Annotated in this window: 27 protein-coding genes; 9 read left to right on the top strand and 18 right to left on the bottom strand. The window is 64.0% G+C overall.

Annotated features, from left to right (window positions below; translation table 11 throughout):
* Window positions 1-154 precede the first annotated feature (154 nt).
* Window positions 155-670, top strand: coding sequence for a hypothetical protein (locus tag F2P44_RS29605; RefSeq protein ID WP_167092848.1), 516 nt, complete (start codon window positions 155-157; stop codon window positions 668-670).
* Window positions 671-719: 49 nt separating this feature from the next.
* Complete coding sequence (locus F2P44_RS29600) at window positions 720-881, top strand: hypothetical protein (RefSeq protein ID WP_167092846.1); 162 nt, start codon at window positions 720-722, stop codon at window positions 879-881.
* Between the two features lie 84 nt (window positions 882-965).
* On the opposite strand, the gene F2P44_RS29595 is transcribed toward F2P44_RS29600, so the two are convergent.
* The 10 genes from F2P44_RS29595 to F2P44_RS29550 all read right to left on the bottom strand — a co-directional run bounded on the left by F2P44_RS29595 (window position 966) and on the right by F2P44_RS29550 (window position 31,386).
* Window positions 966-1,478, bottom strand: coding sequence for a hypothetical protein (locus F2P44_RS29595; RefSeq protein WP_167092845.1), 513 nt, complete (start codon window positions 1,476-1,478; stop codon window positions 966-968).
* Window positions 1,475-19,429, bottom strand: a complete 17,955-nt coding sequence (locus F2P44_RS29590) for a hemagglutinin repeat-containing protein (RefSeq protein ID WP_167092843.1) — start codon at window positions 19,427-19,429, stop codon at window positions 1,475-1,477. Before F2P44_RS29590 ends, F2P44_RS29595 begins: the two co-directional genes overlap by 4 nt.
* A gap of 73 nt (window positions 19,430-19,502) precedes the next feature.
* Window positions 19,503-21,224 (bottom strand): ShlB/FhaC/HecB family hemolysin secretion/activation protein, encoded by a 1,722-nt coding sequence (locus tag F2P44_RS29585; RefSeq protein ID WP_370662758.1) that lies wholly within the window; start codon window positions 21,222-21,224, stop codon window positions 19,503-19,505.
* A 377-nt stretch (window positions 21,225-21,601) separates the two neighbouring features.
* Window positions 21,602-23,002 carry a GH1 family beta-glucosidase gene (locus F2P44_RS29580; RefSeq protein ID WP_167092841.1) on the bottom strand — a complete coding sequence of 467 codons (1,401 nt, stop codon included), beginning with the start codon at window positions 23,000-23,002 and terminating at the stop codon, window positions 21,602-21,604.
* A 47-nt stretch (window positions 23,003-23,049) separates the two neighbouring features.
* On the bottom strand, window positions 23,050-23,883 hold the full coding sequence (locus tag F2P44_RS29575) for a carbohydrate ABC transporter permease (protein WP_167092839.1): 834 nt from the start codon (window positions 23,881-23,883) through the stop codon (window positions 23,050-23,052).
* A complete protein-coding gene (locus tag F2P44_RS29570; RefSeq protein WP_167092837.1) occupies window positions 23,880-24,758 on the bottom strand; it encodes a carbohydrate ABC transporter permease in 879 nt (292 codons plus the stop codon). Before F2P44_RS29570 ends, F2P44_RS29575 begins: the two co-directional genes overlap by 4 nt.
* Window positions 24,755-26,029: a sugar ABC transporter substrate-binding protein gene (locus tag F2P44_RS29565; RefSeq protein WP_167092835.1), complete on the bottom strand. Its 1,275-nt coding sequence runs from the start codon at window positions 26,027-26,029 to the stop codon at window positions 24,755-24,757. The genes F2P44_RS29570 and F2P44_RS29565 overlap by 4 nt, the downstream gene beginning before the upstream one ends.
* Window positions 26,026-27,447: a glucoamylase family protein gene (locus tag F2P44_RS29560; RefSeq protein WP_167092833.1), complete on the bottom strand. Its 1,422-nt coding sequence runs from the start codon at window positions 27,445-27,447 to the stop codon at window positions 26,026-26,028. Before F2P44_RS29560 ends, F2P44_RS29565 begins: the two co-directional genes overlap by 4 nt.
* A gap of 12 nt (window positions 27,448-27,459) precedes the next feature.
* Window positions 27,460-30,327, bottom strand: coding sequence for a TonB-dependent receptor (locus tag F2P44_RS29555; RefSeq protein ID WP_167092831.1), 2,868 nt, complete (start codon window positions 30,325-30,327; stop codon window positions 27,460-27,462).
* Window positions 30,328-30,345: 18 nt separating this feature from the next.
* Entirely contained in the window at window positions 30,346-31,386 is a 1,041-nt protein-coding gene (locus tag F2P44_RS29550; RefSeq protein ID WP_167092829.1) for a LacI family DNA-binding transcriptional regulator, read from the bottom strand.
* A 232-nt stretch (window positions 31,387-31,618) separates the two neighbouring features.
* Between F2P44_RS29550 and F2P44_RS29545 the strand changes: the two genes are divergently transcribed.
* The gene (locus F2P44_RS29545; RefSeq protein WP_167092826.1) at window positions 31,619-35,398 is read left to right on the top strand and encodes a GH36-type glycosyl hydrolase domain-containing protein; all 3,780 of its coding nucleotides are present in this window, start codon (window positions 31,619-31,621) and stop codon (window positions 35,396-35,398) included.
* Window position 35,399: 1 nt separating this feature from the next.
* A complete protein-coding gene (locus tag F2P44_RS29540; protein WP_167092823.1) occupies window positions 35,400-36,479 on the top strand; it encodes an ABC transporter ATP-binding protein in 1,080 nt (359 codons plus the stop codon).
* A 41-nt stretch (window positions 36,480-36,520) separates the two neighbouring features.
* On the opposite strand, the gene F2P44_RS29535 is transcribed toward F2P44_RS29540, so the two are convergent.
* Window positions 36,521-36,799 (bottom strand): hypothetical protein, encoded by a 279-nt coding sequence (locus tag F2P44_RS29535; RefSeq protein ID WP_167092820.1) that lies wholly within the window; start codon window positions 36,797-36,799, stop codon window positions 36,521-36,523.
* 219 nt (window positions 36,800-37,018) lie between these two features.
* Between F2P44_RS29535 and F2P44_RS29530 the strand changes: the two genes are divergently transcribed.
* Window positions 37,019-37,879, top strand: coding sequence for a DMT family transporter (locus tag F2P44_RS29530; protein ID WP_167092817.1), 861 nt, complete (start codon window positions 37,019-37,021; stop codon window positions 37,877-37,879).
* A gap of 14 nt (window positions 37,880-37,893) precedes the next feature.
* Here F2P44_RS29530 and F2P44_RS29525 read toward each other — a convergent pair whose 3' ends face one another.
* From F2P44_RS29525 to F2P44_RS29505, 5 genes are all read right to left on the bottom strand, one after another.
* Window positions 37,894-38,631 carry an AIM24 family protein gene (locus F2P44_RS29525; protein ID WP_167092814.1) on the bottom strand — a complete coding sequence of 246 codons (738 nt, stop codon included), beginning with the start codon at window positions 38,629-38,631 and terminating at the stop codon, window positions 37,894-37,896.
* 3 nt (window positions 38,632-38,634) lie between these two features.
* On the bottom strand, window positions 38,635-39,276 hold the full coding sequence (locus tag F2P44_RS29520) for an AIM24 family protein (protein ID WP_167092811.1): 642 nt from the start codon (window positions 39,274-39,276) through the stop codon (window positions 38,635-38,637).
* Window positions 39,277-39,326: 50 nt separating this feature from the next.
* Window positions 39,327-39,944 (bottom strand): AIM24 family protein, encoded by a 618-nt coding sequence (locus F2P44_RS29515; protein WP_289312934.1) that lies wholly within the window; start codon window positions 39,942-39,944, stop codon window positions 39,327-39,329.
* 135 nt (window positions 39,945-40,079) lie between these two features.
* Window positions 40,080-40,271, bottom strand: coding sequence for a hypothetical protein (locus F2P44_RS29510; RefSeq protein WP_167092805.1), 192 nt, complete (start codon window positions 40,269-40,271; stop codon window positions 40,080-40,082).
* A gap of 190 nt (window positions 40,272-40,461) precedes the next feature.
* The gene (locus F2P44_RS29505) at window positions 40,462-41,439 is read right to left on the bottom strand and encodes an SMP-30/gluconolactonase/LRE family protein (RefSeq protein ID WP_167092802.1); all 978 of its coding nucleotides are present in this window, start codon (window positions 41,437-41,439) and stop codon (window positions 40,462-40,464) included.
* 156 nt (window positions 41,440-41,595) lie between these two features.
* On the opposite strand from F2P44_RS29505, the gene F2P44_RS29500 reads away from it, so the two are divergent.
* The 3 genes from F2P44_RS29500 to F2P44_RS29490 all read left to right on the top strand — a co-directional run bounded on the left by F2P44_RS29500 (window position 41,596) and on the right by F2P44_RS29490 (window position 43,814).
* Entirely contained in the window at window positions 41,596-42,408 is an 813-nt protein-coding gene (locus F2P44_RS29500) for an EcsC family protein (RefSeq protein ID WP_167092798.1), read from the top strand.
* A gap of 117 nt (window positions 42,409-42,525) precedes the next feature.
* Window positions 42,526-43,581 carry an alpha/beta fold hydrolase gene (locus F2P44_RS29495; RefSeq protein ID WP_229423827.1) on the top strand — a complete coding sequence of 352 codons (1,056 nt, stop codon included), beginning with the start codon at window positions 42,526-42,528 and terminating at the stop codon, window positions 43,579-43,581.
* A gap of 50 nt (window positions 43,582-43,631) precedes the next feature.
* Window positions 43,632-43,814 (top strand): hypothetical protein, encoded by a 183-nt coding sequence (locus F2P44_RS29490; protein ID WP_167092795.1) that lies wholly within the window; start codon window positions 43,632-43,634, stop codon window positions 43,812-43,814.
* 57 nt (window positions 43,815-43,871) lie between these two features.
* On the opposite strand, the gene F2P44_RS29485 is transcribed toward F2P44_RS29490, so the two are convergent.
* Window positions 43,872-44,849: a chemotaxis protein gene (locus tag F2P44_RS29485; RefSeq protein ID WP_167092792.1), complete on the bottom strand. Its 978-nt coding sequence runs from the start codon at window positions 44,847-44,849 to the stop codon at window positions 43,872-43,874.
* A 508-nt stretch (window positions 44,850-45,357) separates the two neighbouring features.
* Here F2P44_RS29485 and F2P44_RS29480 point away from each other — a divergent pair.
* The gene (locus F2P44_RS29480) at window positions 45,358-47,187 is read left to right on the top strand and encodes a putative bifunctional diguanylate cyclase/phosphodiesterase (RefSeq protein ID WP_167092789.1); all 1,830 of its coding nucleotides are present in this window, start codon (window positions 45,358-45,360) and stop codon (window positions 47,185-47,187) included.
* Here the strand turns inward: F2P44_RS29480 and F2P44_RS29475 are convergent.
* Complete coding sequence (locus tag F2P44_RS29475) at window positions 47,141-48,394, bottom strand: PQQ-dependent sugar dehydrogenase (RefSeq protein ID WP_229423826.1); 1,254 nt, start codon at window positions 48,392-48,394, stop codon at window positions 47,141-47,143. The two genes, F2P44_RS29480 and F2P44_RS29475, sit on opposite strands and share 47 nt — an antisense overlap.
* Window positions 48,395-48,561 lie beyond the last annotated feature (167 nt).

Genomic DNA, 48,561 nt, shown 5'->3' with positions numbered 1-48,561 from the left:
ACCTACGAGATTGACCATGATTCCGCCACCTTAAACCAGCAGAGTCCGTCTAACTTCGAAAAACGTGATCAAAAATCACGATTTCCTCATGCCGACCGGTTCAGGAAAATAGTTTTGCAACTGGCTCAATGGACTCAAGAAATGCGTCGGCGTCATGAGCTCCAGAAACGGTTCCGTTTTTACCATTTCTTATCCCGATCTGCGTGTTGTGTTCAAGGTGGGCGATGGCGTTGCTGCCTTGCCGGAGTCGGCATCAAGCGACACGGATGGCGCCGCGCCGCCGACGGGAAGTGAGGCCGAAGGCACGGCCCATGACGGCAAAGCCGCGCCGGTCACCAACCATGGCAAGTCCCGCTCGCCGAGCAGGAAATCGCACACTAGGAAGGCTGGCAAGCAACCGGGTGCGCAAGGCTTCGGCCGCACCCAGCAACTCGCCATCGACGCGACGGTTCCCCATTTCGCCGACCAATGCGCAGTGTGCGGCCATGCCCTGCTACACGAAGGAGCCCAAGCCTATACCGGCTGGGACGAAATCGATATCGCCACCAAGATCGACGGCGTTGCCGGGCTGCGGTTGCGGGTGAGCCGCCATTTGCTTCACGCAAGCACCTGCGACTGCGGACATGTGACACACGCGCCGCACCACGCGGCCCCGGACGATCCGTTCTAGGCCGCAGTCGCGCTGGGGCAATGGCGCCTGATCGGCCCGCATCTGGCCGGTGCCATTCTTTCTGGCGCTGCGCATGCGCCTGTCGCGTGCGCGCATCCGGGAATTCTTCACCGAACTGTTCGACCTGCGGCTGAGTACCAGCGTCATCGACGAAACCATCCGCGAGGCCGGCCGCGCCGTCGCGCCGCTGGAGGATGAAATGATCCGTTAAAACTGGTTTTTCAAAAATGCCGCGCTTGGAGCGGACATTGCAGTGCGCACCATTGCAGTTTTTGAGTTTTGCAAGATGCCCAATCTATATGAGTTTTTCTTTAATCAAATCAACCGTTTTAGCAAATACATAGTGCCCGCCGTCCAATTTCGCTCCATCAGTGTATTTTGCAATGCCACATTGCTTGCATTCATATACCAGCTTGGCATTTTCCTCGTTTAAATACACACCCAATCCGTCGCGACCACAATTAGCGCACTTTTCATCCATCTCAAGTACGAGCAACATCTCAAAAGTATCTCGTAAAATCCGCGCAATGCTTTCCTTATCTTTTCCTTGTTGATTAAAGACTAGTTTTTTAAAAAAAAGTAATTCTTCGCCACGCATTAATGATATTTCAACGGGATAATCTGGCGCATCCAAAGTTATAAATCGATTAAATCCATAATCACTGAATGGCGGTCGCAAAAAATATTCTTTATACTTCCGGAGCCAATCCAGAATTACGTCTAGAATTTCGCGCGGACTCGCACCCTCATCCAAATTTCGAATATTCTCTTGAAATTCCGACCATATTCCTTTAAAACGATCACTCATTTCTTTACTCCCCTTACCGGATAAGCAGTAATTAAATTACCTCCACGATCTGTGAATACGGTAATAACCGAGGTAGGCGCACCACCTTCTTTTTTAGTTGTTAAACCAATCTCACGTCCAACATCGACAGTCCGCACGAATTGCCCCCCGTCTATTCCAGTAACTGGCGACTTAACGACGGTCGAACTTTGCAAAAGCTCTTTTAACTCATCAGGCGCAATTGTAAATATAGATCGGTTATTAGAAATTTCTCGGTTGAAATGCCCCTCTAAAACGTGCTTAAACCCTGCAGATACCGGTTCTTTTGAGTTTCCCCTTAATGGCGTGGTGGCAGCTCGGAGAAATGGAATATTTATCCTAGATTGAACACGTCCAGGAACCTCGAAGACGTGTACCGTACAGGTGCCATTCGCGCAGCCAGAGACGCACGGTCCGACATTGTGTACCCACGTTTCAAAAGCTCCAACAAAAAAAGTATGACCTATGTCAACGGTGAGGTTATGCGTACGCCCCTGTCGCTCGATCAATTCAAGTGACACAACCGTCACCGCATGGTCCGATAGATCACGCACGGTGAGCTTTTCGCCTGCCCTTAGGTCAATGGCCGAGACAAATCCCTTACCGACAATGTAGAACGGGTGCCCCGGAGTGACCAGCAATATTTCTTCCTGGCTTTGGCCTTCGCTCCTCTGCTTATTCAAGACAAGCCGATAAATTGGCTGATCGTCCCGAATATGCGTTGCCGTCACGGTTGCCGCAAACACATCGCCAGTGTTATTTTCACGCCTAGTCCATACCAGATCGCCCTGTTTCAGTGCTTCAATGGCAACGTATCCGTTTGGAGTTGCCACCTGCGTACCTGGCGCAAAACAACACGGCGCTATGTTTTGCCGGAGCACTTCAGTCTGGCTCATGACAGCGGAGCTGCCTTCACCTCCCACCGTTGTAGCGTTGCTAATCGAGTTCTTCGTATCGGACGGCAGTCCCGCTATGAAATCGTCGACGGCGTCACGCCCAATTGCGGGCGGCACTGGAGGAGTAGCAGTCTTAGCTTTAACTGCAGTATCCAACGCCGCGTCAATTTCAGCCGTAGTTGCGCCTCGCATACCATTAGCCAAGCCAGGGACAATCGCAACCTCTTCCGCTCCGCGCAAGGCTGAGCCGAATGCGGCTGCGCCCGGACCGGCCTCGGCCGCAACTCCAAGTCGGCCCGTCGCTCTCACCGCATTGCCAGGAACTAGCCCCATACCGCGCGTGAATGGATTCAACAAGCTCAATCCGTTCAATACCGCATCGCGCTTTGCTTTTTCATCCAAGGCGCGCAGATATTCTGCGGTACCTGGATCCTTGATGGCACGCGCGACCCGGTCCATACAGCCGAGCGGGCAATCTCCGAGCAATGGGAAATACAAATTTCCGTCGACCATCACGGTCCCGCGCGTCAACTTATCAGGAGGCGGCGGTAGACGTGGGCCACTTGACACTGCCGGTTTCGAGGGCGCAGCAAAAACATACGGGCTAGCCCCGTCGGTGTTGGCCTTTATAAATTTCAAGATGTCGTTTGTTGGTGCGGGCGGCAACTTTTCCCTCAACAACAGCTGGTCGCCGGGGATGGCAGTAAACGACATGCCCGGCGCAGCTTCGTGAAGCGGTTTCCATCCTTCGGTGGCATCACCGGGAATGGCGACAACCAGGCCACTTGTCGGGTGAACCGCATAAGACTCAAGGTGCTCGGGCTCGACCAATAACTGACGCCCGTCGGATACACCAGACCAACGTAGTGCATCCAGCAATTCTTTTTCCGAATACTTGCCTTTGCTTAGTTTTGCAAGTCGCGCCGCCGCTTCATAGTCTGCTGTGTGTAATTGGCGATTATTTAACTCTGCGGATAACGTCAAGTCTGCCATCTGCGCGTTACCGATTGCGGCCCCGACCACCACGCTGCTCAGATCCGCTACAAATTTCTTCTCGGTCGGCCCAAGCCCCTTCGTCAATTCATCGATCAACGGACTCTTCAATTCATTCAAGCTGCCCGCCACGAAACCTTTCAGCGCATCGCCACCGCCCACCTGGCTCAGGATCGAGGTTGCGGCCGCGTGCAGGCCAGCCTTGTAAAGGCTGCCATCTTTCCAATCGTCATATTGCCCCTGGAACTGGAGCATGGTGGCGCCGGCCTGCGCCAAGGTCTGCTCCAGCGTTGCACGCTTTGCCGGATCCGTCTCGGCGGCAAGTCGTCCTTCGGTCGCCGTCTTCAGCAACTGGGCATCGGTATACGGCTTGGTCATCGTCTGTGCAAGGTCACCAATCGCCTTGTACACATACGGCGCGCTGGCGCCGGCGGCGAGCTGCCCGGTGCCTTGTCCCGACAAGCCGCCAACCAGCAAGCCCGTCGCAACGGTCAGTGCGCGCGAATAGTCACCCTTCGGTCCCCAGTTCTTCACGTCGGTGTTGGCGACGTCTTGCGCAGTCGTTGCCGCAGTCAGGTTCCGGGTCGCCGCAGCAATATCCGACGTTGCAAGCGCACGCTGTTCCGGCGTACTGGCTGGATCACTCAATACCGCCCGAGCGCGCTCGATTTCCGTTTGGGAAGATTTGACGCCCGCTTCCGCCAGACTCAGTCGATTCGCCGCTCCGCGTGCGATATCGCCGTTGATCTGCTGGCCGGTCGCAATCAAGGTGCCTGCCGCCGCGCCCATCGCTTTCTGATCGGCCATCACGGCCTTCATGTCTTTCAACGGGTCGACTGCTTTATTCGCGGTTGCCAGATCGGTATGCGCGCCGAGTTCTGCCGCACTGCTCATGTCCTTGCCGCCGATGTTGATCTTGCCATCCGTCAGCGTTGCATAGGTCGTCGAACTGTCTTTGCCCTTGTCCAGCATCGGCAGGCCGGGCGTGGCATTCGGGTTGCGTGCGCCGGTGCTGGTTTGCGTCCCCGGCGCGGCTCCCTTGACCGCACCAGCCGTAAATCCGCCCGATGCGCTGAGCGACATGGCCTTGTAGTCCATCTCGTTGTCCAGGTTCTGGAACGTGATAGCCTTGGTGGTCAATGCCGAATTGGCCGCGTTGGTGCTACCGATTGCGCCACCCTTCAGGGCAATCGTGTCGGCCTTGACGTGATAGCCACCGTCGCCCGCAAACAGGCCCGACTGCTCCAGCACGACCTTGCTGCTGCCATCCGCCGACGTATGGCCGATATTGCCCGACGCTTCCCACGCGCTGCCGAACGACAACTGCACCCGCGCACCGACGTTGGTTTGCTCGTTGTGCTGCTTGTTGGTGTCCTGCAAGGACTCGATCGCCAGCTTGCCGCCGACATTGGCGGTGATGCTGTCGCCCTTGACGACTGCGCCCTTGAGCGTGGTGTCGTCTTTGGAGGCAATATTGACCGTAGCGCCAGTCAGCCTGGTATTGGTATGAACGGTGGCATTGTTATCGTATTCGCCCTTGCCCACGTTGGCGGTGGCGTACACATAGGTACCGGTCTGCGCACCGACCTGGACCCCGACACCCACCTCGACGCCGGCGTTATTGTTGCTCCCTTCGCTGCTCATCTGGCTGGTGGCCGATTGCAGGACGATGTCGCGCGCGGAGTCGAGTTTCAGTTCCTTGCCGGCGGTTATGCCAGCGCCGGTGGCCTTGATATCGCCTTCGGTCGTGGTCAGCGTCACATTGCCGCTGGTGCCCGTGAGCGTGCTGCCGATTGCCATGCTGCCGCTGCTCTGGTCGCGGCTCTTGGCGGTGGCAATGCCAATGCCAGCCTCGGCCTTGAACAGGGTGCCGCTGCCACCGATCCCCGCAGCAACCGCCTGATATGCGTTCGCTGCGGCGGCCATGTTTTGCATGGTCGACAGGCGTCCGTCGGATTCCTTGGCCGCCTTGCGGTTGTTGGCCAGGTCGATCAACGGCGAGCTGATACGCGCAAAGCCGCCGATCTTCAGGTCCGAACTGTCCTGCGCGTTATTGCTCGTATTGAGCGCCGTGCCAATGTCGATCGACTTGGCAGTCACGCTCACATCCTTGTTCGCAATGACATTACTGCTGGTCTGTGTGTATTTCTCCCCTGCCTTCAACGTAATATTGCCGTTGATGCTGGCCACGCCGGACTGCACCTGGGTGAGCGCGTCATTGCTGCCGTTCTTCTTGATGTTGTTGTATCCAGCAAAGCGTTCGGTGTCGGATACAACCACCTTGCCGATGGCCTTGTTGTTGCTGTGGTTATCGTTCGAGACGGTGTTCTGGCCACTCTGAATGGTCAGGTTCCTGCCGGCGGCGATGTCGACATTGCCCTTGTCGGCGACCACCGAAGCGGCCGTGAGAACAATGTCGCCATCGGTACTCTTGAGCGTGGCATTGCCGCCCACCGACAAGGTGGTGCCGCTAATCGTATCGGCACTGCCTTTGCCATTGTCCTTGTTGTTGAACATGCCAACCGGCAGGCTGCCGCGCGAATCGATGCTCCAGCCCTTGGCCTTGTTGTCCTGCCCTTCGCTCTCGGTGCTATGGGCAACATCGAGAACGATGCTGTCCTTGGCGGACAGCGTGGCATTGCCTTCGGCCTTCAGGGTCGCGCCTTCGCTGGTGATGCTGCCGCCAGTGGCGTCAATGCGCAGGTTGCCGCCCGCCTTGAGCGTGCTGACCTCGGCGGTGCTGCTGACATGATCCTTGGTCCCGGCCGCGCTGCGCGAATTGCCTTGCAATACCACGCCGTTAATTGCAGCGAGGAAGCCTTCCCCCACCCCGTCCGCGCGCTTGGTGATCTTGCCCACGCCGCTGTCGGCGCTGTTGCCCTTTTCGCTTTCCTTACGCGCATTGCTGAACGCCGCCTTCGGATCGAGCGTCACCCCGACCGAGATGCCTTTCGATGCCGACGTGTACGAGCTACGCTCGTCGCTGGTGTTCTGCGCTGCCAGCAGGTCGACCGTCTTGCCGCTCAAACTCAGGTCGGCTTTGGCCTTGAGTTCCGACGCCACCACCTTGATGCCTTCGCCGGCCGTCACGTTGACTTTGCCGTTGGTGGAGTTGACGGTCGATCCGACCTGGCTGACCAGGTCCAGCGCCGACTGGCTCGATCCACTCGACTTGCTGAAGCCCACACTGGCCGCGCCGCCGGCATAAGCCGCAGTGAACCCGGACTGCTTCTGTTCGGCGCTGTTGCGCTCCTTGTAGATTTCCTCCGCCGATTTGATCGTGACGTTGCCGGCGACCGCTTTCAGCGATACCTCGTTCACGCCTGCAATCATGCTGCCGCTGACCGTCAAGTCCTTGCCCGCCTCGACCAGCACGCTGTCGCCAACGACTCGGCTGCCGGTCACCTGCTGCAAGCTCTCCCTGCTGGTGCTGCTCGACATCTTGCTGCCACCAAGCGTACGGCTCTTGCTGTAGCTCTCGCGCAGACTGTCGTGCTCGGTCGTGATGGCCTGGACCGTGAGGTCGTTGTTCGCCAGCAGCTTCGCTACGCCGGTTTCGGCCACGATGGTGCCCGCGTTGAGGACCAGATTGCCGGTGCCGGCTTGGGCCATCGCCTTGCCATCCTTGTCTTGCTGGCCGCTTGCCACGCCGGTGGCGCTGATCGTGACGTTGTGGCCGGCGCTGACGGAGCCGCCGCTCAGGCTTTCGTCATCGTTCATGGCACGGTCGTACTGCTTGCGGCCCACCGTTTGTACGTCGACGAGGGTGCGGTCCTTGACCGCCGAGATGGTGACGTTGGCGCCGCCAATGTTCACGTCATTGGCGGCAGCAACACGGCTACCGCTCAGCGTAGCGTCGCCGCCCGCCCTGATGGTGGCGTTGTTGCCGGCGGTCAGGCTGCTGCCGACGTTCGATACGCTCGCCTCGTTGGTGTAGCCAGTCCGGCCCATCGTGTTGCCGCCGAGCGGCACAAACAGCGCGTGCTTTTCTTCCACGCCGGCGATATCGATGTTCTTGCCGGCCAATACACTGAGATTGGCGGCTGCGTCGACCTGCGCCGCGCGCGCCGTGAAATTGCCCCTGGCGTCGATCAGCACATTGCCGCCGGCAATGGTGGCGACCCTGTCGATGTTGGTGCGGCTCGATGTGCTGGTGCCGTTGTTGCCAACCGTGTCAATACTGCGCGTCTGCGTCGTGCTGGCCACGAGAATGTCGCGGCCGGCATTGAGCGTGACCCGGCTGTCGTCGGTGGCGCTGCCGTCCACGCCCTTGTTGGACAGGCCGGCAATGCGCCCGCCCACATTGGCGATATCGTTCGCCGCCTTGATGTCGATCACATTGCCGGCGATGGTGCCGCTATTGCTGACATTGCGGGCGTCGAGCGTGACCGCGCCATGCATGTCGGTCGGCTTCGCATTGGCGTAGCCGGCCAGGATGGTGCCGCTGTTGCTGATGCCGCCGTTCTGGTTGCGGATGGTGACGTTGTCGCCGGCGATCAGGGCGCCGCCGGTCGACAGGTCGCCCTGCTGCGGACGGCGCAGGTAGACCTTGGGTACCAGGGCCGTGGTGGTGCTGCCGTCCGGCAGGCTGACGGTTTCTTCCTGCATCCACACGATGTCGGTGGTCAGCTGGGCCATCTGCTGCTCGGACAGCGCCACGCCAGGCGTGAGCTGGAACTGTTTGGCGTAGGCGACGCCCGAATCCATCAACGCCTTGAACGCCTGTTCGTTGTTCTCGTAGCCGGACAGCTTGTTGCGCCCGGTGATGTTGATCAACTGGTCGGCGAACGCGCGTTGCTCGACAAAACCATCGCCGTAGCGCTTCAGGGTGCGCTGCGGATCAATGTCAAGCTGGTCCAGGAAGTAATCGCTGCCGGTCCATTTGTTTTTATCGGTGAACAGCGGGTCGGTTTCGACCAGGTAGCCGGCGCCCTCGCCCGGTTTCAGGGAGAACAGATTGCCGGTCGGCGCTTTCCAGTCCGTGTTGCTGGTCAGGGTGACGTTCGGCACCTTCGGATCGGTGACCCGGCCGTTGATGTCTTTCGTGTTCGGGCCAAAGACCCCGGCATCGACTTTCTTGTCCGCCACGGTCACGGGACGTGCGGCGGCGAATTTGGCGAACGAGGTCGTCAGGTCGCCGATGGCCGTTTGCTGGGCTGCGCGGGCATTGCCCGCGATGACGCTGCCAGGCAGGGCATTGCCTGCCACCTGGCCCTTGACGATAGGCTGGGCGCTCGTGCCGACCGTAACGTCCGTTGCGCCGCCGCTGCCTTGTTGCTGGGCGTCGGTCGAGACCGGGCCGGCCCCTCCGGCTGTACCGGCTGCCTGGGCGTCGATCTTGGTGCCGCCAGCGGCGACGGAGGTGTCAACCGATGGCGTGCCGCCGGCGCTAACGCCCTGAGCTGCCACGCCCTGCACCGCGGTATCGGCATTGATCGCGCCGACGTTGATGCCGACGGTCGTGCTGCCGGTCGTGTAGGTGGCGACGTTACCCGTCTTCGTAGTCGTCACGTCGCCCGCCGCAGTGTTGCCACTGCTGGCGGTGAGATTGCCGGCTACGCCGGTGCCAAGGGTACCGACGACTTTCGCCGGATCGGCAGGGGCAATCGTTGCGTCATCAGGAGCGGCCGGCGCGGGCGCCATGCCGCCACTGTCGTACAAAACGGCGGCAACATCGATCGATGTTGTAGGGCCGACGTCCTGAATGGCCGTGAATTTGCTATCTACTCGATAGTGTTTGCATTTCCCCTTCCAGTCGCAATCATTCTTGACTTCGGTAAAATAGCTACTTCCATTTTCCGTGATGGCCTGGGTTCCCTGGGTAGAGATGTTGACCGTATCGCCTGGCGTTTTCTCAACGCCATTCCCAACTTCAGCGGCGCCGGTGATGGAGACGTTACCGCCGGCGACAATCTGGCTGTCGACGTTCATCGCCGCTTTCGCCGTGATATTACCCGCCGCCGTTACCAATCCGGCGTTTGAGCTGTCGACAACCGATTTCACAATGGTGCGAGTGTCGATCGTGGTCTTGGTGTAATCCTCGATCTTGTTGTGCAAATCGCTAGGATGAATATAGTAGTGCTGGTCGTCCGTGTAGTACGACAACTGGTCCAGCGTATAGGCAGTATTCGAGCCTCTGGGCGTAATAGTGATGAAATTGACTGGCACAACCGTGGTCTGGTCGGAATAAGCAATTCCGCCCTTTAATCCATACGCGCTGCAATTGGATGCGCCCTGGCCGTTATCGACGCCACCGTTCACGCAATTCAGGTTGGTCAGGCTGCCGATGTCCAGGTTTGCACCTGATTCGATTCGCGCGCCCGCATTGACCACGCTACCCAGCGTCATATTGCCAAGGCTGAGCACATTAGCGCCCGGCTTATTGATCAACAAGCCGCTCATGGTCAAGATATCGCGCGCGCCGATGGTGGCATCCTTCTCATTCGTCACCGCGCCGCCCATCACCACGTTGCCGCCGTAAATCCGCCCGCTATTGAAGGTGCTGCCACCCGTGACCGTCGTGGTGCCGATCGAATTGACTACGCCGGTGCCGGCATTGGTAAACGTGCCGACATCGAGCGTGGTATTGGTCGCGCTGATCGAGCCGTAGTTATTCAGTTCCGTGGCCGACAGGCGCAGATCCTTGGCCGCGCTGATCGTGCCGATCTTGGTGTTGGTGTACTTGCCGTTATTGAGAACAATCTCCAGATTGTTCTCGGCCGCCACGATACCGCCGTTGGTGTAATCGCCATCCATGGCCAGGCGCAGGGTACCGGTAGATGCCATCACGCCGTCGGCGCTGAATTTCTTCATGGTCGCCGTCAGCATGGTGGTGGCATCGGTGCGCCCGCTGGTATTGATGAAGTCAGCCGTGTCAATCGTGACTGCTTCGCCGCTCAGCTGCCCGCCCGTATTATTGATACTGGCCGAACCAGCCACCTTGAGGTTCTTCAGCGCCACGATCGCGCCATTCACATTGCCCACCGTGGCCGCATTCACGGTCACCGTGTTCGATGCCAGCAAACCCTTGTCGAACGCGCCGTTGTTGGTATTGCTGTTATCAATGGCCGCCGCGTCCACCAGGAGGTTATTGTTCGCAAACACCGTGCCGCCGACGTTATTCAACACCGGCGCCTTGAGCGTGGTATCGAGCGCGGACTTGATATTGCCGTCCTGGTTATTGATGCCCGCGGTTGCGGTCAGGCTCAATTCCTTCAAGGCCAGCATGGTCGAGCCGCCGGTATTGTCGATGCTGGTGCCGTCGATGGTCAGCTTGCCGTCGGCGCCGATATAGCCGCCGTTCTGCTTGACCGTGCCGCCGCTGATGGTGATGTCGCCTTTGCTGACAATCCCGCGCTGGGTGCCGCTGTTATCGTTGGTCAGCGTTTTGGCCGTGATCGCGATGCCGCCCGTGCCCGCTTCGATCACGCCGGCAGTGTTGTCGACGCTCTCGGCATCGACCTTGGCCGACGTCAAGCCCGACAGCACGCCGCCCGCATTGTGCACGTCCTTGGCCGCCACGATTAGGGCGCTGCCCGAACTGACGATGCCGTCCGTGTTGTCCAGCTTGCCCTTGAGGCTGCTGAGCTTGACGTCACCCTGGCTGGCAATCCGGCCGCCCTGCATATTGAGCAGGTTGGCGTCGGTCCTGGCCTGCACGCCGGTCAGGCCGTAGATATCGCCGTTCTGGTTCCAGATACCGTTGCCGGCATCGATGGCGACCGTCGAGGTATCGCTCTGGATCGAGCCGCCCTGGTTGATCACAACGCCAGTGCTGCTGGTCAGCGCCACTTTCCCCGCAGCGCCAATGACGCCGCCGGTATTGTCCACGCCATTCTTGGCGACGATGCTTGCGTCAAGGCCGGCGACCAGGCTGCCGCCCTTATTGCCGACACCAAGCTTGGTTGTGATATCCAGCGCCGTCTTGGCGCTGACCAGGCCGCCGTTATTGTCGAAAGTGCCGGCCTTGATGGCGACCTTGTCCTTGTTGCTGACCACCTGGCCCTTGGCGTTGCCCAGGGTACCGCTCTCCACGCTCACCACGCCATCGGCTACGATATTGCCGCCCGCATTGTCGGCCAGGCCCGTGGTCGTCACGGTCACCGTGTCGGCGGCGGTGATATTGCCGCCATTGGTATTGAGCAGGTCGCTGCCCGTGATGCCGATCTTGCCGGCAGCGCTGGCGATAGTGCCGCCGCTGTTGATCAGCGCGCCGTTGCCGGAGTCGAGCGACACCAGATGGTCCGCCGCGATCAGGCCGCCGCTGTTGACCATGCCGCGCGCCTTGAATTCGATCACGCCGGTGGCGGACAAAGTGCCGCCAGTGTTGTCGAGCACGCCGGTGCCGGCGTCGAAGAACAGGTTGTCGGCGCTGATCGCCACGCCGCCGGTACGAATGCCCATGGCTTGCACCAGCAGGTCGGTACCGAACTGATAGGTAAAGTCGAGCGCGCTGAAATCGACAGACTGCTGCCCCATGCCGAACGACAAGCGTTTGCCGGCCGCCAGCTTGGCGCCGGACGTGGCCACCAGGCCGCCACCATAGATGGCGGCATTATTGCCCGCAGCGAACTGCCCGTTGCGGTAGTCCAGGGTATTGCTCGCCTGTAGGGAAATATCGCCCTGGGTGCTGATGTTGATGGCGGCGGCCTGCACATCGGTGCCGTTGATATTGACGGCGGTGTTCGCGGCCAGAGCCGCATTGTTCAAGCCAACCGTGCTGCCTGCCACGGTAATCGTATTGCCGGCTTGCAGGCTGCTGCCGTTCAGGGCCACGTCCGCGCCCGTCACGGTGATGTTCTTGGTGACGGCGATCTGGATGCCGTTGGCGTCCAGGCGCGTGTTCGCGCCCAGCGACTGGATGGCGAAGCTGTCGCCGGCGGCGATGGTGCTGCCGGTTAGCACGGCGTCGCCGGTGGCCAGGGTCACACCGCCATTGCTGGCAAAGCGTCCGCCCGAGCCATCGAAACGCGCACCCTGGGTATTGATCGTCAGCGCTTGCTGGCCGATGACCTCGCCCTTGCGGCCATCGAAGGCCGCAGTGCTCAGGTTGGCGCCACCCTGGGCGCTGACCAGGCCGCGTACATTGTCGAACGCGCCGGTCGTGGCCACCAGATTGGCGCCCGTAGTGATTTTACCGTCGGTATTGTCGAATCGGCCGGCCGCGTTCACGGTGGTGTTGCCGCCGCCGGAAATGATGCCCTTGCTGTTGTCGAACGCGCCCGTACCCGCGTTGGCGCTCAGTGCGCCATTGCTGAGCATGGAACCGTTGACCGAGGTGATGCCATTGGCGCTGACGGCCAGCGCCTTGGCGCCGGTCAGCTTGCCGTTGGTATTATCGAGCGCAGCGCCGGCCTGGATGGTCAGCTTGTTGGCCGCTTCGATGGCGCCGTCGCGGTTGAGCAGCGCGCCATTGACGCTGATCGTTACATCTTTCCCGGCCGCGATCACTCCGCCGGCGCCGACGGCGCCATTGCGCAGCTGTCCGCCCGTCAGGCTGACGCTGCCCTGCGCGCTGCGGATGGTGCCGGCGCTGTTGTCGACCGTGCCGCCGGTGTCGGCCAGCAAGGTCAGGTCGCCGTTCGATGCCAGGGTGCCACCCAGGTTGTGTACACTGCCCGCGTCCAGCTTGAGCGTTTCGCCCGCCAGGACGCTGCCGCCGCTGTTGAGCAAGGTGCCGCTGCCGGCCTGCACGGTCATGGTTTTTCCGGCACTCAGCAGCGCGCCGCTGTTGTCGATGCCCTTGCCCTGCACGGTGGCGTGCGCGCCGGACGTGATGCGGCCCTGCGCGTTGCCGAGCGCGCCCTGCGCGATCAGCGACAGGTCCTTGCCCGCGCTGATCAAGCCTTTGCCGCTGTCGATGTTATTGCCAGCAACCGTCAGCTTGCCCGCCGCCACGATGGCGCTGCCCGTGCCCTGGCTGGCGATGTCGCCGGCGTCGATTGCGACCGATGCCTTGGCGCTTTGCACGATGCCGCCACGGTTGTCGAGCAACGCCTTGCCTGCGTCGAGCATCAGGTCGTCGCTGGCGATGATCACGCCGTCGACGTTGCCCACGCCCTTGGCCGCAATGCTGGCCTTGCCGCTGGCCTGGATCTGGCCGCCCTGGTTGTCGAGCGCGCCGCCGAGGGTCTTGACGTCGAGCGTCAAGTCCTTGCCCGCGCTGATCAAGCCTTTCTTGCTGGTGAGCGAGGCGCCGTCGATGTCGAGCGCTCCGTTGGCGATCAGCTTGCCGGCATCGTTGGCTATGCCCTTGTTTGCGGCAACCAGCATGTCGCCGCCGGCCTGGATGGCGCCGCCCCGATTGGCGAGCCCGTCCGTTACGCTCAGTCCGAGGTTCTTGCCGGCCACGATATTGCCATCCTTGTTGACCAGCGCGCCCTGGATCTGCGCGTCCAGGCCCGCGCCGGCCGCAATGGCGCCGCCGCTGTTATCGAGCGTGCCGGCGCTGGCCAGGGTCATGCCGCCATCGCTGGCCAGGCTGCCCTTGACGTTTGTGATGGCGCCCGCCGCGCCGGTATCGATGGCCAGCTTGCCGCCGGCCTTGACCTGGCTGCCGCTGTTGTCCAAGCCCTTGGTATGCAAGGTAACGTTGCCATTACTGCCGATCAGCGCCTTGTCGCTGCTGTCGACCTTGCCGGCCGTCAGTTCAATGCCGGTGCTGCCGGCCAGGGTGCCGGCGCGGTTGTCGATATCGCCCGCCTTGACGTTCAGGCTGGTGCCGGCCTGGATCTTGCCGGCATGGTTGTCAATGGCCTGCACCTGCATCGTGAGCGCCGTGTTGGCCACCACCTTGCCGCCCGCGTTGCCGAGCTTGCCGGCCACGATGTCGAGTTTTCCCAGGGCGCCAAGCGTGCCCTTGCTGTTGTCCACGGCGCCGCTGCCGCTGTTGATGAGCAGGTCGCCGTTGCTGACGATGCTGCCGCCCGTGCTGTCGATGCCATTGCTGGTGAGCTTGAGGGCCGGCGCGTTGGCGGCGGCATCGGTGGCGAGGATGGTGCCGCCGCGATTGCTCAGCACGCCGTTGCCGACGTCGAGCGTGATGTTCTTGCCGATCGCGCGGCCATCATCGAGGATGACGCCCTGCGCCTTGACATTGAGCGCCGCATCCGTGAGGAAGGCACCGCCCTGCGCGCCCGGCAGGGCACTCTTGCCCAAGTCGATGGCGCCCGTGGTCACCACCGTCAAGTCCTTGAATGCCGAATACTGGCCACCCTTGAGCGAACTGGCGGTCACGTCCAGCTTGCCGCCGGCGCCGATGGCCGCGTCCTGGGCGTTGATCGCCGCACCGCTGGCGATGGCGATATCGCCGCCGGCCTGGATGATGGCCTGGCGCGCATCGAGCGCTGCGCTGGCAATACTGGTGCCGGCGCCGCTGGAGAGCTTGGCGTGCGCCAGGTCGGCCGCGCCCGATTTCAGGCTCAGCAGGCCCGAGGCCAGCATGTCCGCGTGGCTGGCGTCGATGGAACCGCCTTTACTGTCGATCAGCAGGTCGCCGGCGGCGGCGCTGATGGCCGCGCCTTGCGCCACGATCTGCTCGGCGGACAGGCTCACGCCCTTGCCCGCGCGCAGCTGGCCGGCGCTCAGGTCGATCTGGCGCGCGGTCAGGGTCAGCGCTTTTTCACTGAGCACACTACCCTTGGCGCCCTTGAAGTCGCTGTTGCCGAGGTCGAGCACCAGGGTGTTGCCGCTGGCGATCTTGCCGCCGCTATTGTCGATGGTGCCGCTGTTGATGACGGCCCCGGCCACACCCACGATCGAACCGCCCTTGTTGTTCAGGTCGGTGGCGCCGCCGGCCGCAACCGGCTTGCCGGCGATGCGGTCGAGGCCGGTGTGCGTTTGCAATGTCAGTTGGTCGCGCGACAAGATGCTGCCGCCGCCATTGTCGATGCCGCCGTCGCGGGCAAGCAGCTTGAGCGCGCCGTTGGCGGCAATCGCGCCGCCGGCATTGTTGATGGTGGCGCCCGACAAGGCCGCGCTGCCGATGGCCGATACCGCGCCGCCAGCCGTGCTGATGCCCTGACCGGCATTGAGCGCCACATTGCCGCCGGAAGAAATGGTGCTGTTGGCAACGTTAATCTGCCCGCTTGCTTCGAGCGCAATGCTGCCCTTGGCGATGAAGCCGCTGTCGGCAATCTGGCCGGCGCTGCCGCCAGTGTCGATATTGTTGGCCTTGAGCGTGATGCCGCCGCTCTCGCTGCGATGCCGGCTGCCGTCAGCCTTGTAGTCCGCGCCGCGCGTATCGAGCGCGATATCGCTCTTTGCCGCCAGGGTTGCGTTGGCGGCATCGATGCCTTTGCCGTCGATGCGCAGGCCGGCGCCGCTGGCCACATGCGCGCCAGCAAGGACGATGCCGCCCGTGCCCGCATGCAAGTCCAGGTCGCCCGCGCTCGACAGGCGGCTGGCGCCGCCGTCGATGTTGGCGGCGTCGATGCGCAGTTCGGCATTGCTCGCAATCTGCGTGCCTTGCAGGCTGGCGCCGTTGGCGGCCTTGACGGTCACCGCGCCGTTGGCGTTGATGTCGCTGCCGGCAAGGTTGACGCTGTCGCGTCCGCTAACGGCGATGGCGCCGTTGCTGAGAATAGTCGCGCCCTTCGCTTGCATGTTGTTGGCGGACAGATCGACCGAGCCGCCGGCATGGATAGTGCTCTGGTCCAGGTACATGCCCTGGCCGGCTGCAATGACGATCTGCTCGTGCGACGAGATCTGTGCGCCGTCCGCGTCGAAACGCCCGGCACTGATGCTGACCGGCCCGCCCGCGTTCAAGCTGCCGTTGCCGCTGTTGGCCACGCCGCTCACGCTCAGGGTCAGGTCCTTGCCGGCCGCCACCGTGCCGCCGCTGTTATTCAGTGCACCGGCAGTCAGGTTAAGGGTCTGGTTGGCGGCGAGTCGGCCGCCGATATTGCTCAAGTCGGCTGCCAGCAGGGTCATCGTGCCCTGCGCCTCGATCACGCCGCGGTCGTTGCCGAGGCGCTGGCCGTTCGCTTCGATGATGACATCCTTGCCGGAACGCAGCTGGCCGTCGGTATTGTCGACGTCGTTGCCGCGCATGACGATGCTGCTGCCCGTGGCGATGCTGCCGGAGCGATTTTTCAGCGCGCCTGCCGACAAATCCATGTCGCCGCTCACGACGACCTTGCCGCCGTTGTTGTCGAACGCCTGGGTTTTTGCGTCGAACACGGCATTCGCGTCGGACGACAGGACGCCACGGTTGTTGTCGATGCCATTGCCGCGCACCACCAGCGCCGGAGCGCGCGTGCCGCCGCCGGACTCGGCCACGATCGTGCCCTGCACGTTGCTCACGCTTCCAAGGCCGGCATCGAGCACGATGTGCTTGCCGCCAAGCAGCGCCTGGTCGGTGACGATGCCTTCGGCACGCACCGCAATATCGCCGCCAGCGCGGATGGCGCCGCCAGTCAGGTCGAGCTGCTTGTCCATGCGGACCTCGACGTCACCCGCGGCCGACAGTTTGCCGCCCTGCTGGCTCTGGCCGGTCACGGTCAGCTTGCCGCCGGAAACGGCGCTGCCGCCCTTCATCAGCAAGGTGCCGGCCGCCAGGCCGAGGCCGCGCGCGCCGGACAGGCTGGCGTCTTGCAGGTCGACACTGTCGGCCTTGAGCGCGACGGTGCCGCTACTTTCCACGCGCAATTGCTGGGCGTGCAGGTCGCGGCCATTGATGTCCACGTTGCCGTTGGCGGCAATCGCGGCCTTGTCCAGCCGGGCGTCGCCGGTGGCGGCAACGTTCACGCTGCCGACCGAGGCGATCGTGGCGCCGGCGGCCGACAGATTGCCTGCCTTGACGGTCAATGCCTGCCCGGCTTGCAGCTTGGCAGCGCCGGCCAGGATGTCGCTGGCGGCAAGGTCGAGCGTGCCGTTGCTGGCGAGGCTGGCGCCGCCCAGGTCGAGTGCCGCGCCGCTGACGGCCAGCTTGCCGCCGGCACTGATGTCGCCATCGCGCCCGAGCACGCGGCCGGCATCGATGGCAATGTCCTTGGCCGCCGCAATCGCGCCCTTGGTATTGTCGAGGCGCCCAGCCTTGATGGCGACGCCGGCCGAGGTACTCTGGATGATACCGTCGGCACTGTCGATCAGGCCGCTGGCGGTGAGGCTGACGGCATTGCCGGCCTGGATGGCGCCGCCGGCATTGTCCAGCGACGTACCGGAGAACGTGAGCGCCCCGGCGGTGATGAGCTTGCCTTTATTGTTGTCGAGGGCGCCGTCCAGCACCAGGTCGCTGGTGATGGACAGGGTGCCTTCGCGGTTACGGATGCTGCCGACGTTGCCGAACACGGCATCCTTCGATGCCAGCGTGCCGCCCGTGTTGTCGAGCCTGCCACCACCGGCATCGAGCGCCAGCTTGTCGGTCGCGACGATCTTGCCGCGCGTATTGTCGATGCCGGCGGCGCGCAGGTCGATGTTGCCGGCCGCGTAGATCACGCCGCCGGTGTTGTCCAGCTTGCCCTTGCCAGCATCGATGGCCAGCGCGGCCGCCGAGACGGTCGCGGCGGCGGTGTTTACGCCCTGGCCGCGCAGGTCGATGGCCTTTTTGGCCGTCAAGCTACTGCCCTGGATGTTCAGGGCGCCGCTGGCATTGAGGGACAGATCCGTTCCGGCCGCCAGCACGCTGTTGGCAGCGCGCAGTTGGCCGGCCTTGACCGTGACCGCCTCGTTGGCGGCCCACTGCTGCTGGTCCACCATGATGCTGTCGGCGGACACCTTCAGGGCGCGCTCTGCCTGCAAGACGCCGCCCTTGCCGTCGATAGTCCGGGCCTGCAAACTGAGGTCGGTGGCCGAATACATGCTGCCGCTGCTGTTGATGCGCTCGGCGGCCAGCACCAGGGTCTCGCTGGCGGACTTCTGGATCACGCTGCCGCTGTTGTCGATCTGGCCGGTGGTGAGCAGCACGCTTTGCTCCGCGCGCAGCACGGCGCCGTTGTTGACGGCAATGCGCTCGGCCGCAGCGATGCGCACGTTGCGCTCGGCGTTGGTCTGTCCCGCCAACGTCACCTTGCCGCTGCTGGACAGGTCGACGTCTTTCTTGCTGTAATTGTCCTTCAGGGTCAGGTCGCCCTGCGCGCTCAGGGTCAGGTTTTCCGACAGGGAAGCAATGCGGCCGGCGCTGTTTACGCCCAGGCCCTTTTCGGTGGCGACCAGATAGATCTGGTTGGCGTACATGCCGCCCAGGTCGGCGATATCGATGGCGAACTTGGGCGCATTGCCGCTGCCATCCTGCTGGGTGGCCTTGAGCGTGCCGTACAAGACCTTGTTGGCGCCCAGGACGGCCTGCAAGTTCTTGGTGGAGATCTCGCCTTCGATCACGATGCCGCGCGCCAGCAGGTCGAGCTGCTCGACATTGCTGGCATTTAAGCCACGGGCGCCGATGCTAATCACGCCGCGCTGCACGTTCAGGCTGTCGAGCTGGCCGGCGCTATTGTATTGCGGCGTGCCGGTGGTCAAGGTGGCGCGGCCGGCGGTATTGAGAAAGCCGCAGCCGTCGCAGCTGATGCCGTTGGGGTTGGCGATGACCAGGTCGGCGCGCTGCCCTGCCACTTCGATATAGCCGTTCAGGCGCGACGGATTGCCGGACGTGACTTCGTTCAGGATGATGCGGGCGCTGGTGGTGCCCAACTGCATATTACCGTTGACGATACCGCCCAGCTGGGTGCCGACACTCTCCCGGCTGTTATTCAGGATCAAGCCCCTGCTATCCACGTTGAACTGGTCGTAGCGGTTGTGCGACACGCCGGCCGCGCTTGGCGGCGCGATCAGCACGATCGGCACGCCGTTGGCGGCGGCATCGACCAGCGGCTTTTGCCCGGCCGGCGCGTTGCCGGCGGCCACAACCTGCGCGTAAGCCGGTCCCGCGATCAGCGCCGTCTGCAAGATCTGCAGCACGATCATCATCCTCGCCACCACCCGCGTCCACGGACGGCCGCCACGGCCCACCGCCTCCATCGGCTGCTCCAATTGCGCCTGGACCTGCCGGTCGGCCGCGGTCAAGGTCGATTGTTTGCTCTTTAACAGATGGCGGATAGGTGATTTCATGATGGGTCCTTGGGGTGCCTGAACGGCGTCAAACGGGTACTGCGGGGGGACTGAACTGTCTGCGCTGCGCCGATCAGCGCGAATACGTGACCGATACATACGGCGTGAGCGCGCGCGTCTTGAAGCGCTCCGGCTTGCTGACCGGGGTGGCCAGGCTGATATCGAATACCAGCGACTTCCACCTGCCGCGCAGGCTGGCGGCGAAACCGGCCAGGGTGTCGCCCACCAGGCCGGCGGCGCTCGGCCCCCAGACCTTGCCGGCGTCGAGCGCGATGAATACACTGCTGTCGATACCGGCGAACGATGGCAGGCCGGTCGAGACGTCCTGGCGCAGGATCGCGCCGCTTTCGGCCATCAGCACGCTGTCGCCGTCGAAGCCGCGCACGCTGTAGCGCCCGCCGATGCTGATCTGGTCGGCCGACAAGCTCATGTCGCCGGTCTTTTGCAGGCGCAGGCTGGCGCTGTACTGCAGTGCGCGTTCGGCCAGCTTGAACGGCTGGCTGTACGAGGCGTTGAAGCTATAGATGCGCGGACGCAGGGTCAGGCCGCCGTCGGCCGCGCTCGGATAGTCGGCCTCGGCGCTGCCCAGGCCGATGCCCTGGCGGTAGCCGAGGTCGAGATCGAGCAGGCCCTGGCCGAGGTATTGCTTCAGGGTCAGGCCGGCCTGGGCGCCGGTGGTGCGGCGGCGCTGCACGACCAGTTCCACGTCGTCGAGAAAACTCTGCGCGCGGCGGGTCGAGATGGCCGCATACACGCCGGCCTTGGCCGACGCGCTGCGCCACGCCAGGTAATTCCATTTGGCCTCGGCCGTGCTGCTGCTGCCGCTGGACAGGAAACGCGCTGTCGTACCTTGCACGAACTGGGCGAAGCGGCTGCTGCTGTGCGACACGCTGAAGCTGTGATAGTCCCAGGGAATGCTGTAGTTGGCCGACAGGCTGGTGCTGCGATGGTCGCGCTTGGGCTGCTGGGCATTGATATTGCTGCTCAGGCTGAAAATATCGTTCAGGCCGGCGGCGTTGTCGAGCGACAGGGAACCGGACAACTGCGCCCGGCCCAAAGCCACCGAACCGGAATTGTCCAGGCTGACGGAAGCGTGCGTGCGCTCCAGCAGGCTGCCGGCATGGCGTTCGAGCAGCACGATGCTGGTGTCCGCATCGATGCCAGGCTCGATGCGGGTGGTGACCGCCTGGCTCGGCAAGCGCTTCATCTGCTCGACGCCCTGCTCCAGGTCGCGGATATTGAGTACGTCGCCGGCGGAGAGCGGAAAGGCGTTCTTCCAGGTTCCCCAGGCATCGTCCGCCACGTCGCCCGGCACGCCGGCCTTGACCATCTTCACGCCGGCAACGCGGCCGATGTGCAGGGCGAACACCAGCTTGCCCTCGCTCAGGTTTTGCTGCGGCAGGCTGACCCGGCTGGTGACGTAACCCTGCGCGATCAGCCTGGCGTCAAGCACGGCGGCGATCTGGCGCACCCCTTGCACCCCGACGCACTGGCCGATAAAGGGCGCCACGGCCGATGCCATCGAGCCGAGCTCCTGCTTGCTACCAACAGTCATGCTCTTGATCAGGAAGCAAGGCGTCTCGACGGGCAGCTTGCTCATGTCGGCGGCCGCCTGCGCCGGTTGCAGCAGGTCGGCCTTGGTCTGCAATTGCTGCTGCTGTTCGCGCAGGCGTTCCTCTTGCCGCCGGATGCCTTCCTGCGCGACGTCGAGCGGATTGGGCGCGCTTGCTGCCGGCACCGGAAGCTGCTGCGCCGACACTGTGGACGCCGGCATGAGCAGCAGCGCAGCGCGCACGAGGGAAGCCAAGGCGAGGCGGCGCGGCGGGAAACGAAGCGATTTTTGAAGTTGAGCAGGCAGCATGGCGGGCAGGCGACAGCCCACATACATGGCCTGATCTATTGCACAAATTATAACGAGTCGAGCAGTTTAGCAGATGTAAGTGTATTTGAGAAATTGTTTAATAACAATATTCTGCTGTTTTCGACATTCAGCCCGTCTGTGCCCTGCATTCCGCACGCCTGCGCGCCTTATAAAAATCACGCTGTCATAGGAAAACTATGATTCCACCTGCGCATTATTTTTTTGACTTCTTACTTTCCATTTTTGCAGCATAAATACAACACCATTTTGTAACCGCCGGCGGTTTTCCCCCTATTTGCCGCCCCGCTTGCCTACTCGGTCCACATGGCCGCGCCGCTCCACGGGGACGGCCGCGCCGGCACGCCATCGAGCACGGCGCCGTTGGTGGCGATAACCTCACGGTAAAAATACGCGCTGTCCTTGAGCGTGCGCTCCTGGGTCGCGAAGTTCACGTGCACGATGCCGAAGCGTTTGGAAAAGCCGTGCGCCCATTCCAGGTTGTCGAGCAGCGACCAGGCGCAGTAACCGCGCACGTCCACGCCCTTTTGCATCACCTCGTGAATCGCGCGCAGATGCTTCTGGTAGTAATCGACGCGCAGCGGATCGTGCACCCGCCCTCCTTCGGCCACCGGCGGATCGAAAAACGCGGCGCCATTTTCGGTGATGTACAGCGGCGGATTGCCGTAGCGCGCCGCCACCCATTCAAGCGTGTCGCTCAAGCCCTTGGCGTAGACCTCCCAACCGGTCTCGGTGTAGGTGGCCAGCGGCTGGCGCACCGCCACCGCACGCAGCGGACAGGTACTCGCCTCGTCGCGCGTGACGCTGCGCGTGTAGTAATTGACACCGATGAAGTCGAGCGGCTGGCGAATCACGTCGAAATCCTCGGCCGGCCACTCGGGCCAGGCGTCGCCGTACACGTCCTTCATCTTGTCGGGATAGCACCCGAAAAACACCGGATCGAGGAATTGCCCGTTCATGTAAGCGTGGCCGCGCGCGGCCGCTTCCAGGTCGGCCGCGCTGTCGCTGGCCGGGTACTTGGGTTCCAGGTTGACCACCAGCCCGATCTCGTGCTTGCCCACCTCGCGGTACACCTTCACCGCCGCACCGTGCGCGCGCATCAGGTTATGCGCGGCGATGGGGGCTTCGAAGCGGTTGCGGTGCCCGGGCGCCAGGGTACCATTCAGGTAGCCGCCGTCGGACACCACCCATGGCTCGTTGAGCGTGGCCCACGAGGTGACCCGGTCGTCGAGGCGGTCGAACATCACGCGCGCATAGTCGGCGAACCAGCCGGCGATGTCGCGATTGAGCCAGCCGCCCTGGTTGTCCAGCGCCTCCGGCAAATCCCAGTGGAACAGGGTGACCATCGGCTTGATGCCGTGCGCCAGCAAGCGGTCCACCAGCTCGTCGTAGAACCCGATCCCGACGGGATTGACCGCGCCGCGGCCGGCCGGCATGATCCGGCTCCACGAAATGCTGAAGCGGTAAGCCTGCAAGCCGATCTCGCGCATCAGCGCCACATCCTGCGCCGAGCGGCGGTAATGGTCGCAGGCGACATCGCCCGTGTCGCCATCGCGAATATTGCCGGGCGAGTGAGCGAAGCGCTGCCAGATGCTCGGCCCCGCGCCGTCGGCCAGCGGCGAGCCTTCGATCTGGTAGGCCGACGTCGATGCGCCCCACAGGAAGTGCTTGGGAAATACGATTGCGTTCGTCATGTTTTGCCCTGGTGATGTTCACTGCGATGACATGGCGGCCGGCGGCCTTATCCCTTTACGCTGCCGACCAGCAGGCCCTGGATGTAATAGCGCTGCAAGACCAGGAACAGCAGCAGCACCGGCAAAATGGTGAGCACCGACCCGGCCATCATCATCTCGTTATCCTGCACATGTTCGCGCGAGAGCGATGCCAGCGCCACCGGCAGGGTGTACAGATCCTTGTCGGTGAGGACGATCAGGGGCCACATGAAGTCGTTCCAGCTGCCGAGAAAACTGAAGATCGCCAAGGTCACCAGGATCGGCGCCAGCAACGGCAGCACGATCGAGCGGAAGATGCGGAACTCGCTGGCGCCATCGAGCCGCGCCGCCTCCAGCAGCGCATCGGGAATCGTCAGCGCGTACTGGCGCACCAGGAAAATCCCGAAGATGCTGGCCGCCGCCGGCACCAATACCCCGATGTAGGTATTCACAAGTCCCATCTGCTTCATGATCAAAAACAGCGGCAGCATCGCTACCTGGCCCGGAATCACCAGTGCGCCCAGCAGCAGCTTGAAGATGCGGTCGCGTCCCGCGAAGCGCAGCTTGGCGAAGGCGTAGCCCGCGCCCACGTTGAACGCGAGCGAGAGCGAGGTCGCCGCCAGCGCCAGCATCAGGCTGTTGAGGAAATAGCGCCCGATGCCGGCCTGCGAAAACAGCTCCATGTAATTGGCCAGGGTGGCCTGGCGCGGCAGCAGCGGCGGCGGAAAGTGGCTCGCCTCGCCATGCGCCATGAACGACACGGACGTCATCCACAGCAGCGGGAACATGGCCAGCAGCGCGCACAGTATCAGCATGGCGTTGACGAACACGCGCCGGGGATTGGCGCCGGCGCGCGCGCTCATTCTTCCAGCCCGCGGCCGGCCACGCGCATTTGCAGCATGGTCACGCCGAACATCAGCAGGAACAGGATGAAGGCAACCGCCGTGGCGCTGCCCAGGTTCCACCATTTGAAGCCCTGCTCGTACATGAAGTACAGCACGCTGACGGTGCTTTGCAGCGGCCCGCCCTCGGTCATCATGTATGGTTCCGCGAACAGCTGGAAATAGCCGGCCATGGTGAGGATGCTGACCATGAACATGGTCGGCGCCAGGGCCGGCAAGGTGATATGGCGCAGCATGGCGACGCTGCGCGCGCCATCGAGTTCGGCCGCCTCGTACAGATCGCCCGGGATGCTTTGCAGGCCGGCCAGGAAGATGATCATGTTGTAGCCAAAGTTTTTCCAGACCGCGAACAGGATAATCGAAGGCATCGCGAAGCGTGGATCGCCCAGCCAGTCGACCGGCGCCAGCCCGGCCAGATCGAGCCCGTAATTGATGAAACCATAGCGCGAGTGGTACAGGTAGCGCCAGATGACGGCGACCGCCACCATCGACGTCACCACCGGCGCGAAGAAGGCGGTACGAAACAGCGGCTTGAACCACGCCAGCCGTGAATTGAGCAGCAGCGCCGCGCCGAGCGAGGCGGCAATCGAGAGCGGTACGCCGGCCACGACGAAAAACAGCGTGTTACCCAGCGCCTTCCAGAACAGCGGCGTTTGCAGCAGCTCCGCATAATTGGCCAGACCGACGAAGCGCAGGTTGTCGAGGTCCGCCAGCGCGTACAGGTCGAAGTCGGTCATGCTCATCGCCAGCGCCGCCAGCACCGGAACGAAGAAAAACATGCCGATCACCAGCAGCGGCGGCCCCACCATCCACCACGCGGCGCGCCCGGTCGTCATGCCCGGCCCCGCTGATCGAGCATCCAGCGGCGCTTTTCCAGGATGCGGTCGGTGCGCGCATCGAGTTCCGTCACGGCCTGCTCGATCGTCATGCGCCCGGCCACCAGCGCCTCGGTGACGATGCGCATCTCGGTGCCGATGCGCTCCCATTCCGGCACCTTGGGCGGCGACTTGGCGCGTTCGAGCTGCTCGCGGAACGCGGCCGAATACGGGTCGCCCTGCAATGCCGGGTCATTCCATGCGCTGCGGCGCGGCGGCAGGTTGCCAGTCATCTGGTAAAAACGGCGCTGCACGTGGGGCTGCGACAGGTATTCGACCACCTTCCATGCCTCTTCCTTATGCTGCGACGCCTTGAATATCACCAGGCTGGCGCCGCCGGCCACCGACGCACCGGCGCCGTGCGGTCCCGGCAAAGGCGCCGTCATCCAGGTGTGCTGCTTTTCAAGCGGCAGGCGCCGTTTGAATTCGCCGATATTCCACGGTCCGGAGATATAGAAGGCGAAAAAACCCTTCGCAAATTCGTCCCACACGTTCGAAATCGCCGTGGCCGACAGGCGCGGCGCCAGGCCATTCTTGAACAGGTCGAGATAAAACTGCAGCGTGGCGCGAAAATCGGCGTGGCGGAAGTCGCCGAAGCGCCCTCCTTCGCGCAGCAGCGGCGCGTCCTGCTGCAGCGCCAGCGAGAGCAGCTGTTCGTATTCGTTGAGGGGCAGCAGAACCCCATAGTTCTGCGGGCTGCGCTGCTTCACCGCGCGCATCGCCTCGGTCCATTCGGCCCAGCTGGCGGGGGCCTTGGCGAAACCGGCATCGAGAAGCAAGTCCTTGCGGTAGTAGATCAGGCGCGTGTCCACGTACCAGGGCACGCCGTACAACTGGGCGTCGATCTGGTTCGAGGCCCAGATGCCGGGAAAATAGTCGGCGCTGGCCACGCCGTGGGGACGGTCGATCCGGTCGCCCAGCGGCTCGATCGCGCCCAGTGCCGCGAATTGCGGTATCCATGTATTGCCCAGCTGGCACAGGTCGGGCGTGACGTCGCCGGCGAACGCGGTCAGCAGTTTTTCCTGGGCCGACAGCCAGGGCAGCTGCTGCACCTTGATGCGGATGCCGGGGTTGGCGTTTTCAAAGTCGGCCAGCAACTCCTTGACCACTTCGCCTTCGCGCCCCATGGCCCACAGGCGCAGCTCCACCGGGCCGCCGCTGCGCCGCTCGCAGCCGGCCAGCAGCAGCGCCAGCGCCGAACCGGCGACCCAGTGGCGCCGCCGCAAATTCATGGCTTGGCCTCGTTATCGAGCCACCCGCCGGTAAATCCCGCGCGCCGCAATCCGGTGCGGATGATCGGATTGCCGCGCATGACGCGCCAGACCGATTCGTCGCGGTGATTGGCAATCATGGCCAGGATCGGGCCCTGGTCGATGCCCAGGTAGTCGGTGTCGATCCAGCCGAAGCCCGGCACGCGCCGCCCGTTGGCCAGCTTGATGCCGAAGTCGAAGCTCGGATTGAAGGCGTCCAGGAAGCCGTATTTGCCGTAGATCTGCTTGCCGTAACGCGCGTGCATGTCGGTCATCGCCGGAATGGCGATCTCCGGCGCGAACGCGATCGACGCCACCGCGCCGGTCGGGGCGATGGTGCAGTCGTCGGCATGCTCCTTGCCCATGCCGCGTCCCGCATAGCTGCGGAACTTTCGCCTGACGCCGCCGTCGGTAATGGTGGCATCGGCCGGACCGTCGCTGGCCGTCACGCCCCACAAGCTGGCGCCGTAACCCTTGCAGCCGAGCGGGTTGGCAATCGCGTACGCCTGCTGCGCGTACGTGGCGCGCCGGCTGTTTTCGAAATAATCGATGCCGCGCTTGCGCATGTAGGCATCCTGGATGCCGCGAAAATCGATCCACACGTGCGAATACTGGTGCCCGAAGTGCGAGGCGAACCCCAGGTGCTCCTGGCCCCATGAAGTGCCCCAGGTCTTGTCGTAGGTGCTGGTCCACTCGTCCCACGCCTTCGGTTCGACCGGATGGGTCGGCGAGGCCAGCGCCAGCACGTACACCAGCATGGCCTCGTTGTAGCCGCGCCAGTCGTAAGGCAGCATGCCGGTTTCCGGATGCCAGCCAAGCACGATCGCCGGCGGGCGCGCCTGCGCCCATTGCCAGTCGATGCGTTGATACAGTTCGTCGGCCAGGCGGCGAATTTCCGCCTCCTCGTCGCCTGCCCCGTCAAAATACGATTGCACGTGCAGCACGCCGGCCATCAGCAAGGCCGTGTCGATGGTCGAGAGCTCCGATTTGGAGCTGCGCGCGCCGGTTTTCATGTCCAGGAAGTGATAGAAAAAGCCCTTGTAGCCGCTCATGCCCTTCGCCTGCCTGCCTTGCGGCGCATTGCGGAAGAAACGCAAGGTGGTGAGCACGCGCTCGCGCGCTTGCGCCCGTGTGATGTAGCCGCGCTCGACGCCGATCGGGTACGCCGTCAGGCCGAAACCGACCGCCGCGATGCTGGAGAACGACGGCGACGGATAGCGGTCGGGCACCAGCCCGTTGGCCGGATTGGTGGTCTCCCAAAAGAAGCGGAAGGTGCGCTCGGACAGGTCGTCCAGCAGCGCCGCCGGGGCGGTGGCGGGCGGTGCCGCCATGGCCGGCGCCAGCGGCAGCGTCGCGATGGCGCCAACCAGCGCCGCCATCGGCATCAAGCGTTTTCTCATCAACGTCCCTTATTAAAATGCGTAGCGCGCGCTCAGTTTCACCGTGCGCATCGGGCCACCGACCTCGCCCGCCGTTCCCAGCTTGACGTTGTCGCCGCCAAGATAATTGGGATTCTTGGTGGTCGGCCCACCGCCCCAGGCGTCGTAACCGGCGTAGTTGATCGTATTGAACAGGTTCAGGACGTCCAGGCGCACCGACACCTTGCCGAAACCGACCGCGATATCCTTGGCCATGGCCAGGTCCACCTGGCGGAACGAGCCGCCATCGCCCTTGCGCGACACGCAGGCACTGAAACCCTTGGAGCAGTCGGTGATCCGGTACGGCAGGCCGCTGCCCAGGGTGAGTTTGGACGACAGCATGATCCCGTACGGGAGCAGGCGGTCGCTCATCCCCGCCATCACCAGGCGGTGGCGTTCGACGTTGGTGGACGGATTCCACGAATTGGCATAGCGCCCGTAGGTCCAGTTGAAAAGGTCGTTGGTCCACTCCTTGTTGGTGGTCTCGCCTTTGGAGTAGGTGTAGGTGGCGGCCAGGCCCCAGCCGGAGGCGGTTGAAAACGGCTTGTCGCCTTTCAGGTAGGCCGACGAGGTCTTCGCCTGCGAGATGAAGTCGCCCAGGATCAGGGTACCGTAACCGGGCACGGAGCTGAACATCGGATCGGTCGGGCTGGCATTGCCCCAGCCGCCGTTGACATCGCGGTTACCGCCGAACCAGTTGAACTGGTTGCGGCTGCGCGACACGGTCGCACCGGCTTCGGTATTCCACGCGCCGAGCGCCTGGCGCACGCCGAGGCTGAACTGGTCGGTGTACGGCAGTTGATGTTCGCTGCGGATCAGCCAGATTTCGCCGCCGGGCTGCGAATTCTTTTGCAGCTCGTCCAGCGCCGCGTTGGCGATGGTGCGGTCGTAGGCGCGTCCGGCGCCGGCGAAGAAGACGGTATTGGCGTCGCCGAAAACGTCGTACGACATGCCCACGCGCGGCTGCCACGCATCCTTGAACGGCTTGCGGTTCGATCCGGTGCTGATAAAGTCGCCGATCGTTACGCCGCCCTTGGCCAGCGACTGCGCATAGGTCTGGCCGGCAGGGGCGCCAGCGCGCGGGTCCTGCTTGCCGAACAGGCCCGCGCGGTCGGCCGGCGTGACGTAGCTGTCGTTGAGCATATTCGTCTCGTAATCCCAGCGCAGGCCCAGATTGAGTTCGAGCTGCTTGGTCACTTTCCAGTCATCCTGCAAGTAGATGCCGTACTGGCGGTCGACGTAGCTCACCCCCGTCGGCGCCAGGGCGGGCGATATTTCAAACAACTGCGCAATGCCGGTCACATTGTCGATCATCTCGCGCCGGATATCGATGCTGCGCGAGGTGCCATACAGGTCGAAGTCGACCTTCTTGACCTTGACGCCGCCCTTGATCGTGTGGCCGGCCAGGCCCGTCCAGGTCAGGCTGTCGCTGAACGACAGCCCTTTCTGCATGCGGTCCTGGGCGTCCGGCGAGCCGCCGGTAAACAGCACATCGACCACGTTCTTGGTCTCGTTGCTTGGCGAGACCACGTACTTCACGTAAGGCGTCGAACGCAGCCCGCTCGGATTCCAATGAAACTTCTCGTAGTCGATGCGCGCCTCGTTGAGGAAGTCGCCGCGCGTGAATTCGTGTTTCAGGTCGAAGCGCGTTTCGTCGTTCTTGCGGTCCTTCTCGTTGCCCGGCACCGACAGCTTGAAGTCTTCCGGCACCAGGTCGTTCTCGCGCCGGATGCGGGTGGACAGTTCGATCAGGTGGTCGTCGCCGATGCGCGTGGTGAGTTTGCCGAGCACCAGGTCTTCCTTGAACTTGGACGTGGCCGATCCGGCCTGCGCCAGCAGGGACGGCACGATGCCGGCGTTGGGCAGCAAGTCCTGGCGCTGCGCGACGACCTGGCGCGGCGTGTCGATCCGTTTGCCTTCGTACGCGATGAAGTAATGCATCACGTCTTCCTTGATCGGCCCACCAAGCGTTGCGCCGTACTGCTTCTGGGAGTAGCGCGGGCGGTCCACGCCCTCGTCCTTCCTCTTCTTCTGGAATGGATCGTAGGCGGTCAGGTTGGCGCCGGTGCGGTCGAAAAACACATCGCCATGCAGCTGGTTGGTGCCTGACTTGGTGATGGCCGTGATCGCGGTGGAACTGACCTGGTCGAATTCGGCCTTGTAGTTCTGCGAAACCACCTTGTACTCGGCCACCGCCGATTGCGGGAACGGATTGCCGCGCGACGAGTTGAGCCCGGACACGCCGCCGCGCAGGATGTAGTTTTTCTGTCCGACGCCATCGATGAAGACGTTCACATTGTCCTGGTTCTGCGCCCCGCCCTGCAAGCTGCCGTAGCCGGTCTTGGCCTCGACGTCGAAGCGCACGCCCGGTGCCAGGTCGGCAAAGGCGAGGAAATTGCGCGACACTTGCGGCAGGCTCTCGATCTGCGCGCGCGACACGCTGGTACCGACTTCCGAGGTCTTGACGTTGCGGCGCTGGGCCGAACCCAGGATCACCACCTGCGCGACGTTGGCCGGATCGGCGGCGCCGACCGACAGGTCGAGCGAGGCGGTCTGGCCGATCGAGAGCGTGAGCTTTTCGGTGGTCTGGCCGCCGACCTTGATCGCATACTCGCCCGGCGGCAGGCCGGTGAGCACATAGCTGCCGTCGGCGGCGGTGGTGGTGCGGTAGTTGTAGCCGGTGGCCGAATTGCTGGCGATGACCGGCGTGGCCGGCGCCGCTGGCGCGCCGCTCTGCGTAATGTGTCCCTTGATGGTGGCGCTGCTTAACTGCGCCTGCACCGGCGCGGCGGCCAGCATGGCCAGCGTCGACAGTCCCACCAGTGCCCGGCGCAGTTCGCGCACGCCTGCTTTCATTTTCATGCATTTCTCCCGTTGTCGTTATTCTTTATTGCCGGTATCCGCGACGCCCTGCGCATGCGCGCCGCACGAGCGCCGCACCACCAGTTCCGTCTGCACTACCTGCACGGTTTTTTTGGTCCCCTGCGGGTTTTCGATTTCGAAGGCCAGGCATTCGAGCGCGCGGCTGCCCATTTCGGTGATCCGCACCCGCACCGTGGTCAGCGGCGGCGCGACAAAACGCGCCGTAGGCACGTCATCGAAGCCGGCCAGCGCGATATCGCGCGGCACCACCAGTCCGCCCTCGCCCAGCGCGAACAGGCAACCGATCGCCATCATGTCGTTGGCGGCGAACACCGCGTCGGGCAAGCGTTTCAGGGCGCGCAGCTGCTGGCCCGCGCGGTAGCCCGATTCCTCGCCGAAGTCGCCGCGCAGCACGTCCGGCTCGAACCGCGCCACGCCGGGCAGCAGGCGCGCCATGGTCTCGCGAAAGCCGCGCAGGCGCTCCTGCGACTCGAAATTGTCCGCCGGTCCGGCGATCATGACGATGCTGCGGTGTCCCATCTCGACCAGGTGCTGCACCATGTCGGCCGCGCCGCCGTGGTTGTCGACCGCCAGGGCCGAACAATCGTGGCCGGTGGCGCGCGTGTTGACCAGCACGATGGGCAGATTGCCTGCCAGGTTGTCGGCCAAAAAGCTGGCGTCCACGTGGGGCGACATGACGATCAGGCCATCGACCCGGCCACTCATGGCGCGCATGGCCATTGCCGCTTCGCCGGCATCGCCGTGCGAACTCGATACCAGCAGGTGCAGGCCGCGCCGGTGCGCCGCCATGTCGATGCCGCGAATGAGCTCCGAAAAGAATTCGCCGTGCAGGTCCGGCAGCACCACGCCGATAGTCTGGGTGCGGCTGGTCGACAGGCTGCGCGCGCCGCTGTGCGGAATGTAGCGCAAGCTGCGCGCGGCAGCCAACACCAGCTTGCGCGTCTCCTCGGTCACGGTGCCGCTGCCGTTCAACGCGCGCGACACCGACGCGACCGACACATTCGCCAAGCGCGCCACATCCTTGATCGTTACGGCCATGAAAACGCCACCTTGTCATTCCCCCTGCATAGAAGTCGGGTAACCGATTACATTTTTCCTAATGTAACCCAATCGGGTGCAACACACCGTGGTTTTTTTGTAAATTTTTCATCGAAAATAACACGCCGGATGGTCGAAATTTCATAGTTTTAACAAGGATGTCATGTAAAATTTACCACGATGTAACCGCTTACATTGCTTCATCCCCAAATGAAAACCACGTTTCCTGCCCATGACTCCGATTCCGTTCAGCCCAGCCGCCGGCGCCCGCTTTCTCTCCAACGGTCACCTGCGGGTGCTCGTCACGGCTGCCGGCAGTGGCGCGACGGACCTCGGCGCGCATGCGCTGACGCGCTGGCAGGGCGACCCGGTGGAAGATGGCGACGGCTACTTTATCTACCTGCGTGACCTCGACAGCGGCGAGTTCTGGTCGGTCGGCGCCCAGCCCTGTGCCGTCGCCGGCGCCCGCTATGGCTTCGGCGGCGACGATGGCGGCGCGTGGCTGACCTGCCGCCACCTCGGCATCGAAGCGCGGCTCGACATCGTGGTCGCGCCGGAAACCGACGTCGAGCTGCGCACCCTGACCCTGCTCAATACCAGCACGCGGGCGCGCCGCATCGAGGTCACCAGCTACCTGGAAGTGGTCCTCAACAAGCGCGACGCGGAAGCCGCGCATCCGGCTTTTTCCAAGCTGTTCGTGCAGACCGAATCGGTTCCCGCCGCTGGCGCTGTGCTGGCGCGGCGCCGCCCGCGCGACGCCGGCGAAGAATGCATCTGGCTGGTGCACGCGGCCAGCGGCGGTGAAGACGCCGGCGTCGAAACCGACCGCAAACGCTTCATCGGGCGTGGCCGCAGCCTGGGGGCACCGGCCGCCCTGGCGGCAAGCGCACCGCTATCGGGCACCGCCGGCAACGTGCTCGATCCGTCCTTCAGCCTGCGCCGCAACGTCACGCTGGAACCGGACGCGAATGCCGTCATCGCGTTCACGCTGGGCGCGGCGGGCGAGCGCGATGCCGCACTGGCGCTGCTGGCCAGCGCGCCGTCGCCGCAACTGGCGGCGCGTACGGCGGGCGAACGCCGCGCCGCCCTCCTGACCGTACTGGCGCTGGACACCGAGCAAGCCGCGTACGCCGAAGCGCTGGCCGCCGCGATCTTGTATGGCGAGAGCGCCCTGCGCGCCCCGGGAGACGCGCGCGTATCGAGCGGCACCATCCCCGACGACCTGGGTTTACCCAAGGACCGCGTGCTGTGCGTGGTGCACGCGATCGGTGCGCGCGACCCGCACGCGCAAGCCTTGCTGGACGCCGCGCGCTACTGGGATGCGCTGGCACTGCCACTGCACCTGGTGCTGGTCGGCGCCACCGCCGACTGGCCCGGCCTGCAAGGCCCGGTGACCCTGCTCGACCCGATGCATGTGCTCAGCGCCGACCTGGATCGCATCGCCGCGCAGGCACGCATGGTGGTCAAGGGCGAACTGCCGGAGTTCGCGCCGCGCGCCAGCATCTTGCGCCCGCCCCGTCCACCGCAGCGCAAGCACGTGCAGGACGACGCCGAACCCGCGCCGCTGCGGTTCTTCAACGGCGACGGCGGCTTTTCCGCCGATGGCAAGGAATACGTGATCCGGCTCGCCTGGGATGGTGCCACGGGCCTGTCGCGCCCGCCCCTGCCCTGGACCAATGTGATCGCCAACGAGCAGGTGGGCGTACTGGTGAGCGAAACTGGCGCCGGCACCACTTGGAGCCGCAACAGCCGCGAACACCGGCTCACCCCCTGGTTCAACGATCCGGTGCGCGACCCGCACGGCGAAGCGCTGTACCTGCGCGACGAGGACGACGGCAGCTGGTGGTCGCCCATGCCCGGCCCGGCACCGGCCGCCGCCGGCTACGAAGCGGTGCACGGCTTCGGCTACACCACCTTCCGCCATGCCAGCTACGGCTTCGAGCAGGAGTGCACGGTATTCGTGCCGCGCCACGACCCGCTCAAGATCGTGCGTATCCGCGTGCGCAATACCGATACGCGCAGCCGCACCATCTCGCTGTTCTCGTTCCAGCAGCTGGTGCTCGGTTCAAGCGCTGACAGCGCGCGCCACGTGTGCACCACCTGGGACGCCGGCGTGCTGCTGGCCACCAGCCGCATGGCCGGCCCGTTCGCGGACGGCGTGACCTTCGCCGCCCTGGTAGCGCCGCCGGCCAGCGCCAGCTTTCACAGCGGCGATCGCGCCTCCTTCATCGGCCCGCAGGGCACCACCGCCCGTCCGGCCGCGCTGGGCGAGGCGCGCCTGGACGGGCGCACCGGCCCCGGTCTCGATCCATGCGCCGCGTTCCAGGCACGCCTGACCATCGCCGCTGGCGAGCAGGTCGAATTTGCCGTGCTGCTGGGCGAAACCACCTCCAGCGAGGATGCGCAGGCCCTGGTGCGGCGCTATCGCAGCGGCGCGGCGGTCGACCAGGCGCTGCTTGAGGTGCGCCAGTTCTGGCACGACACCGTGGGCGCCATCAAGATCGACACCCCGGTGCCGGCCATCGACCTGATGGTCAACGGCTGGCTGGCCTACCAGAACCTGAGCTGCCGCATCTGGGGCCGCACGGCCTTTTACCAGTCGGGCGGCGCGTACGGATTTCGCGACCAGTTGCAGGACGCCAGTGCCCTGATCTACACCCTGCCCGAAATGACGCGCAAGCAGATCTGCCTGCACGCCGCGCACCAGTTCGTGGAAGGCGACGTGCTGCACTGGTGGCATCCCGCCCCGCTGGAAAAAGGCATGCGCACGCGCTTTTCGGACGACCTGCTGTGGCTACCCTACATCACCGCCTTCTATCTCAATTCCACCGGCGACTGGAGCGTGCTCGATGAAGTCGCGGGCTTCCTCAGCGCGCCGCAATTGGAAGACGGCGAAGATGAAGTATTCCTGGAGCCGCAGCCGGCCGGCACCAGCGCCGACGTGTACGAGCATTGCTGCCGCGCGCTGGACCGCTCGCTCACCAAGGGCGCGCACGGCCTGCCGCTGATGGGCACCGGCGACTGGAACGACGGCATGAGCCGGGTCGGGCGCGAAGGCCGCGGCGAGAGCGTGTGGATGGGCTTTTTCCTGTTCCGCATCATCGGCGACTTCCTGCCTGCGTGCGAAAAGCGCGGCGATAGTGCACGCATCGCCGCCTACAGTGCCTACCGCGACCACCTGTCCGTCGCGCTCAACGGCGAAGGCTGGGATGGCCAATGGTACCGGCGCGCCTTTTACGACAATGGCGCGGTAATGGGCTCGAGCCAGAGCGACGAATGCCAGATCGACGCGCTGGCGCAGGCCTGGGCGGTGATCTCCGGCGCCGCGCCGGAAGAGCGCGCGCACATGGCGCTCGACGCGATGGAAGAGCGGCTGGTGTCGGATCACGATGGCCTGATCCGCCTGCTGACCCCTCCTTTTGTCGACACCGTGCAGGACCCCGGCTACATCAAGGGCTACGTGGCCGGTGTGCGCGAAAACGGCGGCCAGTACACGCACGCCGCCTGCTGGGCGGTGCGCGCGATGGCCGAAGCGGGCCGCAACGAGCGCGCCGCGCAGCTGCTCGAAATGCTCAGTCCCGTCAGCCACACGCTTACGCCGGAAGCGGTGGCGCGCTATCAGGTCGAACCGTACGTGATCGCGGCCGACATCTACGGCGCCGAACCGCACGTGGGGCGCGGCGGCTGGACCTGGTACACGGGTTCGGCCGGCTGGGCCTACCGGGTCGCGCTTGAATCGGTGCTCGGTTTTACCTTGGTGGGTGGCGCGGCAATCCGCATCAAGCCGGTGGTGCCGGCGGCGTGGCCGGGTTTCAGCATCCGCTACCGCCTGCCGGACGGCGCGACCAGCTACCACATCGAAGTGATCAACGACGCCATCGGCGATGGCACGCTGGTGGTGGCCGCCTCGCTCGACGGCCAGGAAGCGCCAATCGAAGGCGGCGCGGCCATGATCCCGATGAAGGCCGACGGCGCCGCGCACCGCGTGGTCATCGTACTGCGCGCGGCCTGAGATGGCACAAGTTCAACTGACAGGCATCCGCAAGTCGTACGGAGCGCAGGCGGTCCTGCATGGAATCGACCTCGATATCGCCGATGGCGAGTTCGTGGTCTTTGTCGGCCCGTCCGGCTGCGGCAAGTCGACCCTGCTGCGCGCGATCTGCGGGCTGGAAGACATCGACGGCGGCGACGTCCTGATCGACGGCGTGCGCATGAACGACGTGCCGCCGGCGCAGCGCGGGCTGGCCATGGTGTTCCAGAGTTACGCGCTGTATCCGCACATGACTGTGTACGAGAACATGGCGTTCGCGCTGAAACTGGCGGGCAAGCGCAAGACGCAGATCGACGAAGCCGTGCGCAAGGCCGCGCACACCCTGCAGATCGAGGCGCTGCTGCAGCGCCGGCCCAAGGAACTGTCAGGCGGCCAGCGCCAGCGCGTGGCGATCGGACGCGCCATCGTGCGCCAGCCGGCCGTGTTCCTGTTCGACGAACCGCTGTCGAACCTGGACGCGTCGCTGCGGGTGCAGATGCGCATCGAACTGGCCAGGCTGCACCGCACCCTGGCCACCACCATGATCTATGTGACGCACGACCAGGTCGAGGCGATGACTCTGGCCGACCGCATCGTGGTACTGCGCGCCGGCCGCATCGAGCAGGTGGGCGCGCCGCTGGAGCTGTATCACCGGCCCGACAACCTGTTCGTGGCCGGATTTCTTGGCGCCCCGCCGATGAATTTCCTGCGCGGTGAAATCCGCCAGTGGAACGCGGGCCAGGCGGTGGTGGCGCTGGCCGGCGGCGCCCAGTTGATGGTGTGCGTGGGTGCGCAAATGGCGCCCGGCGCGCACGTCACGTTGGGAATGCGGCCCGAGCACATCGTGACCGATGCGGTGGACGGCATCCGGGCGACCGTGTTCGCGGTCGAACGGCTGGGCGAAGGGACGTATCTGTATGCCAGCGTGGGCGGCAGCTCAGAACAGGTGGTGGTGCGGGCCGATCCGGACACCGCCTGGGAGGTGGGCCAGCACGTGGCGTTGGGTGCGCCGCTGGCGCGTATCCATGTATTTGGCGAAAACGGCAGAAGGTGTCCGCCTTAGCGCGCTGGTTGTCAAAACCTTTTATTTACCGTCCATTGAGATTAGGGACTTCCAAATAGACGGGCGACACAAGCATCGCAGCCCTTGAGAGCGACCAACACCCCCATGAATCCAAGAGCCCCCAACGGCAGTGAGAGCAGGAAAAAGGAAATATATGCTGCTTTTTCAAATAGCACCCAGTTTAAAATAACTGTACCACCTCCTATCACGAGGGAGACGATAAGTAGAGCGGGACGCTTCCATTTCGCTTCAGGAAAAGCTCCCCAGAACGCAATACCTCTCACGACTCTGCAATAACTGCACCGCTCGATCATTCCCACAATTTCTCCAATCTACTCACATAACGATAAGCTCGCTATCCTTCATCCAGGCCCGTGTCTGCTCGAAAGCACACACCGGTAAAGGGCAGTGTATAGCGCTTGTTACTCCAATGGCAAGTAATGGGAGGTGTGGCCAGAGCTCCTTGGTCCGCATGCAGCGCTGGTCGCTTCGTGCGACACTGACGGACTTTGGTGTAATTGCGTAGCGGGAATATATCGATGTGGAATGGCGTACTGTGCGGCCTGCTGGCCGGCGCGATGTGGGGCATGGTGTTCATCGTGCCGGAATTGCTGGCGGCGTTTTCGCCGGTCGAACTGGCCGTGGGGCGCTACATCGCCTACGGCGCCATCGCCACCGGGCTAATGCTGCCGCGCCTGCGCGGCCTCATGAAACGGCTCGACCGCAGCGATTGCGGCGCGCTGGTGCGCCACGCGCTGGCCGGCAACATCGTCTATTACATGCTGCTGGCGTTGGGTGTCAAGCTGGCGGGCGTGGCGCCGACCTCGCTCATCATCGGCCTGCTGCCGATTACCGTCACCCTGCTCGGGCGCAAGGATCACGGCGCGATTCCCCTGTCTCAACTGGCGCTGCCGCTGCTGGTGGTGGGTGCCGGCATCGCCTGTATTAATGTCGACGTGTTCCTGCACGCGCGCGCCAGCGGGGCGTCGCCCGGCGCGACCCTGCTGGGCGTGCTGTGCGCCTTCGGTGCCCTGCTGTGCTGGAGCTGGTACGCACTCGACTTCGCCATCTGGCATGGCGAGGTCACCGGCGCCGCAGGCATGGCAAGCGGACGCAACTGGACGGCATTCTGGATCACCAACGCCCTGCTCGCCCTGGGCGCATCGGTCATCGGCAACCATCTGTGGAATATCGCCAGCCGGCGCGTGCCGGTCACCCTGTCGGGGCAACTGATCTTGTTCGAGACCCTGTTCGCGCTGCTGTATGGCTTTGTCTACCACCGCCAGTTTCCGAGGATGCTGGAAATGGCGGCGATTGTGCTGCTGATTGCAGGCGTGGTGTGGGCAGTGCGCATGCACGCCGTGCAGCCTGTGGCCGAGCAGACGGCGGCGCACGGCTAGCGCCGCCGGCAGCCTTAGCGCCGTTGCTGGCTATGCTGCTGTATCGACATGCCCAGCTGGCTCAATTCTTCCTTGCCCAGCATCGGCAACTGCGCCAGCAAATGCGACAAGGTCGAACTGCCGTTCAGTTCCAGCTCGGACGACTGCACCAGCACGGTGCCATTGCCGGTAAAGTCGACCTGCTTTTCCTCGCCCGACAGTGTAAAGCCGGTCATGGCCCCCACGGTCGAGATGAACCCCTTGACGTGCTCGTAATCGTAGCGGTACGACGGACTCGGGCAATCGGCCCAGCCCAGCACGGCCTGCTCATCGACCCGGCACGGCAGTTCCATGAAGTGCACCGGCCCATTCGAGGACGCGATCACCTTGCCGGTCCCGAGCAGGGTCAGGTAACCCGGCAGGGTCGATTCCTGGCAAATCACGTTCTTGGAAAAGCCCAGCAGATTCTTGGCGCGGATCGTCATGTTGGCCGCATCCAGGTCATAGCAAGCCAGGTCGTTGCCGTTGTCGCCCAAGATCAGCTGGCCCTGGCCCTGCGCCACCACGAAGTTGTGGATGTATTTCGGCGCGTTGAAGGCGTGGCGCGCCAGCATGTCGATGACGCTGCTGCCCATGGCCTCGAAGCTCAGGTTGCCGTAAAAGGCGATCATCTTGCCCTTGCGGATGAAAATCTGGTCGGTCACGTCGACCACGAAGGCAAACCGGTTCAGGTTATCGTTCTTGGGCAAGTTCGCTGGATTGTAGATTGTCATGATTTACCTCTCGCTCGCTTGGATGTAGACCGTGCCCTGGCCGGTGAATTTGACTTGATACGACTCGCCCGAGGCCTGGCCGACAAACGTCTTCCAGTTCAGGTCGGTGATGATGGCGGAACTCAACTGCCCGGTGTGACCGATATAGGCTTGCGGGTCGACGCAGACCGGCACATCGGGCGTGACCGGCAAGCCGATGGCGTTGCCGTCCGACAGGATCGCCACCTCGCCCGAGCCCTGGAAAGTGCTGGTAAACAAACCCTGGCCCGACACGGCGCCGCGCGCGATGCCCTGGATGCCGCCCTGGTTACCGAGGAACATGGTGCCGGCGGTCAGGCGCGCGTCGAAAGCCAGCACATTGTCGCTTTCCACGTACAGCGTTTCGCCGCGCACCGGGATGATGGTGACGAACAAGCCATCGTAGGCGTAGTAGACCGAGCCGCTGCCCTTGGCCATCATCAGGGAATAGCCCTCGTTGGTGGCGGCGCGCATCGCCAGGGATTGCACGCCCTGCCCCGCCAGGAAGGAACGGCTGAACGCGACTTCGCCCTGGTACGAAATCATCGCACCCTTCTTGGCGAAGACTTCTTCATTATTGAGTTTGACCTCAATCATTTTTTCATTGATTTGCTGATACGCCGGCATGGCATTCTCCAGATAATTCGATTGTTCATGAGCGCGTGCGCGCCGCCCTGTCAGCGTTCCGCAGGCTGGATGAAGACCACGCCCTGGCCAGTGAACTTGTGCTGGTAGGACTCGCCCGAGGACTGGCCGACCATGGTGCGCCAGTTCACGTCGAACACGAATTCCTGGGTGATATTGCCCTTGAAGCCGACGAAGGCGTCCGGATCGACGCGCAGCGGATTGGCGGGCGTCACTTCCAGCATGATCAGGTTGCCGCGCGAGATGACCGCGATGTTGCCCTGCCCCTCGACCGTGGTGCTGAACAGGCCCTGGCCCGAGGCTGCCCCGCGCAGGCCGGCGAAGCTGGTGCCGGTCTTGAGCGAGGTATCGTAGGCCAGCAGGCTGCTGCTCTCGATGGTCATCTTTTCGCCGGCCAGCGCGATCACGGTGATTTCGGCCGCATCCTGGGCGAAAAACACGGTGCCGGTGCCCGAGGTTTGCATCAGCTGCATGCCCTCGTTGGTCACCTTGCGCTTGAGGGCGCCGAAGATGCCCTCGCCACCGAGGATGGATTTTTCGAATTTGATGGTGCCCGTATAGGCGACCATGGAACCGGCGATGGCAAGCACCTTCTCGTTTTGAAGGGTCACTTCCAGCAGGCGATCGGAATTATTGCGGAAACGGGTCACGGCTTGCTCCTGACAAAAGCGGTCGCGGCGCGGCCGCCGGCAACCAGAACGTCCCATTCTGGTTGTGTCAGTCAAGCGTGTCAAGACAGCAATGCATCCGCGACGCCGCGGGCTGGGCGTCGCTGCCGCGCTGGCTCAGGCGTAACGCGAGCGTGAACGGTGCAGAATGCCGGAATCGCTGCTTTCGCGCGCATCCTTGATGCGGAAATCGGAGGCCGGGCTGGTGCCGGAGCGCTCGTCATCGTTCTTGTGGCGCTGCTCGCGCTCGCGCTCGATTTCGCGTTCGATGCGCGACGCTGGCTGGGGATCGGATTTGGTGGTTTTCATCTCAGACGCTCCGGCGCGAGGTGCAGCGCATAAACATGGCGATGCGGGCATGGCGGGAAACGGTCAACTGCGCGGTTTTCATGATGTCTTTCTGTGAGAACATTTACTGCATGAACCAAGTATGCGCACCCGGACTTGCGGCGTATGTTCGACTCTTAACACAAATCATCAAAATCGCGCCCTCGTGCTCCTAATACGGCTTTCCGGCCAGGCCCAGCCGGATTTGCCAGAGCGCGCCGGCGCCCGTCATGTACAAGGTCTTGCCGTCCGCGCCGCCAAAAGCGGCGTTGGTGATGTTGGCGTCGACCCTGATCACGGCCAGCTCCTTGCCGGCCGGCGAAAACACGCGCAGGCGCTGCGCCGTATGTTCGGTCACGTAAATATTGCCCTGGCAATCGACCGTCATCCCGTCCGGCACGGCCAGGCCCGTGACCAGGTCGCGTCCCTTGCCCGGCACGCCGCGCACGATGGGATAGGCGCGCAGCACGCCATGCTCGCCGCCACCATTTACATACAGCATATCCCCCGCCGGCGATAACGCCACCCCATTCGGATTGGCGATGCCGCGTTCGACCACCGTCACCTTGCCGCCGGGGGCCACGCGGTAGACATAAGTGGCATCCTGCCCGCCTGGGGCGGCGTCGCGCTGGAAGGCGGGATCGGTGAAATACAGCGTGCCGTCGGCGGCAATGGCGAGATCGTTGGGCGAATTGAAGACCTTGCCGTTATAGCTGCCTGCCACCAGGGTGCGCTTGCCGCCGGGGAGCGCGAAGCGCGATACGCCCTTGTATTTGTGGGTGCCGGCAACGATGTTGCCGCGCGCATCGACCGCCAGGCCGTTGCTGCCGCTGTCGGCAAGCGCGGTGCCGACCTTGCCGTCCGGACCCAGCCGCTGGATACGCGATGGAAAACCGGGGCCGAAGGTGAAATCGGAAAAATACAGGGAGTCGCCGATCCAGACCGGGCCTTCGTACAGGCCCGCTTCGGCGTGGGTCGGCGCCGTGCCGGGCACGCGCGCGGCGCTCAGCGTGCCGGCGGGGGCAAGGCCGCCGCATTGGGCCGCCGCCGCGCCTCGCGCCACGCTCCAGCCGAGCGGCACGGCCAGGGCAAGGCGCAGCGCCAGGCGTGCCAGGGAAGGCTGGGAAGGCAGTGTCAGGGGCGGCAGCATCGGTATCCTTGGGAAATGTTAGCGCTATCAAGGCGCGAATTGTAGCAGCGTTGCGCTACCGCGTTCGCGTGCGTGGGCCGGCGGGGCGCGACTCGCCTATACTCCACGCATCGCCCCGGCGCACCGTGCGCAGCGGCATCTGATCAGCGAGGAATCATGGAACGTGAACACCCGGCCGGCGGCGCATCGAGCTTGTCACAGGAACACCTGGCCGAATTGCAGCAAGCCAAGCGCCTGCTGGAGCATCCCGGTTACGTGGCCCGCATTACCGACGTGATCGGCATGCCGCTCGAAGCGGCGGTCAAGGCCCTCCCCGCCGCGTGGACCAGCAAGATTGCCGCCGTCACCAACGCATCGCTGACCAAATGCCTGAACGTGGCCAACGCTACCTTGCGCCCGTCCGGCACCTCGTCCTTTCCCAAGCTGCACAGCGCGGCGGTGGCGCTGAGCGGCGCGGCCGGCGGCGCCTTCGGCATCGCCGGGCTGGCGGTCGAGCTGCCGGTGTCCACGGTCGTCATGCTGCGCTCGATCGCCGACATCGGCCGCGCGCAAGGCGAAAACCTCGCCTCGGGTGAAGCGCAGCTGGCTTGCCTGATGGTGTTTTCGCTGGGCGGCAAGACAGCCGCCGACGATGCGTCGGACTCGGGCTACTACGCGGCCCGCATCGCGCTGGCGCAGGCGATGTCGGAGGCCACGGTCTATCTGGCCAAACACAGCCTGGCCAGCGAAAGCGCGCCGGCGCTGGTGCGCCTGATTGCCCAGATCGCCACCCGCTTCAATGTGCACGTGTCGCAGAAGGCGGCGGCGATGATGGTGCCGATCATTGGCGCGGCCGGCGGCGCGCTGCTCAACACCCTGTTCATCAACCATTTCCAGGACATGGCGCGCGGCCATTTCACGGTGCGCCGGCTGGAGCGGCTGTATGGCCCTGACGCGGTCAGCGCCGCTTATCTGCAACTGCAAGGCTGAGCGGGGCGCGCAGCCCGCGAAGGTGCGCACACTGTTGACTGGCGCACAGACCAGCAGTGAGCGCGGCAGGCACAGTATACCCACGACAGCCACTCATCAACCTGCCGCAGGAATAACATGCCTTACGACCGTAGCGCCATGCCGAACCGCATTTCAACCTTTACCGAGCCGCGCACGCCCGGGTGGGGCAGTATCGCCCTGCTTGCCGCCGCCGGCCTGGCCGCGTCGGCGGTGTACGTGCAAGCGAGGAAACGCGAGGCCGAGCTGGCCAATCCCGCGCAGGGCAATGTCATCGAGGTCGATGGCGTGCGCCTGCATTATCTTGAGCACGGCGATGGACCACCGCTGGTGCTGCTGCACGGGAATGGATTGCATGCGGAAGACTTCGCGCTCAGCGGTCTGCTCGATACGGCCGCCGAATCGCATCGCGTGATCGCGTTCGACCGCCCGGGTTTCGGGCACAGCGAACGGCCCGGCGACACCAGCTGGACCCCGGAAGCGCAGGCGCGCCTGATGTACAAGGCCTTGCGCATGCTGGGCGTCGAGCGGCCAGTGATTGTGGGGCATGCCTGGGGGACCCTGGTCACGCTGGCGCTGGCGCTCGATTATCCGCGCTATGTGCGGGGGATTACGCTGGTGTCCGGCTACTACTATCCGAGCGTGCGGCTCGATGCGCCGCTGGCGGCGGCACCCGCGCTGCCGCTGTTGGGGCAGGTGCTGAGAAATACCCTGGCGCCACTGCTCGGCCGCCTGCTCTGGCCCGCCCTGGCGCGGCGCATGTTCAGCCCGGCCGCGGTACCGGAGCGCTTCAGCGAGTTTCCCGCCTGGATGTCATTGCGGCCGGCGCAGCTGGGCGCCAGCGCCGCCGAAATCGGCATGATGACGGCTGCGGCCGCGCGCCTGTCGCAGCGCTACGGCGAGCTGCGCCTGCCGATTGCCGTGCTGGCCGGCTGGGGAGACCAGCTGGTCAGCGCCGAGAGCCATGCGGTGCGATTCCATCAAGAAGTTCCACACAGCGACCTGCAACTGGAAGAAAGCTGCGGGCACATGCTGCACTACGCTCGTCCCGACCTCATCATGGCAGCGGTTGCCAGGCTGGAGGTGGGGGCACGCGCGGGCCTCGCACACATTCCGGCGTGGGCCCAGCACGACGCCGGCGCCACGCTGCACTAAGGCGACGCCACGCTTATTCGTTTTTTTTCACTGCCACAAGGAGATTTACCATGACCCAATCGACATCGGAAGGTACGCAGAACAAACAGTCCGGCAGCCCGGAAACCGAAGCGGACGTGAATTCGGCCGCCGGCAAGAAGGATGACAAGAGCAGCCACGACGAAAAGAGCCGTGTGAAAGCGGGCAAGGATGAAGGTGCCGGTGGCGGGGCGAAGCAGAAGCAACAGCACTAAGCGCCAAACCGTCGTTTCCGCCATTGGCGGAAACGACTCCCCGTGCCAGGGGGGCGATCAACCGCGCTTTTGCGGCGTGTTTTTCGCGAGCGTCTTGCGCAGCAGCGCCGCCAGTTCAATCGGCACGAACTTGGCAATATAGGCGTCCGCCCCCACGCCATTGACGTGATTCTCGTTCGCCGCGCCCGACAGGGACGAATGAATAATCACCGGAATCGTCGAAAACCGGCTGTCCTGCTTGATATTGCGCGTGAGCGTAAAACCATCCATCTCTGGCATTTCCAGGTCGCTCAGCACCAGCGCCACCTTGTCGCGCGCCGTCTTGCCCTCTTTCTTGGCCGCGATATCGATCGCTTCGAGCTTGTCCCACGCCTGCTTGCCGGAATTGGTCATCACGTACTGCGCACCCATCGCCTGCAACGCGTTTTCAATCAGCGCGCGCGCGATCACCGAGTCGTCCGCCGCCAGGATCACCTGTCCCTCGGGCAGGTTGAGCGGAGCGCCGATCGAATCGACATCCACGTCCGGCTCTTCATTGCTGTGCAACTGGCGCAGGATCGATTCCACGTCCAGCACCTGGGCCAGGCGGGTATTGGGCACGTCGCCATCGACCTTGGCAATGCTGGTCACCAGCGCGCCGCTGGCCGTCTTATCGCCCGGCAGCACCGACGTCCATTCCAGGCGCACGATTTCTTCCACCGCCTCCACCGCGAACGCTTGCGTGGTGCGCGCGAATTCGGTAATCAACAGCAGCTTGAGGCCCGCCGTCGGGATGCATCCCACCACCGCGGGGAGATTAATCACAGGAATAATCTGCTCGCGCAGATTGACCACACCCAGCATATGCGGATGGGAATCGGCAATCGGCGTGACGTGCGGCATCGCGACGATTTCGCGAATCTTGAACACGTTGATCGCATACAACTCCGAGTGCTGGCCTTCCGCATCGCCACCCAGGCGGAACAAGAGCAATTCCAGCTTGTTGAGGCTGGTCAGATTGCTTCTTTCGTCGATATCCTGTTGAACGTTATTCATCGTTTCCTTTTCCCTGCGCCCGGCCCGAAGGCGACCGGCGGCAACTGTGTTAGCGCGTCGGGCCGACGCGAGCTGGCGTTCTGATGCATCGGCGGGCTTGGGCCGACAGGCGGATCTGGGCGATCCCGGGGGATGGGGGATCAGGTAAGAGGACAAGCAACCGAAGGCGAAGGCATCCGCAGTCCGGTTCAATCGATTATACGTGTAAATATTCCTCTGGCATCACGGCGATTCGCCTGACCCCGCCCGGTTTGTTGCGCCGTTCGCACGTTTAATGCCGTGGAGCACTAATTTCATTTCGGTGCTACAATTTGTTGCACGAGCCTAGTCCCCGCTCGTCCCGGCCTGCACAGACAGCCTGATGCGAGAGCGTCAATGATGGCTGCAGCGCGCGCCTCACGCTTCCGGATGCCCTGCCCCGCATCATTCCTGGTTAATAGTGACGACGAGCGTCCCGGACGGAGTTGCGTTCACGCTGTGGCCCGGCTCAGGCCAAAAAGGCAAGCTTATGAATACCCGCACCGAATCCGACCGCCTGCTGGCCTTGCGCAAGCTCGACTTGCTCGACAGCGCGCCCAGCGAAGCGTTCGACCGCATCACGCGCATGGCCGCGCGCGTCTTCGGCTTGCCGATCGCGGCGGTGTCGCTGACCGACAGCGACCGCCAGTGGTTCAAGTCGCGCGTCGGCGTGGCCCACTTATCGATTCCACGCCTCAAGGCGCCCTGCTCCGCCGTGGCCGACAGCGGCGCCATGCTGGTGATTAACGACCTGCACGCGGATGCGCATTTCCGCGACAGCCACCTGGCCCACAGCGGCGTGCGTTTCTATGCGGGCGCGCCGCTGATCACCAGCGACGGCTACACGCTGGGCGCGATGTGCGTGCTGGGCCTGGAAGCGCGCACCATCAGCGCCACCGAACGCGATGCGCTGACCGACCTGGCGGCCATGGTGATGGCCCAGATCGAGCTGCAGCACACCCTGGGCCGGGTCGACCCGCTCAGCGGCATGCCAAACCGCAAACAATTCATCGAAGACTACGCCGACCTGCAAATGGACCGTCCGCAGGGCGAACGGCGCGTGGCGGTGCTGGTCAACATGGCCAACCAGGAACAGCTCAACAACGCCGCGCGCGTGATGGGCGCCTCCTACTTCGACGACCTGATGGACGAGGCGATCCGCTCCTACCGCGCCTTCCTCGGCGAGGAACACAAGGTGTACCAGCTGGCCGCGACCCAGTTCATCACCATCGCCCCGCCCGATATTGACGACGGCGCCTACACCGCGCGCCTGGCGCACTGGCTCGACAGCCGCGCCGAGTGGTGCACCTCGCGCTTCGTGACCACCCCGGCGATCGGCATCGCACCCTTCCTGCTGGGCCGCACCGAGTGCCTGGACGTGCTGCGCATCGGCCAGAACGCGATGCAGGACGCGCACCAGACCGGCCAGCTGATCGGCACCTATTCCTCCGCGCAGGACGCCGCCTACCAGCGCCGCTTCACCCTGCTCAACGCCTTCGATGCCGCGCTCGACGACGGGCACCAGCTGCGCCTGGTCTACCAGCCGCGCATCGACCTGGCCAGCGGGCGCTGCGTCGGCGCCGAAGCCCTGCTGCGCTGGCGCCATCCGGAGCTGGGCGACGTGCCGCCGGGCGAATTCATGCCGGTGGTGGAACAGACCTCGATGGTGCGTGCCGCCACCAACTGGGTGATCCGCGAAGCCGTGCGCCAGCTGGCTGCGTGGCATGGCGCCGGCTTGCAGCTGCAAATGTCGGTCAACGTCTCGGCCGCCAACCTGCTGGAAAAGGATTTTGTGAGCAACCTCGCCGCGCTGCTGAACCGGCACCGCATGGCGCCGGGCTGGCTGGAACTGGAAGTGACGGAAAGCGCGGTCATGGAAAACCAGGGCACCGCCCTGGCCACCCTGGCGGCGCTCGACGAGGCCGGCGTGCGCCTGGCGATCGACGACTTCGGCACCGGCTACAGCAGCCTGGCTTACCTGCAGAGCATGCCCGCGCACGTGGTCAAGATCGACCAGTCCTTCGTGCGCAACATGGCCGGCGGCGAACGCAACCGCACCTTGGTGAACACCATGATTTCACTCTCGCACGAGCTGGGCTTTCGCGTGGTGGCCGAAGGCATCGAAACCGATGAGGTGCGGCAGTTGCTGCGCGACCAGGGCTGCGACGAGGGGCAAGGCTATCTGTTCGCCAGGCCGCTGGCGCCGGAAGACCTGTTCGCCTGGTGCGCGCGCGAGCAAGCCGGCCAGGCCGCCGCGCGCCCGCCATGGAAGCCTATTTGCCCGCCGACGCCTTCGCCGGCGCGTCATACTGCAACCTGACCACCCGTCCGCTACGGTCCTCGACCAGGAAAATCGCGCCGCCGCGCCCCTGCTTGACGTCGACCGGAGCCCCGGCCGGCTGGTTCGGCTTGGCGCTCCAGCCGCCGATCAGTTCAATCATCTTGCCCAGCGGCGCGCCCTGCGCATCGGGCAGGAAGGCCACCAGCCGGTGGCCGTTCGCGCGGTAGCCGTGAAAGCCCATGATCAGGCTATTCTTGTATTGCGGCGGGAACATGTCGCCCGTGTAAAAGGTCATGCCGAGCGGCGCGGAGTGGGCCGGCAGCAGGCGTGCCGGAGCGCGGTAACTGGCGCACTTGGCGGCCGGATACTCCGGACTGGCCACATTATTGTCGTAGCAATAGGGCCAGCCGTAGTTGCCCTTGGCCTCGATCAGGTTCAACTCATCGTGCGGCAGATCGTTATCGTTCTTCAAGGTTTTGATAGCCGCCTGGATCGCGTCGCGCGAGTTTTCGCCCTGCCACAAGGCATGCGTGACCGGGTGGATCGCCAGCGCCATTGAATTACGCAGCCCGGTGGCGTGCACGTCCCAACTCTTGACGGTGCCGGCCGGCCATTGCATCTGGTATTTGCGCAGCGCGCCCAGCGCATTCGCCCCGCTCGCTTCCGCGCACGGTTTGGCCGGGTCCGGCGCCTTGCCCTCCTTGTCTTCGCAGTGGTCGCTGCCCGAACCGACGTTGACGTACAGGTCGCCCTTGGCGTCGAAGCGCAAGGCGGTCAGCGGGTGGCGCCCGATGCCGGGCAGCGCCGCCACCCCGGAGGTGCCGCCGATGACATCCTTGGTGGTGCCGTCCGGATCGCGCGGATCGAAGCGGAATACGCGCTTGATGGCGCCCACATACACCAGCCCGTCCGGCCCCAGCACGATGCCGTTCGGACGGTCGATCTTCTTCATCAGCAGTGTTTTCCGATACCCGGCCGCGCTGGGACGGAGCGTCCAGACGCTGCCCTGGTTCGGCTCCCAGCCGCCCAGGTCGACCACCAGCACGTCGCCATTGTCGAGCGGCTGGACCCCGCGCGCGAACTTGAAGCCGCCGGCGATGATGGCCGCGCAAAAGCCGGGCGGCGTGGTCACGGCCAGGCGTGGCGCGCCGCCGCATTTGTCGGCTGCGGCGGCGCTGCCAGCCATCAGGCACAGCGTGGCGGCCAGCGCCGGGCGAAGAAGACGATGGGCGTCAAAAGGTGTCATGCGGCATCCTGTCGAAAAGGTGCTGGAATTATAGAGTATGGAGCCAGTTGCAAAACTATTTTCCTGAACCGGTCGGCATGAGGAAATCGTGATTTTTGATCACGTTTTTCGAAGTTAGACGGACTCTGCTGGTTTAAGGTGGCGGAATCATGGTCAATCTCGTAGGT

Origin of the sequence: Massilia frigida (assembly GCF_011682175.1) — a bacterium.
Classification (GTDB): domain Bacteria; phylum Pseudomonadota; class Gammaproteobacteria; order Burkholderiales; family Burkholderiaceae_D; genus Telluria_A; species Telluria_A frigida.
Note: the sequence above shows the minus strand (reverse complement) of the source record. Positions and strands in the feature narration are given on the sequence as shown.

Excerpts from the sequence above, each read along its gene's own strand:
- F2P44_RS29510 (WP_167092805.1), bottom strand. The coding sequence starts at position 40,271 with ATGAAAACCACCAAATCCGATCCCCAGCCAGCGTCGCGCATCGAACGC.
- F2P44_RS29550 (WP_167092829.1), bottom strand. The coding sequence starts at position 31,386 with ATGGCCGTAACGATCAAGGATGTGGCGCGCTTGGCGAATGTGTCGGTC.
- F2P44_RS29545 (WP_167092826.1), top strand. The coding sequence starts at position 31,619 with ATGACTCCGATTCCGTTCAGCCCAGCCGCCGGCGCCCGCTTTCTCTCC.
- F2P44_RS29485 (WP_167092792.1), bottom strand. The coding sequence starts at position 44,849 with ATGAATAACGTTCAACAGGATATCGACGAAAGAAGCAATCTGACCAGC.
- F2P44_RS29580 (WP_167092841.1), bottom strand. The coding sequence starts at position 23,002 with ATGACGAACGCAATCGTATTTCCCAAGCACTTCCTGTGGGGCGCATCG.
- F2P44_RS29495 (WP_229423827.1), top strand. The coding sequence starts at position 42,526 with ATGCCTTACGACCGTAGCGCCATGCCGAACCGCATTTCAACCTTTACC.
- F2P44_RS29520 (WP_167092811.1), bottom strand. The coding sequence starts at position 39,276 with ATGCCGGCGTATCAGCAAATCAATGAAAAAATGATTGAGGTCAAACTC.
- F2P44_RS29570 (WP_167092837.1), bottom strand. The coding sequence starts at position 24,758 with ATGACGACCGGGCGCGCCGCGTGGTGGATGGTGGGGCCGCCGCTGCTG.
- F2P44_RS29490 (WP_167092795.1), top strand. The coding sequence starts at position 43,632 with ATGACCCAATCGACATCGGAAGGTACGCAGAACAAACAGTCCGGCAGC.
- F2P44_RS29475 (WP_229423826.1), bottom strand. The coding sequence starts at position 48,394 with ATGACACCTTTTGACGCCCATCGTCTTCTTCGCCCGGCGCTGGCCGCC.
- F2P44_RS29605 (WP_167092848.1), top strand. The coding sequence starts at position 155 with ATGAGCTCCAGAAACGGTTCCGTTTTTACCATTTCTTATCCCGATCTG.
- F2P44_RS29540 (WP_167092823.1), top strand. The coding sequence starts at position 35,400 with ATGGCACAAGTTCAACTGACAGGCATCCGCAAGTCGTACGGAGCGCAG.
- F2P44_RS29505 (WP_167092802.1), bottom strand. The coding sequence starts at position 41,439 with ATGCTGCCGCCCCTGACACTGCCTTCCCAGCCTTCCCTGGCACGCCTG.
- F2P44_RS29560 (WP_167092833.1), bottom strand. The coding sequence starts at position 27,447 with ATGAGAAAACGCTTGATGCCGATGGCGGCGCTGGTTGGCGCCATCGCG.
- F2P44_RS29555 (WP_167092831.1), bottom strand. The coding sequence starts at position 30,327 with ATGAAAATGAAAGCAGGCGTGCGCGAACTGCGCCGGGCACTGGTGGGA.
- F2P44_RS29595 (WP_167092845.1), bottom strand. The coding sequence starts at position 1,478 with ATGAGTGATCGTTTTAAAGGAATATGGTCGGAATTTCAAGAGAATATT.
- F2P44_RS29480 (WP_167092789.1), top strand. The coding sequence starts at position 45,358 with ATGAATACCCGCACCGAATCCGACCGCCTGCTGGCCTTGCGCAAGCTC.
- F2P44_RS29500 (WP_167092798.1), top strand. The coding sequence starts at position 41,596 with ATGGAACGTGAACACCCGGCCGGCGGCGCATCGAGCTTGTCACAGGAA.
- F2P44_RS29530 (WP_167092817.1), top strand. The coding sequence starts at position 37,019 with ATGTGGAATGGCGTACTGTGCGGCCTGCTGGCCGGCGCGATGTGGGGC.
- F2P44_RS29590 (WP_167092843.1), bottom strand. The coding sequence starts at position 19,429 with ATGAAATCACCTATCCGCCATCTGTTAAAGAGCAAACAATCGACCTTG.
- F2P44_RS29575 (WP_167092839.1), bottom strand. The coding sequence starts at position 23,883 with ATGAGCGCGCGCGCCGGCGCCAATCCCCGGCGCGTGTTCGTCAACGCC.
- F2P44_RS29525 (WP_167092814.1), bottom strand. The coding sequence starts at position 38,631 with ATGACAATCTACAATCCAGCGAACTTGCCCAAGAACGATAACCTGAAC.
- F2P44_RS29565 (WP_167092835.1), bottom strand. The coding sequence starts at position 26,029 with ATGAATTTGCGGCGGCGCCACTGGGTCGCCGGTTCGGCGCTGGCGCTG.